Below are 57671 nucleotides of genomic sequence, written 5' to 3'. Positions count from 1 at the left end.
AACAGACAAAAAGTTCAAAACGGATGCAGGAAATCCAACCTGAACTGAAAGCGCTTAAAGAGAAATACAAATCAAAAGATGCAGTTACACAACAAAAGTACCGTGAAGAAATGCAAAAAGTTATGTCAGAACGAAAAATCAATCCGGCGGCAGGCTGTTTACCAGTCGTAATCCAAATGCCAATTCTATTCGGTTTCTATCATGCCATCAGCCGAATGAATGTCACATACGATATTGGGGATTTCTTATGGTTTGAACTTGCAGCGCCAAGTATTACGCTTGCCGTTTTGGCAGGGGCTATGCAGTTCATCGTTTTACGTACTGGGCCTGCAATGGACAACCCACAGATGAAAGTAATGATGTACATTATGCCGTTCATGATTATGATCTTCGGTTCATTCTTACCGGCAGCACTTTCACTTTACTGGGTAATCGGTAATATCATTTCAATTATCCAAAACATCTTCATTTACAAACCATTTAAGAAAAAGGAAGTGGAACTTGTAAAAGTGGGAGGGAAACGGAAATGACAAGGACGACGCGAAGGGGAACCACGGTTGAATTAGCGATTTCATCAGCATTAACAGCACTTGGCGTTACGCGTGATGAAGTAGAAGTCGAAGTGATCAATCAAGGGAGAAAAGGATTTCTAGGTTTCGGTGCAAAAGAAGCTGAAGTAACCGTAACTATCGTAAATTTTGAAGAACCTTCCGTCACTGAAAAGATATCGATGCTTGAAGAAGCAGAACCTGTAATGGAACTCCAGTCATTTGAGATTGAAGGTAGTGTTGAATCCGTCGAATCTCCTGTGGAAAAAGAGGAAGTCCAAGTTGAAGGGTTGTCTGATGAAACTGCAATTGAAGAAACGGAACACTATTTAAAAATGATTGCAATTGGAATGGGTATCGATGACATTCAAATCAGCCACGAGATCAAAGGGAAATATGTTACTTTCCAAATGGAAAGTGCAAAAGCTGCATTATTGATTGGTAAACGCGGACAAACGCTAAATGCACTCCAGCAATTATCACAGCTTGTAACGAACAAATCAGCAAGTCAATTCAAGGTCGTCCGGGTAGATGTCGGTGATTACCGGGAGCGTCGTGAACAATCATTGGAGCAGTTAGCTGAGCGAATGGCCGATAAAGCAGTTCGTACTGGAAAAAAGATCCAGTTAGAACCAATGGCTTCCTATGAAAGAAAAGTCATTCACAATGCTTTATCACGACGACTGGATATTGAAACGTATTCAGAAGGATCTGATCCCTTTAGATATCTTGTCATTGAAGCCGTTAGGTGAAAAAAAGCCCCGCAAAGACGAACCCTGTCTCTGCGGGGCTTTTTTTGTATTAATTGTAAAGATGCCTTAACTTATCCACATTATTTAAATTGCGACACTAGGAGGATGGGAGGATTTGTGATAATATATTATGTTAGATAGTCGTGTCCGAAATAGGTTATCCACATGTGAGTAACCAAGTCAGGAAGGTGAAAAACGTGCATTTTGATACAATAGCTGCCATCTCGACTCCAATGGGAGAAGGTGCAATTGCCATCGTCAGGTTAAGTGGGGACGAAGCTGTCCAAATAGCGGATCGGATTTTTCGTTCACCGTCTGGTAAGAGGCTAAATGAAGAACAATCACATACAATCCATTATGGTCATTTAATAGATCCATCAACTGATGAAGTTATCGAAGAAGTAATGGTTTCTCTTATGAAAGCACCAAAAACATTTACACGTGAAGACGTTGTAGAAGTGAACTGTCATGGGGGAATCGTTGCGGTCACTCGTGTTCTTCAATTAGTGCTGAAGCAAGGGGCGCGTCTTGCAGAACCAGGTGAATTCACAAAACGTGCATTCCTTAATGGACGAATTGATTTATCTCAAGCCGAAGCGGTCATGGACCTTATTCGTGCGAAGACAGACCGGGCCATGAATGTTGCACTCAATCAGATGGAAGGAAAACTTTCTCGATTGATCGGGGGATTGCGACAAGCGCTTATTGAAACGTTGGCGCAAGTCGAAGTAAATATTGATTATCCAGAGTACGATGATGTCGAAGAAATGACAATCCCACTAATGATCGAAAAAAGTACCTGGGTGCGAAATGAAATCGATAAGTTGTTGAAAACTTCATCACAAGGGAAAATTCTTCGAGAAGGCCTGTCCACAGTTATTATTGGTAGGCCCAATGTAGGGAAGTCTTCCTTACTAAATAGCATCATTCAAGAAAATAAAGCAATCGTAACCGACATTGCGGGGACGACGCGTGATATTATTGAAGAGTACGTCAATGTGCGGGGTGTTCCACTTCGTCTCGTAGATACAGCTGGAATCAGGGAAACAGAAGATATTGTGGAACGAATCGGTGTCGAAAAGTCGAGGAAAGTGTTGAAGGAAGCAGATTTAATACTACTTGTCCTTAACAGTTCTGAAGAGTTGTCGATAGAAGACGAACGACTATTTGAAGTGGTGTCGGGAATGGATACAATCTTTGTTATCAATAAAACCGACCTTCCACAAAAGATTGACATGCAAAAAGTGAAGGAACATGCCGGAACGGGCAAAGTTGTCACGACCTCTCTTGTGACAGACGAAGGGGTAGATGAACTAGAAGAAGCAATTGCCGGACTCTTTTTCGAAGGAAATCTTGAATCAGGCGATTTCACATATGTTTCAAATGCACGACATATTGCACTGTTACACAACGCGCGTGCCACAATTGAAGACGCGCTCGCGGCTGCTGAAGCAGGTGTTCCAGTCGATATGATTCAGATTGATGTTACACGGACGTGGGAAATTCTCGGTGAAATAATTGGGGACACAGTCCAAGACGGTCTACTTAATGAGCTATTTTCACAATTCTGCCTCGGAAAATAAAATAAGATGAGTGTTCAAAAATAAGGGATGGAAAGAGGGAATCTGCCTAGCGCAGTGACTTGCTACTACTTTTCATCGAACGTTTTGAATTACTTTAATAGAAAGAAGGAAATGAACATGCCCAAATTTGAAGCAGGCAAGTTCGACGTTATTGTTATTGGAGCCGGTCATGCGGGAGTTGAGGCGGCACTTTCCGCTGCAAAAATGGGTGCAACAACGCTCGTACTAACAATGAACCTCGACATGATCGCCTTTATGCCATGTAATCCGTCACTCGGCGGTCCCGCTAAAGGGATCGTCGTACGTGAAATTGATGCACTGGGCGGTGCAATGGGCAAAGTAATCGATAAAACACATATCCAAATGCGTATGTTGAATACCGGCAAAGGACCTGCAGTACGAGCGCTTCGTGCGCAAGCCGATAAAGTCCTTTACCAGTCGGAAATGAAACGTCTTCTGGAAGAACAGGAAAATCTTCTGCTTCATCAAGGTGTTGTAGAAGAACTAATCGTGGAAGACGATGAAATAAAAGGGGTACTTACACAAGTTGGTGCAATTTACCGTGCGAAGACAGTCATCATTACAACGGGTACATTCCTACGCGGTGAAGTTATTATTGGTAACCTGAAATATTCGAGCGGACCGAATAACCAAATGCCATCAATTAAACTTGCAGACAATATTCGCGAACTTGGTTTTGACATGGTGAGATTCAAAACAGGAACACCACCACGTGTGAATAGTAGAACAATTGACTATAGCAAAACTGAAATCCAACCAGGAGATGATACAGCATGGGCATTCAGTTATGAAACAACTGAATTCATTACTGATCAACTACCGTGTTGGCTGACATATACATCGCCAAGAACGCATGAACTTATTAATGAAAACCTTCATTTGTCGCCGATGTATTCGGGGATGATTAAAGGGAAAGGGCCCCGCTATTGCCCCTCAATTGAAGATAAAATAGTACGTTTTGCCGATAAATCACGTCATCAGATTTTCCTTGAGCCGGAAGGCCGTAATACGCAAGAAGTGTATGTTCAAGGATTATCGACAAGTTTGCCAGAACACGTTCAAAAACAATTGATTGCAAGCGTACCGGGGCTTGAAAATGCGGAAATGATGCGTGCAGGTTATGCAATTGAGTATGACGCTATCGTTCCTACGCAACTATGGCCTACACTTGAAACAAAAAGAATTCGTAATCTATATACAGCTGGTCAGCTTAACGGTACATCTGGTTATGAAGAAGCAGCAGGCCAAGGAATCATGGCGGGTATTAATGCAGCTTCTCGCGCTCTGGGGAAAGAGGAACGTGTCCTCGGACGTGCTGATGCATATATCGGTGTTCTTATTGACGATCTTGTTACAAAAGGGACAAGTGAGCCGTATAGACTTCTAACATCACGCGCAGAATACCGACTGTTGTTGCGTCATGACAATGCCGATATGCGTCTGACTGAAATAGGGTACCAAATTGGACTGATTAGTGAAGAACGGCACGATGCTCATATTATTAAAAAGCAACAGATTGAAGAAGAAATTATCAGGTTGCGAAAAGTGACAATTAAACCTGCTAGTAATGTCCAGGAGATTATACGTGAAACAGGCGGCTCAGAACTTAGAGAACCGATGAAAGCAGCAGATCTTTTAAAACGTCCTGAAATAAAATATAGCCAGATAGTAAGAATGGTTCCGCCAGAAGAAAAGATATCAAAAGAAGTAGAAGAGCAAGTTGAAATCTTCATTAAGTATGAAGGTTATATTGAAAAATCGTTGCAACAAGTAGATAAAATGAAAAAACTAGAAAACAAAAAAATACCCGATAATATCGACTATAATGCAATATCAGGTATTGCAACGGAAGCGAAAAGTGTGCTAAGTGAGGTAAGACCATTATCCATTGCACAAGCATCTCGCATATCTGGCGTTAATCCAGCCGATATTTCAATTCTTCTTGTCTATATCGAACAGGGGAGAATTGCTAAAATTTCGGGCTAAATTAGCTAAAACGGTCTTGTGTTATATTACTTAATACAAACTGTTATGCTTTTCTAACTGTCTAGACTCCAGGCGTCAACCCCTCGGGGTCACAAGTCATTTTGCTGTGGTGGCTGAAGTACGCCTCCTCACAAACTGTCTTGTGCCTGTCGGGGCTAGACGACGCCTTACGCTTATCTAACTGTCTAGACTCCAGCGCCTAGAGGCTCGGGCCATAAGCCGTGCCGACTATGAGGCAAAGAACGCCGCACCGTCAGCCCGTCTTATGCCTGTCGCCTCTGGACAGGCGCATATGCTTTTCCTATGGGGGGAATATTGATGAATGTTGAACAATTTATACAGGCTTTAAAAGACAAAGGTATTGAATTGAGTGAAACGCAAATAGCTCAGTTTAACCAGTATTTTAAACTTTTGGTAGAGTGGAATGAAAAGATGAACTTGACGGCGATTACAGATGCACCCTCAGTTTATTTGAAACATTTCTATGATTCCATATCCGCGGCTTTTTATATTGACCTGAATGAACCAAAAACAATTTGTGATGTAGGTGCGGGAGCTGGATTTCCAAGTATTCCATTGAAAATTTGTTTTCCGAACTTAGACGTGACCATTGTTGATTCATTAAATAAAAGAATTGGATTTCTGAAAGTATTAGCTGAAGAACTTCAGCTTGAAAATGTGCACTTCGTTCATGCGAGAGCAGAGGACTTCGGACAAGACTCCAAGTACCGTGAAAAATTTGATATCGTTACTGCTCGTGCGGTTGCACGTCTTTCCGTCTTAGCGGAGTTATGTATACCACTAGCTAAAAAAGGTGGAATCTTCATTGCGATGAAGGGGGCAGCCGCGGAAGATGAACTTCTAGATGCAAAAAAAGCACTTTCTGTTCTCGGCGCTACCATTAAAAAACAAAACTCGTTTATTTTGCCAATTGAAAATAGTGAACGAAACATTTTTGTTTTTGATAAAGAGAAAATTTCTCCTAAAAAATATCCTCGTAAACCAGGTATTCCGAATAAGTCGCCAATTCAATGATCCGTTTCACGTGGAACATTGAGTAAAGAGGATATACTATCGCCGTGCCGAATTAATAGAATTAGGGAGCAGTATTGAAAAGGTGGTGCCGGGAATGAAAAGTCCGTTTTCACGATTTTTTGGGAGTGGAGATAAAGAATTAGATCCACTAGTGGTGGAAAAGGTTCATCACGAAGTAATTGAACAGGTGAAAATCGAGCTAATAAATCCAAATAAGTTTCAACCGCGTACAATATTTTCTGAAGATAAGATTGAAGAACTTGCGAGGACCATTCATACGCATGGTGTCATTCAACCAATCGTCATTCGGAAAATTGGTGAAGAAAACTATGAAATAATCGCAGGAGAACGTAGATATCGAGCAATGAAAAAGTTGGGGTGGTCGGAAGTACCGGCGATCATTCGAAACCTTGATGATAAAGAAACTGCATCTATTGCACTTATTGAAAACTTACAACGTGAAGAATTGACTTCTATTGAAGAGGCGTATGCCTATGAAAAACTTCTGGAACTTCATTCATTAACGCAGGAAGCATTAGCGCAAAGATTAGGAAAAGGTCAATCAACTGTTGCCAATAAATTGCGCTTACTGAAATTACCCGATGAAATCAAGAATGGAATATTAACAAAGGAAATATCAGAACGACATGCAAGAGCGCTTATACCAATTAAAGATAGTGAATTACAGTCACAACTTTTCAAGGAAGTCATTGAACAGCAGTTGAATGTCAAACAACTTGAAGCCAGAATCCTTCAAGTTTTACACCCACCAGAGAATGTTAAAGGTAAAAAAACAGCACCTCGAAGGAAATCTGTAAGTAAAGATGTACGAATTGCTCTAAATACAATCAGGCAATCACTCGTTCTCGTTACTAAAAGCGGGATAGATGTGAAAACAGAAGAAGAAGATTCAGATGATTTTTATATAATCACTGTTAAAATACCAAAAAAGAAATAAGAAATGCGCAAGCGCATTGGTAGTCCCAAAAGCGCTGACGAACTAAGTTCACCGCGTCCTGGCAGTCTAGACACTAGACACTGTACCAGGTGAAAAACGTATACTTACTTTTCTTTGAATAAAAGACTCTTGCTTCACATTGCAAGAGTCTTTTTTCTACATATATCTCTACAAAAAATGTTTTTTTTGTTAAACTAGAAGAAGTTACAAAATTGAAAGAATTAAAGAATGATAAAAGTGCAGGAAAGCAGGTGCAGGTGTGGGCAGAATTATAGCGATAGCCAATCAAAAGGGAGGCGTCGGGAAAACGACAACATCCGTAAATCTTAGTGCTTGCCTTGCTCATATAGGCAAAAAAGTTCTTTTGATTGATACTGATCCGCAAGGGAATGCAACGAGCGGAGTAGGTGTTAACAAGGGGGAAGTCCAACAATGCATTTATGATATTTTAATAGACGATATTAATATAAAAGATGTTATTCGTTCGACAAAAGTAGAAAACCTTGATATCGTGCCGGCAACTATATCCCTGGCAGGTGCAGAAATCGAGCTAGTTTCAACTATATCTAGAGAAGTACGGATGAAACATGCGATTCAGGAAGCGAAAGATCTGTATGACTACATCATTATCGACTGTCCACCTTCACTTGGATTACTAACAATAAATGCACTGACTGCAGCTGATTCAATTATCATCCCAGTTCAGTGTGAGTACTATGCGCTCGAAGGTTTAAGTCAGCTGTTAAGTACTATCCGACTTGTTCAAAAACATTTAAATGAAGACTTAATGATTGATGGCGTCTTACTTACGATGTTCGATGCAAGAACAAATTTAGGGATTCAAGTTATAGATGAAGTAAAAAAATATTTTCAAGATAAAGTGTACAAAACGATTATTCCACGAAATGTACGATTGAGTGAGGCGCCAAGTCATGGAGAGCCAATTATCATCTATGATTCAAGATCACGCGGTGCAGAGGTATATTTAGAACTGGCAAAGGAAGTGGTTCGTAATGGCTAAAGGCCTTGGAAAAGGATTAAATGCTTTATTCCCTGGAGAGTCACTAGCGAAAGTAGAGTCTGTCGAACATATTCATGTGAAAAGTATTACGGCTAATCCATATCAACCTAGAAAAGTATTTGATGAAAATGCAATTCAAGAGTTAAGTGCTTCCATTAAAGAACATGGTATTCTTCAGCCAATTATTCTTAGGAAAATGGGAACGTCCTACGAAATTGTCGTAGGTGAGAGACGATTCCGTGCAGCCCAAATAGCAGGTCTAACTGACGTTCCAGCGGTTGTCCGTATCTTGACGGACAAAGAAACAATGGAATTTGCGATCCTTGAAAATTTACAGCGGGAAGATCTGACGCCAATTGAAGAAGCGGAAGCTTATCAGAGTCTTATGGCAAACTTGGGTCTTACACAAGAACAACTAGCATTTAGACTGGGTAAAAGCAGACCTCATATCGCAAATTACGTCCGTTTACTTTCATTGCCTGAAAAAGTAAGGAATTATATTACTGTAGGTGAAATTTCAATGGGGCATGGCCGGACATTACTTGGTCTACGTAAGAAAGCACAAATTTCATTAGTGGCAGAACGGGTATTAAGAGAAGGACTTAACGTACGCCAATTAGAAAAACTGGTTCAAACAATGAACGAGGATGTTCCACGTGAAACTAAGCCAGAAAAGCGTAAAGACCTATTCCTAGCCGAACGGGAATCAAACCTGCGGGATTATTTTGGGACAAACGTATCAATTAAGAAAACAAAAAACAAAGGGAAAATTGAAATTGAATTTTTCTCTGAAGATGATCTTGAACGTATTCTTGAATTATTGAACGAATAAGGATGCACCTATTTTGCCGACTGCGCAAAATAGGTTTTATTTTTAACTGCATTGAGCAAGCTCAATTCAAAATCTGGACGAAAATACGCCAAGGCGTATTAGATTAAGAGGAAGTGAAAAGATGATTTTATTTGGAACAATTATAAACGTACTTTTAATAATTGTAGGTGCGTTCGTTGGTCGATTTTTACATAATATACCGGAGCGAATGAAAGAAACTGTCATGTATGGAATTGGGCTTGCGGTTGCTGTTATTGGCATACAAATGACATTTGAAAGTACGCAAATTCTGATTGTAATTATCAGTATTGTTGTAGGTGCAGTCATTGGCGAGTGGATGGATCTTGATAAGAAAGTGAATGATCTGGGATACTGGATGGAAAGCAAGATACCAGCAAGTGATAAAGGTCCAGGCATCGCGCAAGGTTTTGTTACAGCGACATTGATTTTTGTTGTTGGATCGATGGCCATTATCGGTGCTATCGACAGCGGGCTGAGGAATGATCATGATGTTCTTGTCATGAAAGGGATTATTGATGGTTTTACCGCTATCATTTTAAGCTCAACGCTAGGCATTGGCGTCGCATTTGCTGCGATCCCTGTATTTCTTTATCAAGGAATCATCACCTTATTTTCCACTCAAATAAGTCGCTTCGTTCCAGATGAATTACTAAATTTCTTTATATCCGAAATGACAGCGACAGGTGGATTAATGATCTTGGCTATTGGTTTAAACTTAATTGGTCTGACTAAAGTGAGAGTTGCTAATCTGATTCCTGGTATCCTTGTCGTTGGAGTAGCTGTTACTATCGTTCACTTCTTTTGATTTGCGGCGCCCGTGCGCGAGTTGCAATGCCCGAGCGATAGTGCGACTCATCTCATATGGAAGGTAGAGGCGAGTGCTTTGCAAAACAGCGTGTTCCATGAAGCCAGCGATATTGACAATACCTTTAATGGATACATCTCCAACAGGGGGCAGATCTTTACCGACCGCTTTGCCGGGGTGTATAGGCCCGCTATTGAAAAGTAACTGGCCGATAGAACTTACTTGTCCTAGGCAGGCATCAATTGCTACGATAAAGGCGGAGGGATTAGTGAGTCTGGTTTCATCTATATACTGTTGTAGATTTAAGGCGTGTAATGGACTTTCCAACGTGCCGATTACAGTAAACGGGAACAAGGAAGATTCAGATAGGAAAGAGCCAGTTAGCGGTCCTAGAGAGTCACCGGTAGAGCGATCGGTTCCGATGCAGAAAAAGATGAGATCTTGGGTATCGAATGGAATGTGCTGGAGGAATAGTGAACTGAGTTTCCAAACAGCACCCGTTTCCTTATGATGAATGCGGTAATCGTATGTTGACGAAAGAGTTGCTCGCATAAAAAAACTCCATTTCTTTTTTTTATAACTCAGTCTACGCTTGCAAGTGATTTATTATACGAAAGGAAGAGGATTGTGGGAGTAACCATAAATGAGGACATTAAAAAGATAAAAGAAGAAGTTGAAGAAGTAAGTAACATACTATTTAGTTCACAGACTTGGTTTGATATTGGCATGTTGGCATTTAAAGTTTTCTTCATTATTCTGTTATCCATCATTGTAGTCAAAATAGGTAAAAGTGTTATTCGCCGCGCATTCAAGGTGCGACTGAAAGGTGCCTTGCGCCATACAGAGCGCCGTGAAACAACATTGGTTAAGCTGCTTCAAAATACATTGTCATATGTCGTCTACTTCGCAGCAATATTAGCAATCCTTTCTGCTTTTACAATCAATGTTACAGGAATTCTTGCAGGGGCTGGAGTGTTGGGTCTGGCTGTTGGTTTTGGTGCCCAAAGTCTTGTGAAAGATATCATCAGTGGATTCTTCATCATTTTTGAAGATCAATTTTCTGTGGGCGATTATGTACAAATTGGTTTAACAGTTGGAACTGTCGAAGAAATTGGTTTACGTACGACAAAGATTAGCGCGTATGGCGGGGAAGTACATATCATCCCGAATGGAAACATTTCAGAGGTCGTGAACTACTCAATTAATAATTCACTGGCTATAGTGGATATTAGACTGGGATATGAAACGGATATCGCCAAAACGGAAAAACTGTTGGAAGAGTATCTTGCGAATTTATCTGTTGGATATGAAGCACTGATATCACAGCCGATTATTGTAGGTGTACAAGATTTGGGAGCATCTGAAATTGTTATGAGAATTACAGCAGAAACCCAGCCTGTGATGCAATACGCTATTGCGAGGCAATTACGCAGGGACTTGAAATTATTCCTGGATCAGAACGGTATTGAAATACCGTACCCGAAAATGGTTATGTATCGACCGAAAGATGAGGTGTAGATAAATGGTGGAAAAAGTATTCGGATTGAATGACGTTGTAGAAATGAAAAAGCAACATCCGTGTGGGACAAACTCTTGGAAAATTATTCGAATGGGAGCAGATATTCGAATAAAATGCGAAGGATGTGGCCACAGTGTCATGATTCCGCGTAATGAATTTGCAAAGAAGATGAAAAAACTCCTTGTAAAGGCTGAATCTTAAGTTGTTAAGTTTCTAGGCGTTCCGCTAGCAGATGGACAACTTGGCCTGCTGTCCTTATACTAGAAGAGTTGCATATAGAATATATGAGTGAATGAATGAACATATAATGGAAGCTTTTTAAGCGGAAGTACCGTTTAAAAAGATTAATGAAAGGTTGTGGAACGAATGGCATTAACAGCTGGGATTGTTGGACTACCAAACGTAGGTAAATCTACATTATTCAATGCGATTACAAAAGCGGGAGCAGAGGCGGCAAACTACCCGTTCTGTACAATTGATCCGAACGTCGGAATCGTTGAAGTACCCGATGAAAGACTAGATAAACTGACAGAACTAGTAGTACCGAAGAAAACTGTACCGACTGCATTTGAATTTACTGATATCGCGGGAATCGTTGAAGGAGCAAGTAAAGGCGAAGGGCTAGGGAACAAATTCCTTATGCACATCCGTGAAGTGGATGCAATTTGTCAAGTAGTTCGTTGCTTCGTAGACGAAAACATTACACATGTAGCTGGGAAAGTTGATCCAATTGATGATATTGAAATTATCAATCTTGAATTGATTCTTGCAGACATGGAAGCCGTTGAAAAACGATTGGCACGTGTTACAAAAATGGTGAAACAGAAAGATAAAGTGGCAATTGCAGAAGAGCCGATCTTGATTAAATTGAGAGAAGCATTCGAAAATGAAAAGCCTGCTCGTTCTGTTGAGTTCACTGACGAAGAATTAATCCTTGCAAAAGGGATGAACCTTCTTACGATTAAACCGATGCTCTATGTGGCAAACGTTGCGGAAGATGAAGTTGCAGATGCAGATAATAATGAGAATGTTAAAGCTGTCCGTGCATTTGCAGAAAAAGACAATGCGCAAGTAATTGTTGTCTGTGCAAAAATCGAAGAAGAAATGGCTGAACTTGAAGATGATGAAAAAGCAATGTTCCTTGAAGAGTTGGGCATCAAGGAATCAGGTCTTGATCAATTGATCAAAGCGTCATATAAGCTTCTAGGGTTTGCAACGTACTTCACGGCAGGTGTGCAAGAAGTTCGCGCGTGGACATTCCGTAAAGGTATGAAAGCACCGCAATGTGCTGGTATCATTCATACCGACTTCGAACGTGGTTTCATCCGTGCTGAAACAGTTGCATATGATGATCTTGTCGCAACAGGTTCGATGACAGCTGCCAAAGAGGCAGGAAAAGTTCGTCTTGAAGGAAAAGAATATATTGTTAAAGACGGCGACGTCATGCTATTCCGTTTTAACGTTTAATAATGAAAGAAGACCACTCTGGATTTGATTCCGGAGTGGTTTTTTAAATTTCCATTACATATATATTTAACTATTGAATCCGATGTCAGTAACTGGTACCGGGGTGCGTGCGTGAACCCGGTGTAGGTGCCTTATAGGGGTAGCCGATGCAATATGCAATGAAATCATTCATTCAACTTCTCAGGTGCATAGACATAGAGCTTTGGTAATTCAGGATCATCTTTCACAATCCAATCGTCGGGCAGTTCTTTCAACTCCTTATACATAGCGAAGTCGCCAGCTGCCCCACCTATCAATAAAGCAGCCAAGCTCACTAGCAAACCACTTCCAATATAAAGACCAATAAGGGCTGGAAGAATACCTGTCATCCAAAAGGGTAGCAGTAGTGCTTTTCGTATTGCACGGTTCGTCATAAGTTGATCAGTTGTCGCATATGCGATACCCATTTTTAGATTGACCCCAACAATCATTTTTCTCCACGGGACGCCTCCAAAAACACGAAAACCAAGCAGATGAAATAGTTCATGCAGAATGATCAGCAGGATATAGCCTACAATGAAAAATACAACTGTCCATAAGTTGAGTGACAATGAAAAGTTTCTTTCAATAAAGATTTTTAGAATCCACAATAAAAGGAAAGAAATCACAGTTAAAGCTAGGCTATTCTTAGCTACTTTTGGTAAATTAATCTCAATTATTTTGTCGGGTACAGGAAATTCATTCAATGAAATTCACCTCTGTACAAAAGTATACAAGAAAATAGTTGAAATATAAATGAAGTTGTGCTAAAATGTACTGATGTGAGTAATATAATTACTTACTCCTTGCCCGCTGAAATCAGCAGGGCCCAAGTCCATAAGGAGGTGACTACAGATGAGAAAGTACGAAATTATGTACATTATCCGCCCAACAGTAGAAGATGAAGCGAAAAAAGCGTTGATTGAACGTTTTGACGAAGTTCTTCTTTCAAATGGTGCAGAAAACATCGAGTCGAAAGAGTGGGGCAAGCGCCGTCTTGCTTACGAAATCGACGATCTACGTGAAGGTTTCTATCAACTAATTAAGTTGAATTCTGAAACTAAAGCAATCGATGAATTTACACGTCTTGCGAACATCAACGAAGATATTATTCGTCATATGACTGTCCGTATTGAAGACTAATCCATATATAAAAAATGAACAGGTGAAACTTACAAAATGATGAGGGAGGTTGCATTCTAATGATTAACCGAGTTGTTTTAGTAGGGCGATTGACAAAAGATCCTGAACTCAAGTATACACAAACTGGTATTGCTGTGACACGTTTTACGTTAGCAGTAAACCGAGCTTTTCAAAGTGCTTCAGGCGAAAGAGAAGCTGATTTCATTAGTTGTGTTGCTTGGAGAAAACAGGCTGAAAACGTTGCAAACTTCTTGAAAAAGGGAAGTCTTGTCGGAGTAGATGGCCGTATTCAGACGGGCAGCTTTGAAGGACAAGATGGAAAGCGTGTTTATACTACAGAAGTTGTAGCAGACAGCACGCAGTTTCTTGAACCGCGTAATGCATCTGGCGAAAATAGAACGGGAGCTGGCGGTGGGGCACCTTACCAAGGTTCTCAACAGAGCGAACAACCGAGCTATCAGAATCAGCAGTCAAACCAACAATCAAACCAACAATCAAACCAGCAATATCAACAGCCTAACCAGCAAAATTACACACGTACTGACGATGACCCATTCTCGACAGGCGGTGGCCCGATAGAAGTATCGGACGACGACCTGCCGTTCTAATGATCGACCCGTCATTATGAGGGTTTCGAGAAGCAAGCAGTGCTAGGAAACGAGTGAGTGAACATAGGAGCGTGCTATGGCACGTGAGGATGAGAATGAGCGAAGTTGACAACGTAATGCGCCGCTTATCGAAAGCCGAATACGAATTAAGTAAGGAGGGGAACAACTATGGCACCACGTCGTGGAGGAAAGAGACGCCGTAAGGTTTGTTATTTCACATCAAACAACATTACTAAAATCGATTATAAAGATACAGATATGCTTAAGAAATTTATTTCTGAGCGTGGAAAAATCTTGCCTCGCCGGGTAACAGGTACAAGCGCAAAGTATCAGCGTAAACTGACACTTGCAATCAAACGCTCACGTATCATGGCACTTCTTCCATTCAGTTCGGAAGAAAGATAATTTTATTTAGATAGACCGCCTCGTCAGACCGACATAACCGGTATGGGGGCGGTCTTTTTATTCGAATAAAGGAAGTACATATGTTCTTGATTTGGTTTAAAAACAATAATCATGATACAATTGAAGCAACTATCCATAGGAACTTTAAGTTTAAGTGTGGATAGAATTAGTCGTCCAGCGAAAGACCGGAGGAATCTATATTATGCAAGACAACGCAAGGAAAATTACGTACGGAGCAATGATGATTGCTTTTTTTGCAATCTTGCTTGCGGTATCGTTATATACACCGCTTCTTGGAAGTGTCACCATGTTCTTCATTCCATTACCGATTATTTTGTACAGACTAAAATACGACCGAACCTCGTCGTTTCTTGTATATGCGACCGGTGTCGTGTTGTCATTACTAATCGGAGGTATTCTACTCGTTCCATTTGCTATCGTTCATGGGATTCTCGGGTTCATTATTGGGGAAACAATCATGATGGGTAAAACAAGATTATATATCTTCATGGCTTCTGGACTCACCTTGCTTATTACTGGGATGGTTGTCTATGTCGGGGCTGTCCTTTTCTTTGGATTTAATATGATAGACGAATTAATGACGGCTATGCAAGATTCTAAAGAGCAGATGACATCGTTTATGTCTAAAATTGGTGGCTTACCTGCCAACTATGATGAAGTCGTTACATCATCGCTTCAGGTGTACGAGTACACAATTCCATCTATCTTCATCATAGGCGCTTTCATGTTAGCTTTCATTCTTCTCACGTTAAACCTCGGAGTTGCCAAGCGAATAGGATTTGAAGTTCCCAAGTTTCCGCCATTCCGGGAAATGAAGCTACCAATGATTACAGTGGTTTTGTACGGAGCGATTCTTCTTATTCAGCTCTTTGCAGATGTGGTGCCAGGGACAAATCTATATCTGGTTATTGTCAACGCAACTACCGTTTTAAGATTCTTGCTTCTATTGCAAGGTGTTTCACTGATCCATTACTATGTAAATGAAATGAAGTTACCGAAAGTGGCGACAGTTGTGGCCACAATTTTTGCATTAGTGCTGGCTCCAATTACGACGATGCTCGGGATACTTGATACAGGAGTGAATCTACGTGCCTGGCTTAGAAAAGACAAGTCGAAATAAGGGGATGGGACAATGACGTCATTTTTTAGAAAAAGAGCAATACGCTATCCGCTGACGGTATTGTCGATTCTGGGCGTGATCGCGGCAGTGCCCCTGCTCTTATTCCAGTTTTGGCTTGGACTACTTTTCTCCGTCATATTTATGGTCGCAATAGGGTTTACGTGGAAAATTGAAGAACAGACTTATATCGAAACAGAGAAACATATTGAAACATTATCGTACAGGGTGAAGAAAGTCGGAGAAGAAGCACTTCTTGAATTACCGATCGGTATTATTCTCATTAATGAAAAGAATGTTGTTGAGTGGGCAAATCCGTATGCTGCAAAAGTATTTGCGCATCAGGAAACCCTTATCGGCGACGATTTGTTCGATCTGTCTGGACAGTTTCATGCGATTTTAAAAAGTGAAAAAGCGGAGAACAATGTTTTGACGATTGGAGATAAGTCGTATAAGGTCTTTTATAAAGCAGAAGAGAAACTCATTTATTTATTTGATATTACAGAGCAGCTAGTAATGGAGACTCTTTATTATGCAGACCGTACAGTTCTCGGCATTATTCTTGTCGACAATTATGATGAAGTATCACAGGCAATGGATGATCAGACAAGAAGTCAGCTTAACTCACTAGTAACTTCCCTTGTAAATAGCTGGGGAACAACTAATGGGATTTTTGTGAAACGAATTGCGACTGATCGTTTCTTAGCTGTATTTAACGAAGCAACGTTGGCTAACTTGGAAAAAACAAAGTTCTCGATCTTAGATGACATTCGTGAAACAACAGCCAAGCAGAGTACGGCACTGACACTCAGTATTGGTGTCGGTGTGGGATATACTTCATTAATCGAATTGGGCGAACTGGCTCAGTCGAGTTTAGATCTTGTACTTGGGCGCGGTGGTGACCAAGTGGCTATCAAACGTTCAGACGGGAAGCTGAAATTTTATGGTGGAAAAACAAATCCCGTTGAAAAAAGGACCCGTGTTCGTGCAAGGGTTATCTCACATGCATTGCGAGATCTTATCCAAGGCAGTGATAAAGTATTTATAATGGGCCATAAAATGCCTGATATGGATGCAATTGGCGCAGCGATCGGTGTTCGGAAAATGGCCCGCAAGAATAATGTTGAAGGATATGTAGTCGTCAATTTCAACGAACTGGACGGAAGCGTTACACGTCTTATGGACGAAATTAGGCGTGATACGGATTTGTTCAATCAATTCATCACGCCCGATGAGGCCCTTACGATGATTACAGAGAAGTCACTGATCATCGTCGTTGATACGCATAAGCCGAGTATGGTCATTGATGAACGAGTTATCGATAAAGCAGAGAAGGTTGTCGTCATCGATCACCATCGACGTGGAGAAGAGTTTATCAAGAACACGATGCTTGTCTACATGGAACCATATGCTTCATCTACTGCAGAACTTGTTACCGAATTAATTGAATACCAACCAAAACAAGAAAAGCTTACAATGCTCGAATCGACTGCCCTACTTGCGGGTATTATCGTCGATACGAAAAGTTTTACACTCCGCACAGGGGCAAGGACATTTGAAGCAGCATCGTATCTGCGAACCAATGGAGCAGATACAATACTAGTTCAACGCCTGTTAAAAGAGGATATTGCCACTTATGTTCTGAGATCTAAATTGATTGAAACCGTTGAATTGTCTGACGCAGGAATTGCTATTGCAAAAGGACAGAACCAAGTCGTTTATGGTTCTGTTTTGATAGCCCAAACGGCTGATATACTTCTTACAATGCAAGGTGTTGCAGCTTCATTTGTCATTGCATCTCGCGCAGATGGTAAAATAGGAATAAGCGCCCGTTCTCTCGGTGAATTGAATGTTCAACTTGTCATGGAGGAACTTGGAGGCGGCGGCCATTTGACGAACGCGGCATGTCAGCTCGATGTTGAATCCGTGGAAGAAGCGAAAGAAATGCTAACGGCTGTACTTAATACAAAGTTGGAAAGGGGAAATTCATAATGAAAGTAATCTTATTGAAAGACGTAAAAAGCATTGGGGTAAAAGGTGATTTAAAAGAGGTATCTGTGGGGTACGCACAAAACTTTCTACTAAAAAACAACTTGGCGGTTGAAGCGACACCAGGGAATATTAGCAGGCTTGAAGGTCAAAAAAATCGGGTCGCTAAAGACGCAGCTGAAGAATTGGCAGAAGCAAAAGTGCTACAAGAACAAATTAATGAGATTACGGTAGAAATGAAAGCTAAATCTGGTGAAGGCGGAAGGCTATTTGGTTCTATTACAACAAAACAAATTGCTGAAGCATTAAATAAAATTGAAGGAATTAAAGTGGACCGACGCAAAATGGAATTACCGGACGCAATACGTGCACTTGGCTTCACTAATGTTCCAATCAGAATTCACCCAGACGTGACGGCAACGCTTAAAGTACATGTTGTGGAAGAAGGATAAGGAGAGATTGGCTAGATGAATCAGATGATTGATCGCGTCCCACCACATAATAATGAAGCGGAACAGTCGGTCATCGGAGCAATTTTTCTTGAACCGCAAGCGCTCATTACGGCGGCAGAACTTCTTATGCCAGAGGATTTTTATAGGATGGCGCATGAGAAAATCTTCCGAACGATGATTATTCTGAGTGACAAAGGTCAGGCAATTGACGTTGTCACGGTGACGGAAGAACTATCTGCTAAAAAAGAACTGGAAGATGTCGGTGGTATTTCATACTTGATGGAGATCGCTAACTCTGTTCCAACAGCAGCTAACATTGTTCATTATGCTCGCATCGTTGAAGAGAAAGCACTTCTACGACGCCTTATCCGTGTGGCGACTTCAATCGTTGAAGATGGCTACGCGCGGGAGGACGAGGTAGAGGCACTCTTAGCTGAAGCGGAAAAGAAAATGATGGAAGTATCTAACAGGAAAAATGCCGGCGACTTTCGTCATATTAAGGACGTCCTAGTTGAAACGTATGATAATATCGAACTTCTTCATACGAAAAAAGGTGATGTTACAGGTATCCCAACCGGTTTTCGGGATTTAGATAAGATCACGGCCGGTTTTCAGCGAAACGACTTAATTATTGTTGCCGCGCGCCCATCCGTTGGTAAGACGGCATTTGCGTTAAATGTGGCGCAAAATGTCGCGACTAAAACCGATGAGAATGTCGCGATCTTTAGCTTGGAGATGGGAGCGGAGCAACTTGTTATGCGGATGCTTTGTGCGGAAGGTAATATAGATGCACAAGTGCTTCGTACAGGTGCTCTCGAAGCGGAAGACTGGCGTAAACTTACGATGGCAATGGGCAGCCTCTCTAATGCTGGTATTTTCATCGATGATTCACCAGGTATCCGTGTTAATGACATTCGTTCAAAATGCCGTCGCTTGCAACAGGAACACGGACTGGGCATGATTATGATTGACTATATGCAGCTAATTGCAGGAAGTGGCAGTAAGCCGGGCGAAAACCGCCAGCAGGAGGTTTCAGAAATCTCACGATCGCTAAAATCACTCGCGAGAGAATTGAAAGTACCGGTAGTTGCTTTGTCTCAGCTGTCCCGTGGTGTTGAGCAACGTCAGGATAAGCGTCCGATGATGTCCGATCTCCGGGAGTCAGGAAGCATTGAGCAAGATGCCGATATCGTTTCGTTCCTCTACCGTGAAGACTATTATGATAAAGAAACAGAAAATCAGAATATGATTGAAATTATTATAGCCAAACAGCGGAATGGTCCGACGGGTACGGTAACTCTTGCCTTTGCGAAGGAGTACAACAAATTTGTCAATATTGACTGGAGTCAGCACGAATCGCCGGATTATTAATTAACACAGACAGTGTTACGAGTCTCTGGAGATAATTACATCAAATAGAGAAAGACGTCTTATGACACCGGGAATCACCGGTAGACAAGACGTCTTTCTTTTTTTATAGATAAATGCGCATCTGTTTATTAGCTAAAAATAACCAGGAAATAACTTAATCACACACTGGGTGCTATGTGTAGAATTGCATTTGTATTGCTTTGGATTGAACGACTACTATATCCTTATCGAGATGTCTGGATGTGTAGGGATGCGTATGGTGGTCCTGCATCCGTCGCACTCCAAATGGATAAGTACACGAATTGCATTTAGAGCTTTTTGGGACGAAAGAATAGCTGGCTTCTTACCTGGAGAAAAGCCGCCAAAGATGCAATTTTGGCGGCTGATGCGTTCTCTATGGTTTTTTAATTTAAAGAGGTGTCACTTTCTATAAGGCGTCACATGATTAGATGCATACTCTTTGCTAGAAGTAAGCAAGGACCGCATTGTACAACGTGCAAGAGTGCCCGAAATTGCATCTTCGGGCACTTACACTTTCTATAGAATGTCATCGACTCTATTCTTCCAAAACAACTGCATTTTCCACTTGAATAGTGTAGGAACGCGACAGGCAACTATTTGCAACAGTATTACTGAAATGTTGTGGCTAGAAGTGACTCCGTCACTTCTAGCCACACTTGGACCCTTAGTAAATCTGTCATGAATAGTTCACCGAAAATGGTCCAGTGAAAATGAGAGACATCAAGCCCTTCACGCCAGTATCTTATGCAAATAAATGGTTAATCAACAGTCGTGAGATAAATGACTAAAAATGACACCGCAAAGTCGAGACGATCAAAAAAGATAGTCGAAGAGAACGTAAAATGTATAAATAGCAAGGTAATAGTCGAGTAATATGTTAGAAACAAAAGTTAAGAGAACAGCTAGTCGGTCGAAATTAATAGTTAATAAATGGATGCTATTCTACATTCTCATTACAAAGACCTAGAATACCACAAGAATGGCACCAGATATGTTAAATTAGAGAGGCATGAAATTTTGCGTAACTGTAAATGATCTATATCAGTCTTCTGATTGAAATATGGAGGGAGTTTCATATATGTTTTTCAAAAGAAATAAACAGGGCGAAACAAAAAAGGTATTACCGGAATTTATTCGTCCTTTCAAAAAGACGCAAAAAGTACTCGTTATGACAATGATGTTGGCGGGACTTGGGATAAATACAGGCTTTGCGAATGAAGAGGAGAATAAGGGCCTCTTGACCATATTTCATATCTATTCAAAAGGGGAATATGTAGGTGTTATAGCTGATCAAGAAAAGTTGGAAGCATTGAAAGAAGAAGAGCTGGAAAAGGCAGCCTCTGAATTTAAGAATCTTCCTCTTACAATAGGAACAGATTTGTCGGTGATTCCAGAACGTGTATTTACAGCTGAAACGGACGATGACATCGTCCTAGAAAAACTTCATGGAATGCTGTCCGTGGAAACGGAAGCAATCGGTGTTTCAATTGACGAAGAACTGGCTTTTTACGTTAATGATATGGACACATACAATAAAGTGATTCGCGAGTTGAAATTACAATCTGTTTCTGAGAAGAAGCTTAACGAATTCGAAGCCCGCAGAGCTTCTTCTGAACCAATACCCCCTTTGAAAGAAGATGAAACACGTATTGTAAACATCTTATTTAGCGGTGAGATGCAGGCGGTAACAGGAAAAGTATCTCCAGAAGAGGTAAGAAGTACAGAAGAAGCCATGGTCCTTCTTAATAAGGGGACGCTTGAAGAGAAGAAGTATGTAGTACGTTCAGGTGATGTGCTTGGATCAATTGCTGCCGCTCACAATATGGCGACGACTAAACTGTTAGAACTAAATCCGAGTTTGGCAAAAGATGAGATTCTTAGGTTAGGCGAGGAGCTCAACGTTACGGCTAGTAAACCGTACGTAGAAGTGGAAGTTCATTACGAAACGAAAACAAAAGAAGTAATTAAATATGAAGCTCTAACTGAAGAAGACAATTCCTTATATAAAGGTGAAAAGAAAGTGACAAAGAAAGGTTCTGACGGGGAAAAAATCGTTACGGAACTTATTCGTAAACAAAACGGTCAGACGATAGGTAGGTCTGTTTCTGAAGAAAATATTATTGCAGAAGCAGTAAATAAAGAGACGGTTGTTGGAACAAAAGTGATGCCTTCAAGAGGATCAGGTACATTCATTTGGCCCGCTTCTGGAGGATATGTTTCTAGTAAAATGGGTACTCGCTGGGGGAGGACGCATCAAGGTATTGATATTGCGCGTCCATCCTCATATGGGATTGTAGCAGCAGATAATGGGGTTGTTACAACTACGGGAATGCACAGCACATATGGCAACCGAGTTGTCATTACACATAACAATGGCTATGAAACCTTGTATGCCCATCTTTCCTCAATTGAGGTTAGCGAGGGACAAACTGTACCACAGGGAACAAAAATTGGTGTCATGGGATCGACGGGCCGTTCTACGGGCGTACATCTTCATTTTGAAGTATTCAAGAACGGTTCCAATATTAATCCTATGAGCGTGTTAAGATAAATAGATAAAAAAACGATACACATGTTGTATCGTTTTTTTAACGTCTAGACGCCTGCAAGGAGGGATAGAACTAAATCCCAACTACTATTCGGTCAACCAAGGCACTTGCGCTTTTCTGAATAACCCATTCGACAATATTCGAGGTATATTGCCCGGGAAATAGTGATAGCACTAGAAGATAGTTCATTGCATGTCCTGCTTTGACGTGACAGCAGAAACGTGCGAAGCGCCGGGAAGAATGATAGAGTAAAAGGACACTGATAGTGGCGCCAACAGGGCGAGATGGGGGAAGAGAATATGCAAAACAAAGTCATTTTAATTGTTGATGATGAAAAGCCAATTGCTGATATACTTGAATTTAATCTAAAAAAAGAAGGTTTTATTGTTTTTTGTGCTTACGATGGAGACGAAGCACTTGAAAAGGTAGAAGAAGTTAAGCCTGACCTAGTACTTCTAGATATTATGCTTCCGAAGCGGGACGGCATGGAAGTATGCCGAGAAATCCGAAAGAAATACGACTTTCCTATTATTATGTTAACAGCTAAAGACTCGGAAATCGATAAAGTACTTGGTTTGGAACTTGGGGCAGATGATTATGTCACAAAACCATTTGGAACGCGTGAGCTCATTGCTCGTGTGAAAGCAAATTTACGCAGGCATATGAAATCAGTTGAGGAAGAACAAGATGGCGCTACAAATGACATTACAGTCGGCAACCTGATAATTCAACCAGATGCTTACCTTGTTCTAAAAAGAGATAAAAAAATTGAACTGACACATCGGGAGTTTGAACTCCTCCACTATCTATCGAAGCATATTGGGCAGGTGATGACGCGCGAGCACCTCTTACAAACAGTATGGGGTTATGATTACTTTGGAGATGTACGAACTGTAGATGTGACAATCCGCCGTTTGCGCGAAAAGATTGAAGATGCACCAAGTAATCCAACGTGGATTGTGACAAGACGTGGCGTTGGCTATTACTTGCGTGATCCGGAACAGGAGTAACAGTCATGCAAAAAGTTGGTTTTTTCCGATCTATCCACGTTAAATTTGTCTTAATCTATGTGATGCTAATTCTAATTGCAATGGAAATAATCGGACTTTATTTTGCGCGCGAGCTCGAACAAACTCTGAAAACAAACTTCATGACATCGATTGATGATAGGATGAGTTTGGTTGAACTCAGCGTACGTGAAGAAATGATAAAAAAACGAACTGCGGACGACCCGATGACACTCGAGGAGAGTCTTCAGGCCGTCCTTTCAGGTTTTAGATCGGAGGATATTAATGAAGTCCGAGTTATTAATGCAGGGAATATTATTCTCGCAACATCGGCTTTAAATAATATATCCATGGTCGGACAGCGATCGGCAGACGACATTGTGCGAAGATCAAATGCTTTAAAGGCCCCATATGAAATAATTCATCTTGACGAAAAAACAAGAGATCGGGTTTTGGTTCGTACAATGCCTATTGGTGTTGTTGGAGATGAAGTGAAAGGTATACTTTATCTTGAGGCAAACATTGAAAAGGTATTTAGACAAATCGATGAAGTGAATCGGATATTAGCAGGTGGGGTAGCTGTTTCGTTGTCTATTACAATTATTCTCGGTATTTTAATCGCACAGACGATGACAAGACCAATTTCTGATATGAGACGCCAGGCACAAGCGATGGCGAAAGGGAATTTTTCGCGAAAAGTTCGTGTTTACGGAAATGACGAAATGGGGCAGCTTGCAATTGCCTTCAACCATTTAACAAATCAATTGCAAGAATCCCAGTCATCAACTGAAAGTGAACGTCGAAAACTGGCTTCGGTATTGGAGAATATGACGGATGGCGTTATCGCAACTGATCGTAAAGGACGCGTCAGCCTTATTAATGATTCTGCCCTTCTCATGCTAAGATTAACACGGGATCTGGTGTTGAATCGTCCAATATCTAGTATTCTTGGACTTGAACAGGAATATACATTTGAGGATTTAATCCAAGTAAAGGAGTCCATTGCACTGGATTTCAGCAGGGAAGATGAGCCTTATATTTTGCGTGCGAACTTTTCTGTCACACAAAGAGAAACAGGCTTTGTGAATGGTCTTATTGTTGTCTTACATGACAATACAGAACAGGAAAAAATCGATATGGAAAGACGTGAATTTGTTTCTAATGTATCGCATGAATTGCGTACGCCACTGACAACAATGCGCAGCTATTTGGAGGCGCTTGCTGACGGGGCGTGGAAGAACGAGGAGATTGCACCATCCTTCCTTCACGTAACGCAGACTGAAACTGAGCGGATGATTCGTCTCGTTAACGATTTGTTGAAGCTATCACGCATGGACAGCAGAGATTACGATTTGAATAAGGAATGGGTCGAATTCAATTACTTTTTCAATTCAATCATTGAACGATTTGAATTTTCGAAGTCTCAAGAAGTCCAGTTTATACGTCTTCTTTCTTCCTCCGAATTATTTGTTGAAATCGATACGGATAAGATGACACAGGTTTTGGATAACATCATTTCAAATGCGTTAAAATACTCACCAGACGGCGGAGACATCCGTTTTGGTATCACGATGTCCGAAGACTTTATTAAAGTAATGATTTCGGATGATGGTATGGGAATACCACAGGCGAACGTTAAACGGATTTTTGACCGTTTTTATCGAGCAGATCGTGCAAGATCACGTGCGATGGGCGGTACAGGACTAGGTCTTGCAATTGCCCGTGAGATGATTATGGCGCACGGAGGAGACATATGGGCAGAAAGTGAAGAAGGAAAAGGAACGACAATATTCTTTACGTTGCCGTTTGAACTTCAAGAGGACGGTGAGTGGGGTTGAAATATGTTGAAACTGTAAAATCGATTATTCTGACCTTACTTGTTACTTTAAGTATGTTACTTACATTCTCTATTTGGACGTACTCTCCGCCTTTCGAACTGATTGAGCAGTCACCGCCTGTAGATATCTCTATTGGCAATAAAAAGAAAGTCGATGAAATTATCAAACCGTATAAAGTGGTATTTAATTTCGACGATGAGTTGAAGGGAACAACGGATTCAGATAAAATCAACCGTATTATGGATGAGATAACGGAATGGGAAATAGCAGACTTTGTGCCGGTAAACGACAACTTCGACGCAGAGGAGCGGAGCAAATTACTGCGTACATCTAACCAATTTACATTACATTTTCAAAGTGAAATCCCTTTGACCGTCTATGACGGCGTCTTGTCGATTGAAAAACCGACACCCGAGATCTCATTCAATCAGATTATGGTTGAGTGGAAGCCGGATAATACTGCGATGACCGTTTATTTTATCAGCAAAGCAAACCAGAAGCTTTATAGCGCAAAAATGAAGGCTGGCGATTATCAAAGTTTCTATGGTTCAGTATTAACAAAGGGGCAAGAACTTCAAGAGTACAGGGAAGTAAAACCTGATAGTTCTTCCTATCTCGTAGTATCGGCAGAGCCTGTAGAAGCAATTAAAGACACGTTTTGGAAAGAAGAAGTATCCATTAGTAAGTTCCGTAATGCATTGTTCAGTGATGCAAATTCAGTACGTACAAGCCAAGTGGGAATCCATCATGAAGAATTTGCTGACAATCATGCTTTGATGAACGTATATACGGATAAGAAAGTATTAAAATATACTTCACTAACTGCAGATAGTCGAGAGCTTGCAATTCCCTCGGAGCTACTTCTAGATACAATTAACTTTGTCAATGAACACGGTGGATGGACAGACGAGTTTAGATTGGCGTACATGGATCCGAAGAGCCGAACTGTGCGATTCCAGCTGTTTTTGCACGGATTACCTGTTTATACAGATTCCAGTTCTTCAGCTGAAATTGTGCAAAAGTGGGGGGGAAACCAGATATATAGCTATTTAAGACCCTACTATATACTTGATTCTCCATTTTCCAATGAGAAGGAAAGTAGGCTTCTTCCGCCAGGTACTGATATTGCCGAAAGTCTTAGAAAATCTGATAAGGTAGATTTTGATGCTATCGAGGAAATCACTCCGGGTTACTTTATGAAATCTGATGCAAAAGTTTACAATATGGAACCAGCATGGTTTTACTTGATCAATGGCAATTGGAGCCGCTATTCACCTAAAGGTTTGGGAGGTGAACTGCTTGGATTGGAATAAATCGAAAACAATATTTATTGTCGTATTTTCAATCGTGAACGTTTTCCTTTACTTTCTTTATTTGGACAAGGTTACAGATGCGCAAAACGTTCAGGTGATGGGGAAAACACCAATCGAGGAATCGTTGAAGATGGACAATATTACGTATGATGAACTGCCGCCCTATAAAAATGATCCGTCTTATGTGTCCGCTAAGTCTATGATATTTACGGATGAGCAGATAGACAAACTTGAAAATCAAAAAGTCGAAGTTTTGGAGGAAACATTTCTTCAATCGAAATTGAATGATCCGGTCAGTGTGCTGAATGCAAAAGACAATTTTGATTTTACAGAAATTCTTACAAAGTACGTATTAAACGGCGTTGAGTACGAACTTTGGGACGTGGATGAAGAGGCGCAGACAGCATTATTTTTTCAGAAAGTGAAGGACAATCCCATTTATTTCAGTCGTAATGCGATGTTGACATTGTATTGGAATGACAAGGGGGAAGTGACAAAATACGAGCAAAGTATGCTGGATGAATTCGGCACCTTTAATCGTAAAAAAGATCTTCTTTCTCCTATAGAGGCAATCGGCAATTTGTATTCACACGGACACTTGAAACAAGATTCCAAGGTAAAGTATATGAAGCTCGGTTATTCGACACATGTTCAAGTATCGGAAACCCAAGTGTTTGCTCCGACATGGCATGTACGTGTAGAATTGAAGGATGGGATAAAAGAAGATTACTTCATCAATGCGATTGAAGGTATGATTATAGAATTCCAGCATGAGTCGCCAGAAGAAGATAATGAATAAGGGGTTTTTGCAATGCGTTTTAGTGTCCTCGCAAGCGGCAGTAGCGGCAATGCGGTATTTATAGAGAGCGGTGAACATACCTTTCTCGTGGATGCAGGGTTTAGTGCGAAGAAGATGGACAGTTTAATGGCTGGCATTGATCGTTCTATGAAAAAGATTGACGGTATTTTTGTAACACACGAGCATAGTGACCATATAAAAGGGATCGGTGTTGTAGCACGGAAATACGGGACACCAATTTATGCGAATGAAAAAACATGGCAGGCAATGGATGGTCTTGTCGGCAATATTCCGCTTGATCAGCGTTTTCAATTTGATATGGAAACGGTGAAATCATTTGGTTCACTCGATGTTCAGTCATTTGCCGTCTCGCATGATGCCGCTGATCCGATGTTTTATGTTTTCCATGAAAATGGCCGGAAACTTGCGGTCATTACAGATACAGGTTATGTGAGCGACAGGATGAAAGGGTTCATCCGCGGTGCAGATGCATTTGTCTTTGAAAGCAATCACGATGTCAGTATGTTGCAGGTAGGACGCTATCCATGGTCCGTCAAACGTAGGATTCTTAGTGATGTTGGACATGTATCCAATGAAGACGCTGCGGTTGCCATGAGCGAAGTTGTCGATCAAAAAGATACGAGAATCTATCTATCACATTTAAGTAAAGATAATAATATGAAAGACCTTGCAAGGATGAGTGTTACACAGACACTGGAAACATGCGGTATCAGGACAGGTGAATTTGTTCACCTCTATGATACAGATGCGGATCAGCCGACTGAACTTGTCACAGTATAGAGTAATGTCTCTAGCCTTACCTTCAAGGGATTGTATAAAAACCTTGCGAAAGTAAGGTTTTTTATTTTGAAACGACTGAAATAAGGGAATGTTAACTATAATGACATCATCATTAGAGAGGGAGGAGCGTATGGATGAACTCAATCAGAGTCAAGTGAAGGGAGAGCTGCAACCTTCTGCGCCTGTGCCGGAAAGTACACCACGACATAGTCAAAGGCCGCCAAAAAGAAGAGGCGGATTTATATCTGGCTTCATTGGTGTTGTAATCGGTGCATTACTTGTATGGTTCATCATGCAAGGTGAAAGTAATACAGAGGAACCGTCGCTGGTTAATGGCTCGGAGCAGAAGGCCGGCGTTATGCCAACAGAACGCATATCTCTTGATGTAAATAACGACGTTACAGACATCGTCGAGAAAGTGGCGGATTCGGTTGTTGGTGTAACGAATTTGAAGACAATTAGCGATCCGTGGTCACCCGTAGAAACGACGAGGGAAACGGGCTCTGGTTCGGGTGTTATTTATAAGAAACAAGGCGACAAAGCGTATATCATCACGAATCATCATGTTGTGGAAGGTGCACAAGAACTTGAAATTACGTTCGACGATGGTTCGAAGACAGACGGGAAAATCGTTGGTAGTGATATGTGGACTGACTTAGCCGTCATTGAAATTGACGCTAAACTAGTTAAAACAGTTATTGGTTTCGGAGACTCAGATGCTTTGAAACGCGGTGAAATGGTCATTGCGATTGGTAATCCACTTGGCCTCGGTTTTTCAGGTTCCGTAACCGTCGGTGTTGTATCCGGAAAAGATCGTTCAATACCAATTGATTTTGATGAAAATGGCACAGTAGATTGGTTCGCAGACGTCTTACAAACCGACGCAGCCATTAATCCAGGTAACTCCGGAGGCGCACTGATTAATCTTGCTGGTCAACTTATTGGCATCAATTCCATGAAAATATCGGAGGCAACGGTTGAAGGAATCGGACTTGCAATCCCCATTAATCTAGCAACACCAATTATCGATCAACTTGAAAAACAAGGTGAAGTAAACCGTCCAACAATGGGTGTTACATTGCTCGATCTTCGAAGTATACCTGCGGAGCAACAACGGAAAATGCTAAAGTTACCGGTAGATGTAACAGATGGAGTTGTCATCAACGAGATCATGAGCAATTCTTCTGCTCAACTTGCTGGTGTAAAGCAGTACGATGTCATCGTTGAAATGGATGGCGAAAAAATTGAGGATATGGTCACCTTGCGCAAACATCTGTATAATTCGAAGGAAGTAGGCGACACAATGCATATGAAAGTATATCGCGATGGTCGATTGCTCGAAATTGAAATGGTGTTAAAAGACGGTAACTCATTCTAGTAATAAGAGTTATACACAGAGTACCGTGAAAAAATTATCCACAACGGGTATAATAGCTAACAGCTAGCTATTATGCTCGTTTTTTTATTGCATTCGACCATTGTGGATAAATACAGAAATTTGTGAATAACTTTGTGTAACATAAAAAAGCTGAAAGTTGGGATAGAAATGAATACTTATAGCTGTGAAACTCATATAAACCATGCTTTAGACGTTTTTGTAGCGGAGCAGGGAAAGTTTCCGATTATGGAAGTTGTACCTGAAGAAGAAAAGTTATCCACAAAGTGTAGCTACTGTGAAGAGCCTTCGATATATGTTGTGGCGAACAAGTAGTCGGACACAAGATGTAGATAAGTGTTGTGGATATGTGTATAAGTTTTGTTTATAACAAATAAAAAAGGGTGGACAACTTGTGAATATTACAATTGTGACAGTAGGTAAATTAAAAGAGAAGTATTTGAAAATGGGCATTGATGAATTCACGAAACGATTAGGTTCGTATGCAAAAGTTAATGTAGTCGAAGTACCGGATGAAAAAGCACCTGAATCATTAAGTGATGCTGATATGGAAATTGTGAAGAAAAAAGAAGCCGAACGAATCTTGGCGAAAATCGGTTCGGATACGTATGTGATTGCACTTGCGATTGAAGGAAAGATGAAGACATCAGAAGAGCTAGCCGCGGATTTGGAGTCGTTGATGACCTACGGACGTAGTAAGGTGGCATTTGTTATCGGCGGATCACTAGGACTGCATGACAGTGTGATAAAACGTGCGGATGAATTACTGTCCTTTTCGAAAATGACATTTCCACATCAAATGATGAAGCTGATATTGTTGGAGCAGGTATATAGGGCTTTCAGGATAATGAAGAATGAGCCGTATCATAAGTAAATGAGGTTGTTTCATAGAAGTTTAAAACTATTAAATGACTGTGATTTTTTAGCCTCATGAACTTCAACTGAAATTTAAAATGCCTATGATTGGAGACCGTATGAATGTTAAGTGAACAGACAAGGTATTCAAGGCTTGCTAACATAACTAAAATAATAAATACAAAGCTAGAACTACGCGAAGTATTACAGCGGGTAACACAGGCAATATCTGAAGAGATTGTTCAATGTGACTCTGTTGGTATTTATTTGCCCCAGAAGGATGGAACATTCAGAGGGTTTGCAGGAAAGCCAGAAATCATAAATGGCATAACGCTCGATACGCAGGTAATTGATGTTGAAATAGACTTACTGGCCAAAGAAGTGATTGAAACACTAAAAACCATCTATATCCCTGATACCTCAAAGGATAATCGGGCGGATCCGAGGCCAGTTGAAGCCTTCCAAATTAAATCCCTATTGGCTCTTCCTATCGCATTTGGGCAAGAGTTATTTGGTTTAGTTTTTTTATTTGATTATGGAACCCCAATGGACTTAACTGAACAAGAGATTCAAAGTGTTGAAGCTTATGTGAATATGGCTGCAGTCGCAATTCAAAATGCGAACAATTTGTCACAAAAGGAAAGTCTTATTGCTGAAAAGCAGTTATTACTTAATGTTACACGTGATTTATCGATGTGTTCTTCTATAGAGCAAAGTCTCGATAAATGTTTTTTTTACTTAGAAAAAGTTTTAGATAGTAAAAGTATTGCTGCATATGTTCTAGATCCATTAGCAGAAACAGCAATTAGATTAAAGAAGTTAAATAAAGACTGTGAATGGACACAAGAAAATTGGATTGAGAACCTTAAAAGCATTAGAATGGACAAAAACTATGAAGCCATGATGCAAAAGGTTATTGACACAAAAAGTGTAATTTCCAGCCCAAATGTAGAAAGTAATAATCTACTTATGATTCCTTTGGTTTCAATGGGCGATGTATTAGGGGTAATAGCAGTCGCTAATTTAGATGGAAAAGCTCAAAATTACGCTGAATCTCAAATTCAACTCGCAAAATCTATAGTTGACGCCACAGCCCCTACGTTTTCAAACTTATTATATATGGACCGACTTGAAAACATGGTAGAAGAGCGAACAAGCGAACTAGCCGCCGCTAATAACAAAGTTACAAGTGTTATTGAAAGTATTACGGATGGATTTTTTGCTTTGAACAAGGACTGGGAATTTATATATTTAAATAAACATCAATATTTACCACAAAAGAAATCAGCAGCAGATGTATCAGGAAAGAATATATGGGAGATCTTCCCGAACAATGTGGGTACAGTCATGTATAAAGAATTTCATCGTGCAATGTCAGAGCGAGTATCAGTACATTTCGAATACCTTTCAATCTATGATGACTATTGGTACGAAGTAGTCGCTTACCCATATGACGAGGGTATCTGCTGTCTTTTAAAAAACATAACGGAAAAGAAGAAATATCAGCAGGAATTAAAAAGGTTATCAAATTTAGATTTAATAGGGCAAATGGCGGCAGGTATAAGCCATGAAATTAGAAATCCAATGACAACGGTACGAGGATTCTTGCAGTTATTAAAAGAAGAGGATGAATTAGATAAACATAATGGTTACTTTAATTTAATGATTGAAGAACTTGACCGTGCCAATTCTATTATTACTGAATTTCTTTCAATGGGTAATACAAGGACCTCTGATTTAGAGATGTTAGATTTGAATTTAATTATTCATGATATTACTCCTTTAATCAAAATAGATACACTTAATCAAAATAAGTTTATTCAATTTGATACAAAAAACATTCCAAAGTTACTTTTAAATCGCAATGAGATACGGCAATTATTAATAAACCTCTACCGTAATGGCATAGAAGCAATGAGCACGGGGAAAGTTCTATCCATCAGTACCTATATGGAAAATGAAAATTGCGTGGTTCTTGCGGTGCGTGATCAAGGAGAAGGTATCAGGCCTGAAATAGTAGAGAAATTAGGTACCCCATTCTACACAACAAAAGATAATGGTACTGGCTTGGGATTAGGCGTATGTTATGCTATTGTTGCACGCCACAATGCGAGGATTGAGATTCAAACAGGGCCAGAAGGAACAACCTTTTTTGTTAAATTTGACACCTCTATATGTTGAAATAAGCACCCTGTTAAAATTAAATAAAAATCTACTTTAGAATACTCGCGGTATACAATACGACAGGTAAAGATGAAAATTATAAGGTAGCGGCCCACTGGTAACAGCAAATCAAAGCTTTATCTCTTCAGCAGTTGTGTTAAGGTCACGAATTTTTGGTGTTGCTGTGGAATAACTACTTTTCGCCATTCTTTTAAATAAACTACAACTACTATATAATAGAAGTTATTCCGATCCATAAATAATTGTAATACATTATAAGGTTGTTATAATTGAGACAGAAAAGGTATGTCACTAGGTCACTCTTTAGTTTGCTATAAAGCGCGCCTACATCCTTTCTGCGAATATGAAGGTATGAGGATGGTAAAAATGAGCAACCAAGAAACTAAAACAGACGTTATCTTAATTGGTGCCGGAGTTATGAGTGCGACTTTGGGGACAATGCTGAAAGAATTAGTACCGGAATGGAACATTAAAGTCTTTGAGAAGCTCGCAAATGCGGGGGAGGAAAGCTCCAACGAATGGAATAATGCGGGAACAGGGCATGCGGCACTGTGTGAACTGAACTACACAAGTGAAAAAGCGGACGGATCTGTGGATATTAGCAAAGCTATCAAGATTAACGAACAGTTTCAGCTTTCAATGCAGTTTTGGTCTTATCTTGTAAACAATGGGCTGATCAATAACCCAGAGGACTTTATCATGCCTTTACCCCATATGAGTATGGTACAGGGGGAACAAAATGTAGCGTTTTTAAAGAAACGTTTTGAAGCGATGTCAAACAACCCACTGTTCAAAGGGATGGAGTTTTCCGATGCCCCGGAAAAATTGATGGAATGGATTCCGCTTATTATGCAAGGTCGTCCATCGAATGAAGCGATAGCAGCAACAAAGATTGACACTGGCACGGACGTCAACTTCGGTGCTTTAACTCGCATGTTATTTGACCACTTACAGACTAAAAATGTCGATATCAACTACAAACGTAGTGTTGATGCTATAAAACGTACGAACGATGGCTCATGGGAACTAAAAGTGAAGAATGTAGATAGCGGTAGCATCGAACGTCATACTGCAAAGTTTGTCTTTATCGGAGGCGGGGGCGGAAGCCTGCATTTACTGCAAAAAACCGGTATTCCTGAAGGAAAACATATTGGCGGATTCCCGGTGAGTGGAATCTTCATGGTGTGTAATAACCCGGATGTTATAGCGCAGCATAATGCAAAAGTATACGGTAAAGCGCAAGTTGGTGCTCCACCGATGTCTGTTCCGCATCTTGACACAAGATTTATCGACAATAAAAAGTCGTTGCTATTTGGTCCGTTTGCCGGTTTCTCACCCAAGTTCTTGAAAACGGGTTCAATGTTCGATTTGGTAACTTCAGTAAAACCGAATAATGTTTTGACTATGTTAGCGGCAGGCGCAAAAGAAATGTCATTGACAAAGTACCTAATCCAGCAACTTATGTTATCGAAAGAACAGCGCATGAAAGAGTTACGAGAGTTTATCCCGAACGCCAAAATCGAAGAGTGGGATTTTGTAGTAGCGGGCCAACGTGTGCAAGTTATCAAGGATACTGAGGCAGGTGGTAAAGGAACACTTCAATTCGGCACGGAAGTTATTACTGCTGCAGATGGATCGATTGCAGCATTGCTCGGTGCATCTCCAGGTGCATCTACTGCGGTTCATGTCATGTTTGAGGTAATAAAAAAATGCTTCCCACAACATATAGAAGAGTGGGAACCAAAACTTAAAGAAATGGTACCTTCATATGGCATGTCACTAATGGAACATCCAGAGCTTTTAGACGAAATGCATACGTCAACAGCACAGACGCTTGGTCTAAGCAAAAACTTGCCGGACTAAAGCTGGTTTTTTTTGATGTAGAAAAAGTAGTGAAAAACTATAATATAGACCCTTTGATCTGTTTTTTGGATTGAAGGTTCTTTTATTAAGACCCTTAGTTAGATGGTCTCGCAGACCTGTGTCGTAAGTACACACAAAAACTATAAGTAGGGAGAGGAAGATATGATTACCAAAATTGGTCAAATTATGCTATATGTCAATAACCAAGACGAGGCAGTGAAATTTTGGACGGAAAAAGCAGGATTTAGCGTCATTTCAGAAGAAGATAATGGCCAAGGAATGAGATGGATTGAAATCGCACCAACTAAGGATGCGGAAACAACTATCATACTTCACAATAAGGAACTCATTGCTAAAATGCAGCCGGAATTAAATCTTCAAACACCTTCATTACTGCTTTTCTCAAATAATCTTGATGAATTATACAAAGACTTTAAGGAAAAACAGATTACAGTTGGAGACATGGTAACAATGCCTTCTGGCAGAGTGTTTAACTTTGCGGATAGTGAAGAAAATTACTTTGCGGTTTTGGAGAAAAAGTAAGTTTCTACCTATATATAGGTTGAAATAAAGAATTCCATTGAATCCGCTTCGGCGCTCGGGGATGCCTCCCGCGGGGGCGGGCACAGGAAATAATAGAATCGCTTATTGGTATTAACTGTATAATTTATGCGGAGTACGCATAAATTATACAAACCGAACTCTTCGTTGTTCGGTTGGCTACCCCTTTTAAGGCGCCTACGCTCAGTTTGTACACCGTATTCAATACTTCACCTTATATAGTAAAGGAACAAGCACAAAAGCGACTAAGAGAATCCTTTTTAGTCGTTTTTGTGTTGAGAGAATGGCCTAAATATTTAAAGAGGGACTTCAGGAAGGTTTGTCAATACGAGAAGACTATGAGAGGATATAAGCATATAACGAATGGAGGAAATGAATTATGCCTAATTTACCGAACTGCCCGAAATGTAATTCTGAATATACATATGAAGATGCAAATTTATTTGTGTGCCCTGAATGTGCCCATGAATGGTCTTTAGGAGCAGAAGCTGAAAAAGTTGAAGAGCAGAAGGTTTACAAAGATTCAAATGGAAATGTCTTAAATGATGGCGATTCTGTAACAGTCATCAAAGACCTTAAGGTAAAAGGAAGTTCGTTAGTCGTTAAAAAAGGTACGAAAGTAAAAGGGATACGGTTAATTGACGAGGACCATGATATTGATTGTAAAATTGATGGTATTGGTGCAATGAAATTAAAAACAGAATTTGTTAAAAAGCTTTAAATAAAAAAAAGCTAGGCTCAGCGCCTAGCTTTTTTTATTTTTATTTTGTAAAGTTGTCGAAATAGCCTTGTATGAAGACGATAGGTGTACCTTTATCTCCACTTCCTGATGTTAAATCGGATAGAGAACCAATAAGATCAGTAAGCCTTCTAGGTGTTGTACCTTGTGATTCCATCGATCCTACAAGGTCCTCGTCTTTATCGGTAATGAATTGTGATATAGCTTGTCTCAGTTCTTCGCCTCTTAAATCGGCAAAGTTATTGTCAGCAAGATATTTTAATTTTATTTCATTAGGTGTACCATCAAGTCCTGATGTGTAAGCTGGTGATACGACTGGATCCGCAAGTTCCCATATCTTACCGACCGGATCTTTAAAAGCTCCATCTCCGTAAATCATGACTTCAATATCTTTTCCAGTCTTTTCTTTGAGCATATGCTGTATGTTATCAACGACAGGTTGGCAATTACGTGGGAAAAGTTTAACGTCATCTTCTGTTGATTTGTTCGACCCAAGCAACCCATAATCTTCATTATAACCACTGCCGTCAATAGATTCAGCTAATATGTCATCTAGGCTATAAACGGTAATTCCACCATTTGCTTTTAATATTTTTTTCGTTCTAAATCTTGTGTGTATATCACAAGTAAGAACATGTTTTGTGTAATCTAAAATCGTTTTTGGACTGTTTGAGAATATAACTTCACATTCAATACCGTATTCCTCAACTAATGATTTATAGTAATCAATATAATCAATACCAGTAAAGGCATGTTTATTATAGCCAAAATGACCGCGGAATTGTTCTTCTGTTAAAACGTCTGTCCAAGGATTAATTCCTTTTTCATCAAGCATGTCCAAATCCACTAGGTGGTTACCGACTTCATCAGATGGATAGCTAAGCATTAAAACAATTTTTTTAACGCCTTTTGCAATACCGCGAAGGCAGATTGCAAAACGATTACGACTTAAGATAGGGAATATTACCCCGACAGTTTCTTCTCCAAACTTTGAACTAACGTCTTTAGCAATATGATCAATCGTTGCATAATTCCCTTGAGCCCGAGCAACAATGGATTCTGTTATCGAAACAATATCTTTATCATTAAATGCAAAGCCTTCAACTTCGGAAGCTTTTAACACACTTTCTACAACTATATCCTCAATATTATCTCCACGGTTTATTATCGGGCAACGGAGACCCCTTGCAACTGTTCCAACTATTCTTCCCAATGGAATCGCTCCTTATTATTACAAAGTATATTTACATTATCTAACGGTCTACCTGTACTATACAACTTATTAGTGGTATAAGTAAAATTAATATAACGAATGGTTGGTATAAGGAGTGCTTATGTGGTTAGTAAATTAGATTTATATAAAATTTTTTGTAAGGTAGGCAAAAGTGAGAGTTTTTCCAAGGCAGCAAAAGATCTTTATATGACGCAGCCGGCCGTTAGCCAGGCAATAATGCAGTTGGAAAGGGAATTAGATACACGCCTTTTTTATAGAACTCCAAAAGGGGTATCCTTAACAAATGAAGGCAGTCTTCTATTTGAATATGCAAATTCGGCTATTAATTTAATTCATGCGGGAGAAGAAAAGATTTTAGAATTTAAAAACTTAACGATGGGAGAATTAAAAATAGGTGTTGGAGATACAATTTCTAGGTATTTTTTACTTCCTTATTTAGAAGCTTTCCACACTAGATATCCGAATATCAAATTTACTATCGTGAATGGTACAACAGTGGAACTCTGTTCGATTTTAAAATCAGGAGGGGTAGATATTGCTGTTTGTAACTTCCCGATTGATGATCCTACATTAGAACTGAGGCCATGTTTTGATATCCAGGACACGTTTGTTTATGGGGAAAGGTTTAAGAAAATATTAGCTAAACCCTTAAGCCTACATGAATTAGTAAAGCTCCCATTAATATTTCTTGAATCGAAATCAAACTCGAGAAAGTATGTAGAGGATTATATGATTTCTAAAGGTATAAAGATTTCGCCGGAATTTGAATTAGGCTCACATGACTTATTATTGGAGTTTGCTAAAATAAATTTAGGGATAGCATGTGTGACAAAAGAATTTTCCCAAGAGTATTTAAATAAAGGACTATTATATGAAGTACAATTAATTGAAGAAATACCAACGAGAAGTATAGGCGTGTGCTTTTTAAAAAGTGTACCACTATCACGAGCATCAAAAAAATTTGTTGAGATTATAGAAAATATACAGGTGTGAATTTTCTCCACTTTATTGAAGTTGAAATGTCCAACAGCATGTTGCCCTTTGGATAGCGAGCAATGGAAAACGTGATATAATTTTCCTCCTATGATATGAGGATACCCCATCATTCAATACTTTACCCGCGGTGTTTGACATATAAGAAAGATAAAAAGCAGGCAGTTTCTCGAACCTTATTGGTTTATTGAAACTCCCTGGTTTTTGGGTTAAATAGGAAGACTTTCACAAATAATTGTGGCTAAGTGTTAGAATAATAGCATAATTATGTTCAAGGGGTGAGTGAGTGGGAACTACTAATGAAAAGATATTGTCCCTCAGAAATGTAACGATGGATTATGGTGGAAAACGTGTGCTAAATGGTGTGAATTTGGAAGTATCCAAAGGGCAAATTATCGGCTATATCGGCCCTAATGGTGCGGGAAAGAGTACAACAGTTAAAATCATGCTAGGCTTAATTGATAATTACCGAGGTGAAGTTGAAATTTTTGGTCAGGATATTGCTTCGGGCGACCCATCGTACAAACGAAAAATTGGCTATGTTCCGGAAAATGCGGAGGCGTATGATAATTTGACGGCGAGTGAGTATCTGATATTTACTGCCGAGCTTTACGGAATGAACCGAGCTCATGCAGAAGATAAAGCGACGAAATTAATGAAGGAATTTGAATTAGGAGACGTTATTCATACGAGACTTTCCTCGTTTTCAAAAGGAATGAAGCAAAAGGTCCTCATTATTTCGAGTTTACTTCATGATCCCGACTTATTATTTTTAGATGAACCGTTAAGCGGGTTGGATGCAAACAGTATGATGGTCATCCAGGAGATTTTGTTGCAACTCGCAGCACAAGGAAAAACAATTTTTTATTCTTCACATATCATGGATCTCGTTGAGAAGATTAGCAATCGGATTGTTTTGCTTGTTAAAGGTGAGATTGTTGCAGATGGGAGTTTTAAGGAGTTACAAGAAATGAGTGAAGAAGGGACTCTTGCGGAGATTTTCAATCAATTGACTGGGTTTACCGAACATAAAAACAGAGCAGAAAAGTTTGTTTCAATTGTTCAAGAGGAACAGGCGCATGCGTAACTTTCAATCATTGAGATTCCTCGCTTTATTCAAAAAAATGTTTTTAAAGTTTGGTATCGATTATGAAGCAATGCAAAAAATCTTACGCGTTAAATTGACGATGGATGAAAGAAGAGTACCAACAATTTTTAATGATTCGAGAAAAAAGAAGGACGGTAATCAGTTTCTAAAATCTCTTTGGATCTACGGATTATACGGGCTTATGCTAATCCCATTTATAGTGCTGGGAGACAGTTATATCTTTCAAATGAGCATTGTCTTTGGCATGATTATGTTTATTTTAATGACATCGATGATTTCTGACTTTTCGTCTGTATTGCTCGATGTGAGGGACAAAAATATTTTACAAACGAAACCGATTAGAGGGAAGACAATTAGTGCGGCTAAAATTGTCCATGTCATGATTTATATGTCTTTCATTACAGGCGCATTTGTCACAATTCCGCTTCTCGTCAGCCTTTTTAGACACGGCATTGTTTTTATGTTTATATTTCTAGCAGAGCTATTGTTAGTCATGCTTTTTGTCGTTGTTGTAACTTCGCTACTGTACTTGTTTGTCTTACGATTTTTTGATGGTGAGAGACTAAAGGACATCATTAACTACGTGCAAATTCTTTTGTCAATTGGTGTAGTCATTGGCTATCAACTGCTAATTCGATCCTTTGGGTTCGTTGATTTAGATATTACGTATACATTTAGCTGGTGGCACCTTTTTATACCACCGATTTGGTATGGTGCACCGTTTGAATTATTGCTAGCGCATAATGTGACCAATTACACGATTATTTTTACGATTCTTGCTGTCTGTATTCCAGTTCTTGCGATTTATTGTTATGCCCGGCTGATGCCTTCTTTTGAACGAAATTTAGAAAAGTTAATGAGCGATACTAGAAAAAGAAAAAAGAAAGGAAATAGACTGGATGAGATGTGGGCAAGAATTACTTGCCGGCGCAATGAGGAGAGAGTATTTTTTCGTTTTGCCGCGCTTATGATGAAGCAAGAAAGGGAATTCAAGCTAAAAGTGTATCCTGCGCTCGGCATGTCGCTTGTTTTTCCGTTCGTTTTCATCTTCAGTGAATTACGGGAGCGAACGTTTGCGGATATTTCAACGGGGAATATGTTTTTATTCATTTACTTTTGCAATTTGATGATTCCAAATATTGTACATATGCTGAAGTTTTCGGGAAGTTATAAAGGCAGTTGGCTTTTCAAGGCAACGCCGATCCAGCAGATGTCCACTGCTTATAGTGGGACATTAAAAGCATTTTTGGTGAAGTTATATGTGCCTATTCTTTTAGTACTAAGTGTCGTGTTTACATGGATTTTCACAGTGAGAATACTACCTGACTTAGTCGCGGTTTTATTAGCTGGAATTGGTCAAACGCTCGTTACGTATAAGCTTATTAACGACGAGGAGTATCCTTTTTCCAAGTCATTTGAATTTACCCAAGATGCAGGAGGGGCTAAAATGCTACTGCTAAGTTTGGTTACCGGTGTGTTTGTAGTGGGTCATCTCATTGCCACCCCATTCAACTATGGTATTTATGTCTATATCGTTCTCCTTCTTGCAGTGGTTCTCATAGGTTGGCGAATGGTTTTTCCGTCAAAAGGTAGTATAGGGTTTGCGCGGGGAAGTGGGAGCTAAGCTATCATGCCATAAATAAAACTAAATACAATTGCAATCGAAAAAGCACATGATGACAGAGAAGAAAACTTTTGAAATCATGTGCTTTTTCGTCGGGTGAATTCATTCACGGTTTTAATCATTGCCTTTGTTGAAATCTAGGACCGAGATAATGCAAAAACTCCATAAAGAGTGCAGCCAAAAGCCCCATTAGCATGCCATTCGAAAGGATGGGGCGTATAAGCTGTGGAATTGTTGTGAAGGCCGTTGCAGGCAATGTCATAATCGCTAACCCTAATAGCGCAGGCAATGCAATGCGATAGACGCTTGTGGGTTCAAATGTCAGCCCTTCGATGTTTCGAATTGCTGAACGGAACAACTGTAAATAAGCAACGAACAGTACTGTGTTCCCAACGCTATGCGGAATTGTTGAGAAAAAGGCACTTAATTGCGGAACCAACCCCAAGAGGATGAATAACATGGACCCTACAAAAAATGGTGCTCTTTCACGAATCCCAGTTGACTGCAAAAATCCTAATGATGAAGCGTATGGTGCATAGGGAATCAATCCTAGTACGCCAGAAGATGCCGATAACAAACCAGTTAGTAAGAAGGAGGCACGGTATTGCTTAGGAGTTGTCTCCTTGTCAAAAATATCTTCTGCACCTTTTAGTGTAGCAATTGTATTTGTGGTGTTTAATAATCCTGCAATGACGACTGTGATGACAATGCCCCACTCAAAAGCGGGTTGCCCCCAAGGAAACCAGGTAAGGAAAGGGGGCGTTTTAATTGTCTCTGTTACTTCTACTGGAAACAGCAATGTGGCGGCAATCCACCCGACTGTCATTCCGATGAGTAAATTCAAGCTACTGATAATTCCTTTCCCTTTTACATGGATAAGGATTGTTAGTGCGGCGAGAGTAAATGAAAAACAGGCGACTTTTACATCTATAGAATCTCCTACATTGAGGCCAATCATTCCTTTTAGAAAAATAGTGATGAGCTGATTAGCAAGTAATAGAAGAAAAACAAACATTACTACTGGTGTAAACCATTTTTTTAAAACTTCTCCCATACCCAAAATGCCGAAAATCGCAACGAGAAGGCCAGAAATTATAATCCCAACTGCTATGCTGCCGCCGATAGTAGTCAGTTCAAGATTCATCGTACTGGCCATAGCAGCTAAGCTTAAAATGACGCCCCACCACAGCCCGGATTGCCCCTCCATTACTGGCAATCGATGCCCAATTAGTCCTTGCAACAGACAGGCTATTCCTGTAAAAATGAAGGAGCGTTGGATAGCAGATACAATTTCAATGGATTCCAACTGAAAAGCACTGCCAACCGAAATAGGAATGACGACCGTATTGGCAAACATAAAGAAGAGCCATTGAAATCCTGCTAGTAATGTCACAGACGTCTGTAATGATTTTGTTTCCAATGAATCCGTTCCTTTCTGTTCTACTTTTATTTATCGGTAATTAGATATATGGAGGATTATACCATACTAGTCGCCCTCAATAAGTGGATAATTCAATTTATTAAAAATGCTAAGATATGATGGTAAAATAAAGCCTGCGAAATACATACACGAAAAAACTGGAATCTGTTTTAAAAATGTCCAGGTTTTTTTCTGTCGTTAAGATACAATGGGTATAAACAAGTTGGGAGGAATGGCTATGTATGATAAAGAATGCGATCGGTTATTGCGCATTAAAACCATAGGAGTGCGGGAATGGCTGCATCAGTCCTCCCATTATAACCGCTACGAAGCGACACCCTATAAGGCATTGGATGAATTTTTCGAGGTCTATGAATTAAAGAAAACCGACAGAATAGTGGATTTTGGGTGTGGCAAAGGCAGGCTGCCATTTTATATAAATAATCGATGTGGTGTTTCGGTTACAGGGATAGAAATGAGTGGGCAATTGTATCAGGAGGCGCTTGAAAACCAAGAAAGTTATATGCAAAAGGTCAGACGATCAAGTGCGACCATCCGTTTTGAATGCTGTCTGGCAGAGGAATATGATGTGGAGACGGAGGATAACCGGTTTTATTTCTTCAATCCATTTTCAATCCAGATTTTTATGACGGTCATTGCTAATATTCTGCGGTCAGTGGAACGGTACAAACGGCCTGTGGATATCATCCTTTATTATCCGACGAGTGATTATATTGAGTTTCTTGAAACGAGTACCCCTTTTGAACTGATAAAGGGAGTGAAGGTATCAAGCATGCATGAAAAAGACCCTAACGAACTTTTTTTGGTGTACCGATTTGGAGATTAATCCGACGAAAAGTAAAGTCACGTTCCAGGCAGAACGTGGCTTTACTTTTCCCTTATCGATGAAGAAATGGGTAGTATCTCGTTATCTTAAAAAACCTTGGGTGAGTTCGTAATTAGTAAGTCGCGAAGATCTTTTAGATCAGTAACACCCGATAGTGAAATGGAAACTTTCATTTCTTGTAGAATATTCTCCAATACTTTTTCAACGCCTTTTTGTCCGCCTACCGCTAGACCGTACACGAAAGGTCTACCGATTAAAACTGCATCAGCACCTAGTGCAAGTGCTTTGACGACATCTATGCCCCGTCGGACTCCGCTATCTAATAGTACAGGAACTTTGCCACCTACCGCCTCTACGATTGCCGGTAGAGCCTCAATACTAGCAATTACCCCATCAAGTTGACGCCCCCCATGGTTTGAAACGATAATTCCATCAATGCCGTTTTCAATTGCGAGTTTTGCGTCTTCCGGATGTAAAATCCCTTTTAAGAGGATTGGCAATGAAGTTCTTTTCTTTAACTCCGCGACTTGTGCCCAACTTAGTGTAGGGTGGTAAACGTTATCCAGTATCCCTTGAATGATAGAGTCAAAATCAGTAGTTGGAATGGAGGACAAAAACACCGGATCTGTTTCATAGTTTGCTTTGCCAAAGCCTTGCTTTAAAGGGGAATATTGATTGCGTACGTCCTCTTCACGCCAGCCCAACATTACTGTATCAATTGTTAATACAATAGCCTCAAAACCCGCTTCCTCGGCCCTTTTGACCATGCTATAACCAATTTCATCATTGGTACTTGACCAATAAAGCTGAAACCATTTCGGACTGTCGCTAGTAGCTTCTGCAACCTCTTCTATTGAATAACCAGATACCGTGCTTTGAATGAAAGGAATGCCTAGTGCAGCTGCTGCTTTAGCGGTAGCAATCTCGCCATCTTCATGTGCGATTTTTTGCATGCCCACAGGTGCAATTAGCAAAGGATAAGGATATGTATGGCTGAATAATTTTACAGATGTATCTAATGTAGAAACATCATTTAGAAATCGAGGGACAATGGAAAACTTTGAAAAAGAAGAGACGTTTTTTCGAAGTGTTTCTTCGCCACTCGCCCCAGATTGGATATATCCAAATGCGCCAGCGGACATCTTTTCTTTAGCGGCCGCTTCCAATTCATCGAATGAAATTGGAAATGATTCAGTAGGGTTAATATTTTGTAAGAGTAAGTCGTTGTTTCTAGTTGACGTCAAGTGGATTCATACCCTTCGTAAGGAATTTTGTTTTCTTTTTGTAAAAAACACATAGATCCTTGAATTAATCCTTTTTCAGACGTGTAGCAAGCCTGTTACCGAGCGATTGGATACTTTGAACAAGGATGATAAGAATAAAGATGGTTACGTACATTACATCAACTTCGTATCTCAAATGGCCATAGCGATAAGCTAAATCACCAAGACCTCCGGCGCCGACGAGACCTGCCATTGCGGTTGCACCGACTAAACTAACGGTAGCAATTGTTAACCCCAAAATGATGGATGGGCGGGCTTCTCGCAGCATTACATTCCAAATGATGTGTCTTGTTTTAATGCCCATCGCCGTATACGCTTCTACTACTCCATTTTCGACTTCCAATAATGCCGTTTCCATTAGGCGGGCAATGTATGGAGAAGTATAGATTACGAGGGGGACGATGACGCCTTGCACCCCAATTGTCGTGCCTACAATCAGTTTCGTGAAAGGCAAGATGAAAAATAATAAAATAATAAATGGAACGGACCTGACAATGTTAACGACTAAATTTAATAGATGGTTTAACCATTTATTATCTAGTGCTTGTCCGGGTCTTGAAAGCACCAATAAAATCCCTAAAGGAATCCCGATAATAATAGAAAACAAAAGCGATATCCCAACCATTTGAAAAGTTTCGACAGTCGCTTGTTGGAATTGAGGCAACCACTTCTCGATAAACTCGCTCAATTTTCATCCCTCAATTCTTCTGTGCCGACACCTTGTTCTTGTAAGAAACGCAAAGTACTTTCGACATCGCTTTTTTCGCCGATAATATGAACGACTAAATTCCCAATCACGCCATTTTTTAGTTCGATGATATTCGCAGCCAATATATTCGGCTTCACGTTAAACTTTTGACTTACCTCAGCAAGTAACGGTTTTCCTGTAACCAAGCCAGTAAAGGTTAGCCTTATAACCGAACCGGACAAATTCAATTGCGAAATCAAAGTTGCAGATAAGTTACGTTGGGAAATGGTGTTTAAAAACTTTTTCGTCGTTTGGTGACGTGGATTTGTGAATAGCCCGATCGTTGTGCCGTGTTCCACAATACTTCCACCTTCGAGTACGTAAACGTAATCACAAATCTTTTGTATCACGTTCATTTCATGTGTGATGAGTAAAATTGTAATGCCAAACTCTTCATTTATTTTTAATAGTAAGTCGAGGATGGAATCCGTCGTCTCGGGATCAAGTGCACTTGTCGCTTCGTCGCTAAGCAATATTTCTGGCTCTTGTGCCAATGCTCTGGCAATCGCAACACGCTGTTTTTGGCCACCAGACAATTGAGAAGGATAATGATGATGCTTATCCTGTAAACCAACAATTGCTAAATACTTTTCTGTACGTGCTTTTACTTCTTCTTTATTGACCCCGAGAAGTTTTAACGGAATGGCAATGTTGTCGTAAACGGTTGCCGTTTTCAACAAGTTGAAGCCTTGAAAAATCATCCCTATTTTTTGGCGTGTAGCGCCTAACTTATTAGGGGAGAGCGTGGTTATTTCTTCACCGTTTATGACTATTTTTCCGCTCGTTGGCCGTTCAAGTAAGTTCACACATCGGATTAAGGTGCTTTTTCCAGCACCACTGTAACCGATGACACCGTGAATCTCGCCTTTTTTAACATGAATGTTGGCATTGTCGACGGCTTTCACCTCTTTGCTCTTTACCGTAAATACTTTCGAAACATTTTCCAATCTAATCACGTATGTCACACCTTTCGAGAAAGAGAGGCGCATAAGCATAAAAAAAATGCAAGCGTCCTCTCCTTACTTTCTCACTATTTATTTTGAAATAAAGAAACAGGTATATTCAGCGAAAATAATTACCAGGAAGGAATAATGGCTCCATCAAATGTTTCCTCGATGAATTTCTTTACTTCTTCTGAACGATACAAATCTATAAACTGCTGAACAACTTCTTCATCCTTAGATTCAGTTCTTACGGCAATAAGGTTCGCGAATGGAGAATCCTTTGGCTCAATAAATATCGAATCTTTTGTTGGAGAAAGACCGGATTCTATTGCGAAGTTAGTATTAATAGCTGCAGCATCAAGTTCATCTAGTTGGCGAGCAATTTGTGCGGAATCAAGTTCAATAAATGCATAATTATTCTTGTTTTCATCAATATCGTTTACCGTTGCATTTAGACCGACACCGTCTTTAATCGTAATAAGACCGGCAAGTTCAAATAGCAAAAGTGCACGGCCGCTGTTTGTTGGATCACTAGGTAATCCGATTTTAGCACCGTTTTTCAGTTCGCCGATAGCCTTTACTTTAGATGAGTAAACACCCATAGGGAAGGTAACTGTGTCTGCTACTTTTACTAGATCCAGATTACGGTCTTTTACCATATGATCAAAGAAAGATTCAGTTTGAAAACTGTTTATATCAATTTCATTTTCAGCTAAAGCTACGTTTGGCATTACATAATCATTGAACACTTTTAGTTCAATAGTCAATCCGTCTTTTTCTGCCAGTTCTTTTACTTTTTCAACAATCTGTTCGTGAGGGCCTGCCGTTACGCCGACAACTAATTTACCATCGCTTAGTAAATCTGATCCTTCCGACTTATCCTTGCCGCCACAAGCTGTAAGCGCCCCAACAACTAAAACCAATAAACTAGCTAACAACCACTTTTTCATATGAATTCTCCTATCCATCTCTGTTTTTTGTTGGTGCTTATGAATAATGTAGCTGTTCAATTTTCTGCATTGCAGTTAGCACGCTTTCTTCAGTAATCTTTGTATCCATAAAGTGTATAGATTCTTGAGGCAACAAAGCCTTTTTAATAATTCTTGTTAGAAGAACATGATCTTTGGGATCAATTGCTAAATTTGTTAAACTGATTGGCAATCCCCATTCAAGATAATAGCCCATTAGTTTTAGTAGTTCATCTTCTTTTTCTTCTAAAGCCAATTGGACTAGTATTCCGTATGCAACGAGCTCCCCGTGTAGAAAGCGTTTCACTTCCTTTGCTTCGGTAAGTCCGTTATGTATGGAATGAGCGCCCGCTACTCGTCCCGCTTTGCCACCAAATCCTCCAACCATTCCGCCGGTCATGATAATGGCTTCGATAACGCGGACTAATTCATCGGAAACAGTGCCTGTTGAAGTAGATTCTAGTGCAGCCTTACTATCTTTTAGAAGGACGTCCCTACATATGGCTGCCGAGAATTGTGAAACTTTAAGCCAAACGGGAAACTCCATATTTTTATAAAATGACTCAATTAACGCATCGGCCTCATAAAACTTTGCCAAGGTATCTCCAATGCCAGCTTTTAAATAGTGAATAGGGGATTTGGCAATGATCAAAGGTTCAATAAGCACAAGTGTATTCGCTAGAGGGAATTCCGTATAATGTGTAAAAGTTCCCTTTTCATCGTAAAACACACTAAGCGGAGTCCATGCAGCACAGGTGGAAGCAATACTTGGAATTAAGATTGATTTGATTCCAGCTTTTGCAGCTGAAGCCTTAGCAATATCTAAAGCTGTTCCGCCCCCAATACCAATTACTGCATCCACTGCGTTTAAAGATAATTGATTAGCGATATCTTCAACGGTCTGTAAAGTACAATGTCCTTCGATAAATGTGGAATTGGCACTTGCTCTCTTTACGATTTCATCAGGTAAGTAGGGGCGTACAGCATTCCACGCCTTTTTCCCTGAAACAATATGGAGTTTTTGAACGCCTAGCTCCGATAAAAGAGTTTCTAGTTCCATCAGTATCTTTTCACCGATTCTGTAATTGCCGGGTGCTCCTTGAACGATTGATTGTGTAATATCACTCTCTCCCTTCTATTTATTTATGTATAAATCAAATGAGAATAAAAAAATCCTCTCGTCAAAGAGAGGATTGAATACACTTATGCTGCAAGTGTTTCTCTCATTTTTCAAAGTACAAAGTACTTTGCTGGATTTGGCACCTTTCTTGTTTAGAAATTAAACGCGAATGGTTGCCGGGCATCGTAGGGCCAGTCCCTCTGCCGCTCTTAATAAGAGGCTTTTTATTAAATTAAGAATACTAGTAATAGTATATTCATTTGAAAGGAAAGTCAATCACATTTTATTGTAAATTGTCGAAAGATGCCGAAAGTAATATACCTATTGAAGAAAACAATCATAAAGTCTTCCCTTATAAACAATGCATTGCCTTCTCGGCTTCATCCCACGGGACTGAATAGCCTTTTCCTTTGGTCAAGAAAATGGAGGTGGACGAGTATTCAGGATCCGCTTCTTTGTTATAACCGATTTCTTCAATGACATTATCCTGGTTGTGACAGCGGTCATAGCCCCCGAATAACAAGCTAAGCGTCCCTTTTCCGTGAGTGAACGAAGCAAAGGCGGCGCTATAATTCATAAATGTAGCGACTGGAACGCGCCCTTTTACAATTACTTTTTCACCAATTGTTTCTGGTGCGTCAAAGCTGCCATGTGCTTGTTGAATGTCTGACAGCACTCGTCCCATATTATCCAAATCCACTTTTACTTTGAAATCGTAGTAGGGTTCGAGCAACGTATTGGTAGCTTGTTCTAGACCTTGTCGCAGAGCCCGGAAAGTGGCCTCTCTAAAGTCACCCCCAGACGTGTACTCATTATGGCTTCGTCCCGTCAGTAACGTTATTTTGACATCTGTGAGGGCTGAACCGGTTAATAAACCATGATGCTCTCGTTCAAATAGATGGCTGCGTACTACGTTTTGGTGACCAATAAGTAAATCATTTGCATGGCAGACGTTATAGAACTGTATGCCGCTATCTCTTTCACCTGGTTCGATTAATAGATGGACTTCCGCGTAATGCCTTAAAGGTTCAAAATGACCATAACCCGTTACGGTTGTTTCAATGGTTTCCTTATAAAGTATTTTAGGTTCGCCGAAAGAAACTTGAATCGAAAAACGCTCTTTAACAATTTGTTGGAGTACTTCAAGCTGGATGACGCCCATAACATGAACATGAATTTCTTGAAAGTGTTCATCCCAAAAAACGCGCAAAGAGGGGTCCTCCGCGTCTAACAGGTTAAAGCATCGAAGCACTTCTTTGACATGGATGGAAGCGTCGAAAATCACTTTCGACTTAAGGGTAGGAATCATGTCAAAGGTGGCTTTTTCTTGTAGCGCTCCAACGCCGTCACCAATGGATGCTTGCGTTAATCCGGTAACGGCGAACAGTTCACCGGCATGCACATGGTCGATTGCTTTGAACTTATTACCGTTATAGACGCGTATCTGTGTAACTTTCTCCGTGTAATCACCATAGTTTACTTCGTCTCTGACACTTAGCGTGCCGCTTAATGATTTAAGGAAAGTGACCCTATTACCACTGTCATCATGGCGAATTTTATAGACCTGTGCAGCGAAATCACTGTCATCATCGTAAGAAGTTGATGTCAATACATCGAGCTTCTCGAAAAACGTCATAACGCCAATGTCCTTGAGTGCAGAACCACTGGAAAGAGCGAAGACTTTATTGTCGCTAATCATTTTCTTTAATGTTGCAAGCCACAAATTCGTGTCGTAACCTGATTCCATATAGATTTCAAGAAGTGGTTCATCACGTTCTGCGATAAATTCAATGAGTTCCTCTTGCATGACACCGTCATTAAAAGAGGAGGTAATATCACAGATGTCTTCCGATAGATTGGCGCGAATTTCATGGAGTACGCTTTCAATGTCCGTTCCTTCACGATCCGTTTTATTGATAAAAAAGAACGTAGGCACTTGATGTTTTCGCAGTAGCTGCCAAACAGTTTCAGTATGGCCTTCGACGCCGTCGCTTGCGCTTATGATAATAATGGCATAGTCCATCACTTGAATGGCGCGTTCCATTTCAGGAGAAAAGTCGACGTGCCCAGGTGTATCAATAATGTAGTAGGTGGATCCGTTATAGGAAATGGACGCCTGGTCTGCAAAAACCGTAATGCCTCTTTCTTTTTCGATTGTATGGCTATCAAGGAAGGTATCTTGATGGTCCACGCGTCCTCTTTGTTTAATGCTTTTTGTGTGATAAAGCAGTTGTTCAGAAAAAGTTGTTTTTCCTGCATCTACGTGTGCAAGTATGCCAATTGTTTTATACATAATGTCGCTCCTGTCCGTTTCTTGCTACTACCAGTAGTATAGCAAATCTGAATTGGGCGAATGGGGTTAAATAGGTGTTATACTGAAAAGACAAATTTAGTGTGAGGGAGGAATTAGATTATGAAGTATTCAAAAACGAAGATGGAGAAGCTTGTGAAGAACGATCCAGAGCTGACAAAACGTCTGAAACAGATAATGGGAGAGCTTGACCTGGAGAAAAGTTTCGCGTTGAAAGCGTTGTATCATGCCGATGTAAAAGACGGTGGAAACCATCAAAGAAATTATCAGGAACTGTAAATACCTTAAAAGCGTGGAAAGTCTATTATGACTACCACGCTTTTTTTGATGTCTTTTTTAGCTTAGTCTTCTGGTGAACCAATTACTTCGAGTTTGATTTCATCAAATGCTTTTTGGAGATTACGCGAATAAAGGCTTTTTTCCTCTTCATTTATAGTCGTTGTTTTTCCGATTTGCTCTTCATAATAGGACTGGGTTGAAGACAGTGATTGTGATTCGCTTACGATGAGGTTTGTCATTAAGACATGTTTGAATGCGTCCAGGTAATATTCTTTTGTTCCAAATTTCATTGGCTAAAATCCCTCTCTTTTATGGAAATAAAAAAGCATCTTCCTAGTTAAATATCAGGAAGATGCTAGTATGCGTAAATCTGTATGGTCGCTTGTTGCCGTAACGAATGGTTCGTAAACAGAAGAACACTATTGACTGCATAGTGAAAGAAGAGGTATTGAGTCCTCTTATGTTTCTTCCCGATTACGTTCTTTCGTACGGCGGCTTTTACAAGTAATTGCTCGATCATAGCCGCACTTAACACCTCCTATCCGCGTAGGTTATTGGTGTGTACTGAAATAGGCAGGTCTCCTGGCTCATGATCTTCGCGTTCTTTTCCCTTCCCATTCGTAACGAACAGTGGATTTGAAAAGAGCACTCCCATTTACAGTTGCGGGACAGCGTCGGTTTTCCACCGAACTTCCCTTTTAAGCTTTTATACAAAGGTAAAAAAGCACCTAATTTCTACACGTTATTCAGTTGTGCTTTTACTATAGCATAGATATTGGTGACGTGAATGAGTTTACAAATCTTGCAGTAATCAATAAAAACACGAAGAAAAGAGGGATTCCAAGGTTGAAAATGTAAGTAGTATAGTGAATCGGTAGTATAGCTAGTAATAATTTGGTAACTGTATAGCTTGTGATTAATAACGAAGATTTTCTGTTTTAGGAAAGTAGACTTTCAAGACAGGGGGAAGTAAATTGAAAAAAATACTCATGTTATTATTTACAGTATTGGTATTAACGGCTTGTGCGGAAACGACTAACAATGATTATAAATTTAAGGGAGAAAGTGAACACTGGGAAGCCGAATATGTTTATACCGGAACAGAAGTATGGAGGAAAGATAACGGCAATAGAACGTACTCCAGCGAAGATAGCTATCAATTTATATTGAAATACAAAGGATCTTTAGAGGAGTTGTCTTCAATAAGAAAACTTAAATACGCCCATGAAACAACTTCGAGTAGTGGGGAAACGACGAGAGAATTCGATGGGCCCCCTGAAGTTCTATCATTTACAGCAAGCGGGGCTTCAAAAGGCGGAGTAATAGTGAGAGAAGATGAAGTGATACAAGTAAAAGTGAAATGGGGTGACCTGGAAGAGTCATTTGAACTGCATACTAAAGGCAAGTGACTTTTTTTGGTACTTGATACTTGCATAAAAAAGGGGAAATAGGAGATTTTGGCGAAAAGAGCTTTAGAAAGGTATTTGGGTGGAGGTCGTGCACCTAAATATGTCCATAAAATGAGGTGTGTAAATGAAAGATTACGTGATTACAGACATTGTAGAATGTATGGCTTCGGGTGAAAAGATTCAACGAATTCAGACGGAGCATCGTCTTAAGCTCGTTGAATCCTGGGGAATCAAAGAAGGAAGTAATGTTTTAGAAATCGGTTGTGGCCAAGGTGACACGACGGCTGCGTTAGCGTACATCGTCGGAGAACAAGGGTTTATCCATGGTATAGATATTGCGTCACCAGATTACGGTGCCCCGATAACAGTAGGTGATTCTGCCCGTTATTTACAGCAGTCAAAGTTAGGAAAACAACTTAAAATGGAGTTTAACGTTGATGTTTTATCGGCGGAGGTAGATTTTCCTGAAAATAGTTTCGACTATATTGTTTTCTCACATTGTTCTTGGTACTTAAAATCATTCGAGGAACTCGAGGGGATTTTAAAGAAGGGTAGAAAATGGGGCAAGATATTATGTTTTGCTGAGTGGGATTCAAGAATTCAAATGATTGAGCAATACCCGCATTTCTTGGCTGTGTTTATTCAATCCCAGTATGAGTGTTTCAAAGAAAGTAGTCTTTCGAATGTGCGTACACTGTTTACGCCGGCTGATGTTAAGCGTGCTGTAGAAAACGCAGGCTGGACGATTAAAGAAGAGCAATCTATTCATTCGCCCCAGTTGCAAGATGCGAAATGGGAAATTGACATGACGTTAACGAATTACAAGGTGGAAATTAATAATCTTGTTGATTTGCCTGGAAAACTAAAATCACTTATTCAATCTGAAGTAATTTTATTAGAAGAAGCGCAAAAGGATCATGTGATTAAACCGTTGTCAACATACGTATTTATCGCAGAATAGTAAAGTTGTGCAATTGTAAAATTTTGATTTTTCCTTATTTTTCAACAACCCTTATTGTACACTGTAAGTAGGGAGTGAGAGGGGGAATGAGGGCGTGAAGAAGTACAGTAAAGAGGAGAACAGTTGGATTTTCTATGACTGGGCAAACTCAGCGTATTCGATTATTATCACGACTGCGGTGTTTCCGCTTTATTATAAGGCGGTTGCAACAGGCGCCGGTGTGAGTATGTCGAATTCGACTGCGTATTTGGGATATACGGTTGCCATTGCGACATTCATACTGGCGATGATTGGGCCTCTTTTGGGGACAATTGCGGATTATGAAGGATTAAAGAAGAAGTTCTTTCTATTCTTTTTCCTAATGGGGACAGCTGCGACGGTTTCATTGGCGTTTGTACCTAGTGGGAATTGGCTGTGGTTATTGATCATTTACACCATCACCGCCGTGGGTTTTCACGGGGCGAATATATTTTACGATGCATTTTTAGTAGACGTTACACCAGAAGAGCGAATGAACAAGATATCGGCAAGAGGTTTCGGGTTGGGGTATATTGGGAGCACGATTCCATTCATAATCAGCATTGCTATTATTCTTTTGGCTGGTAAAGAGATTATTCCACTCACGACGTCAACCGCAAGCAGGATAGCCTTTGTCATTACAGCGATTTGGTGGTTTGTGTTCACAATTCCGATGGTCAAAAATGTTCATCAAATCCATGGTATTAAGCGTGAACCGAATTTATTGGCAAGCAGTTTCAGACGTCTCGGCGGTACATTTAAAGAAATCCGCAAATACCGTACAGTTTTTTTATTTTTATTGGCTTATTTCTTTTATATAGACGGAGTTGGAACAATTATTTCAATGTCCACGGCTTACGGATCGGATTTAGGGATTAGCGCAGAAAACCTTCTTATTATCTTGTTTGTCACGCAAGTTGTGGCAGCGCCTTTTGCGATTCTTTATGGTAAATTGGCGCAGAAGTTCACGGGGAAAAAGATGCTATACGTAGGAATCTGTGTCTATATCATTGTTTGTATTTATGCGTTTTTCATGAAAACAACAATGGATTTCTGGGTATTAGCGATGCTTGTTGCGACGTCACAGGGCGGTATTCAAGCGCTAAGTCGTTCGTATTTTGCGAGACTTGTTCCAAAAGAGAAATCGAATGAGTTTTTCGGCTTCTATAATATTTTCGGTAAATTTGCGTCGGTCATGGGCCCTTTACTTGTAGGGGTGACTGCACAACTGACAGGAAGCTCCGCATACGGGGTATTTAGCCTGGTTATTCTGTTCATTATCGGGATCACTATTCTCTCCCGGGTACCTGAACCGGATGTGGAGACAACGACGACATGATAAAACTGAAAAGCGTTGCACACATTCTACAATGTGTGCAACGCTTTTCAGTTTATCTCTCAATCAACTTTTTCGATTTTATCAACTTGCAGAATCCTGAAACCGCCTTTTTCAAGTTTTTCGGTTAGTTTTTCGATTTCTGCATCGGTCATTCCACTTTCAAGTGTGATGACTACTCTTCTGGCAAGGACAGAACCGTTATCCAGCGTGAACATGCCTTCAATATTTTCGCCACGTAGCGTTTTCGTTAGTTTTTCAATCATGCCTTTGGCTTCAGTCGAAGATATTGTAAGATTGATTCCCCCCGTTTTTAATCCGAAGGCATCCGCTAGTACACTTTCAACTTTGTTGTGTGTTAAAATCCCAACAAGTTTGCCGTGTTCGACAACGCTTAAAAAAGGCAATGCCTTAATTTTGATGAGGGCAGTTAAAAAGGAGGAACGTTCAGTTATGAATGTATCCTGATGCTTCAGTAAATGATCAAATTCCTCGCTTTTCTCGCCGTTTTCTTCATACAGATATTCAATCAAGTGAACTTTATAAATCATACCTTTATAGTTGTCCTCACTGTCGACGACCGGAATACATCTGTATCCGCTCGCATTGATTACATCTAGCGCTTCGCCTACAGTTTGATTGTTATTTACAGTAGAGACACCAAGTCTCTCCAGTAGCAAGTCTCTTACATGCATGGTTATTCCCCCTTGTTTGTTAGTTTTCTGTATTATCACAATTTTATATTTATGATAGTGTTATTATAATCAATATACAGGAAGTTGTACAATCAATTATACAACAACGCCCCGTAATCTAGATGTATATTGACTTCAAAAAGGATTATTCTGGTGTTTTTCCAAATCAATTTAGTATCTAGTATAATAGAGAGAACGCAAAAGAATAAATCGTGAAATGAGCAAAAGGGGAAATAAAAATGGAGAAACTAAGTATCAGTGCACTGTTAGATGTTATTGGAGAAGTATTTTCGGATGAAATTTCTATAGCCGTGTCAAATACGGAAGAGTACCTCTATTATCTGCCCAGCAAGCGGGTTGATTTAAAAATTAGCCCGGGTGATCCCGTGAAGGAAGGTACGATTGCGCAGAAGGCGATTTCCCACAAACTAAAAGTGTCGGAGTTCATCAACCGCGATGTGTTTGGTATCCCTTATCACGGAATGGCGGTTCCGTTTTATAAGGACGGGAAACTAGAGGGATGTGTAACTGCAATTTACCCAGTGTATACGGATGGGAAATCTGTCGTTACCGTTAAAACGCATGATGGATGGATTCCAGTCCCTTTCGCGAACGTGAAATACATAGAAGTGAGTGACCGAAAAACGTATGTGATGGCGGAGGGTATTTCAGGGACTCATAAAAATACATTACAAGAATTTGAATATCTATTGCCGCGCGAGTCATTTGTAAGATGCCATCGCTCCTTTATTGTCAACGTCCATCACATCAAGGGTATTTATCCTGATATGCACTCGACTTTTGTTTTAGAAATGAATAATGGATCAAGAATTCCTGTTAGCCAATCGTATTCAAGTTACTTTCGTAAACTTTTAGGGTTTTAACTTGATTCGTGCTGCTTTAATCGCGTAATTTAGTGCTTTGTCGGTTAATTCCTTGTCCAGCCCTTAATTCCTCATTCATGTAAGTGCTTAAGTTAAAATTAACTAAAGGTTATGAATTGGGGCGTCTATGGATGGGAAATCATATGGATCGTATTAAAAATGTTCAATTGAGAGACGTCGTTGTCTCGCCAGAAGAGGCGGCGTCTTGGATTAAAGATGGTATGACGCTAGGGTTAAGTGGATTTACACGTGCAGGTGATGCAAAGGCGGTTCCGTTAGCATTGGTGAAACGTGCGGAAACAGAAACATTCAAAGTGAATGTATTTACGGGCGCATCGTTAGGGTCTGATATCGATCGACTGTTTGCTGAAGCTGATATTATACATAAAAGATTACCATTCCAAGCCGATCCGACAATGCGGAAAAAGATTAATGACGGTGAACTTCTATTTGTAGATCATCATTTGTCGCATACAGCAGAACTCATTCGCGCGGAAGTCGTCGAGCCAATTGACTTCGCAATTTTGGAAGCGGTTTCAATCACTGAAGACGGAATGATTATTCCAACGACCTCGGTCGGCAACTCATTGACGTTCGCACAACATGCAAAAGCAATAATTATTGAAATTAATATGGCGCACTCTATGCAATTGGAAGGGCTGCATGATTTATTCGATCCAGGTAAACAAGGTGAAAGGTCGCCGATTCAGTTAATGAAAGTAGATGACCGAATTGGTACGATTGGAATTCCTATTGACATGAAAAAGGTGCAAGGAATCGTTTTCACGGATCAACTGGATTCTCCATCTACGATTGTAGCGCCGGATCAAGAAACGGAAATCATGGCAGAGCATTTATTAACATTCCTTCGTACTGAGATTCAAGCGGGTCGGTTAACAGAAAGTTTAGCACCGTTACAGTCAGGAATCGGATCGGTAGCGAATGCGGTTCTTCACGGAATGATCAACTCAGAGTTTAAGGATTTAGAAGTATATTCAGAAGTACTACAGGACTCTGTGTTCGACTTGATTGATGCAGGAAAAGTTCGTTTTGCTTCTTGTGCTTCAATTACATTATCTGAAGAGAAGATGGATCACGTCTTTAATAACTTTGAAAAGTATCGAGATAAGTTAATTATGCGTCCACAGGAAATTTCGAACCATCCGGAAATTATCCGTCGCCTCGGCTTGATATCCATCAATACGGCGCTTGAACTCGATATCTATGGAAACGTCAATTCAACACATGTTTCTGGTACGAAAATGATGAACGGCATTGGCGGCTCAGGAGACTTTGCCCGCAATGCACGTCTTGCTATTTTTGTTACGAAATCAGTGGCAAAAGGCGGTAATATTTCAAGTATTGTCCCGTTCGTTTCGCATGTTGACCACACAGAGCATGACGTTGATGTCGTTGTGACAGAGCAAGGCTATGCGGATTTACGCGGACTTGCTCCAAGGGAACGTGTTGAACTCATTATTGAACGTTGCGCACACCCAATGTACCGTGAGCAACTTCGTGCATATTACCAAGAGGCGCTTGAAAGAGGTGGGCATACGCCACATATCTTAGAAAAAGCATTCTCTTGGCATACGAATTTAGCGAAGAACGGCACGATGCGTGAGCTTGTTGAAGAGTTGGTTTAATAAATAAATAGAGAAAGGGTTATCCGATTTAAGGGTAGTCCTTTTTCTGTTTTTAGATAGGGGGGTTATTTGATAGCGTGAGAGACCGAGCATATAGGTTTGCTGTTCGATCATATAGCGTGCGAACCGAGCATATAAGCAAGCCGACCGATCATATAGCGTGCGAACCGATCATATAGCGTGCGAACCGAGCATATAAGCAAGCCGACCGATCATATAGCATGCTAACCGAGCATATAAGCAAG

54 protein-coding genes and 2 riboswitches (1 of these 56 running past the window's edge) are annotated in these 57671 nt (G+C 40.2%); of the genes, 42 read left to right on the top strand and 12 right to left on the bottom strand.

Annotated features, from left to right (window positions below; genetic code table 11):
* The 9 genes from yidC to I2484_RS09610 form a co-directional block, all read left to right on the top strand.
* Positions 1-530 carry the 3' portion of a membrane protein insertase YidC gene (gene yidC / locus I2484_RS09650; protein WP_207150827.1) on the top strand. It extends 235 nt beyond the left edge of the window, so only the last 530 of its 765 coding nucleotides appear in the window; its start codon lies off the left edge, out of view; its stop codon occupies positions 528-530.
* Positions 527-1300 carry an RNA-binding cell elongation regulator Jag/EloR gene (jag, locus tag I2484_RS09645; RefSeq protein WP_207150826.1) on the top strand — a complete coding sequence of 258 codons (774 nt, stop codon included), beginning with the start codon at positions 527-529 and terminating at the stop codon, positions 1298-1300. Before yidC ends, jag begins: the two co-directional genes overlap by 4 nt.
* Positions 1301-1497: 197 nt before the next feature.
* Positions 1498-2883: a tRNA uridine-5-carboxymethylaminomethyl(34) synthesis GTPase MnmE gene (gene mnmE, locus I2484_RS09640; protein WP_207150825.1), complete on the top strand. Its 1386-nt coding sequence runs from the start codon at positions 1498-1500 to the stop codon at positions 2881-2883.
* A 117-nt stretch (positions 2884-3000) separates the two neighbouring features.
* Complete coding sequence (gene mnmG / locus I2484_RS09635; protein ID WP_207150824.1) at positions 3001-4890, top strand: tRNA uridine-5-carboxymethylaminomethyl(34) synthesis enzyme MnmG; 1890 nt, start codon at positions 3001-3003, stop codon at positions 4888-4890.
* A 318-nt stretch (positions 4891-5208) separates the two neighbouring features.
* Positions 5209-5925, top strand: a complete 717-nt coding sequence (gene rsmG, locus I2484_RS09630) for a 16S rRNA (guanine(527)-N(7))-methyltransferase RsmG (RefSeq protein ID WP_207150823.1) — start codon at positions 5209-5211, stop codon at positions 5923-5925.
* A 94-nt stretch (positions 5926-6019) separates the two neighbouring features.
* Positions 6020-6883, top strand: coding sequence for a nucleoid occlusion protein (gene noc / locus I2484_RS09625; protein WP_207150822.1), 864 nt, complete (start codon positions 6020-6022; stop codon positions 6881-6883).
* Between the two features lie 259 nt (positions 6884-7142).
* Positions 7143-7904, top strand: a complete 762-nt coding sequence (locus I2484_RS09620) for an AAA family ATPase (RefSeq protein ID WP_207150821.1) — start codon at positions 7143-7145, stop codon at positions 7902-7904.
* Positions 7897-8736 (top strand): ParB/RepB/Spo0J family partition protein, encoded by an 840-nt coding sequence (locus tag I2484_RS09615; protein ID WP_207150820.1) that lies wholly within the window; start codon positions 7897-7899, stop codon positions 8734-8736. Before I2484_RS09620 ends, I2484_RS09615 begins: the two co-directional genes overlap by 8 nt.
* A gap of 121 nt (positions 8737-8857) precedes the next feature.
* Complete coding sequence (locus I2484_RS09610) at positions 8858-9562, top strand: DUF554 domain-containing protein (protein ID WP_207150819.1); 705 nt, start codon at positions 8858-8860, stop codon at positions 9560-9562.
* On the opposite strand, the gene yyaC is transcribed toward I2484_RS09610, so the two are convergent.
* Positions 9473-10114 carry a spore protease YyaC gene (yyaC, locus tag I2484_RS09605; protein WP_207150818.1) on the bottom strand — a complete coding sequence of 214 codons (642 nt, stop codon included), beginning with the start codon at positions 10112-10114 and terminating at the stop codon, positions 9473-9475. The genes I2484_RS09610 and yyaC overlap by 90 nt on opposite strands.
* Positions 10115-10189: 75 nt before the next feature.
* Between yyaC and I2484_RS09600 the strand changes: the two genes are divergently transcribed.
* The 3 genes from I2484_RS09600 (at position 10190) to ychF (ending at position 12548) form a co-directional block, all read left to right on the top strand.
* The gene (locus I2484_RS09600; RefSeq protein ID WP_346014174.1) at positions 10190-11080 is read left to right on the top strand and encodes a mechanosensitive ion channel family protein; all 891 of its coding nucleotides are present in this window, start codon (positions 10190-10192) and stop codon (positions 11078-11080) included.
* 4 nt (positions 11081-11084) lie between these two features.
* Positions 11085-11282: a DUF951 domain-containing protein gene (locus tag I2484_RS09595; protein ID WP_207150817.1), complete on the top strand. Its 198-nt coding sequence runs from the start codon at positions 11085-11087 to the stop codon at positions 11280-11282.
* 165 nt (positions 11283-11447) lie between these two features.
* Positions 11448-12548: a redox-regulated ATPase YchF gene (gene ychF, locus I2484_RS09590; protein ID WP_207150816.1), complete on the top strand. Its 1101-nt coding sequence runs from the start codon at positions 11448-11450 to the stop codon at positions 12546-12548.
* 164 nt (positions 12549-12712) lie between these two features.
* Here ychF and I2484_RS09585 read toward each other — a convergent pair whose 3' ends face one another.
* Positions 12713-13273 (bottom strand): DUF3267 domain-containing protein, encoded by a 561-nt coding sequence (locus tag I2484_RS09585; RefSeq protein ID WP_207150815.1) that lies wholly within the window; start codon positions 13271-13273, stop codon positions 12713-12715.
* A 148-nt stretch (positions 13274-13421) separates the two neighbouring features.
* On the opposite strand from I2484_RS09585, the gene rpsF reads away from it, so the two are divergent.
* The 20 genes from rpsF to I2484_RS09485 all read left to right on the top strand — a co-directional run bounded on the left by rpsF (position 13422) and on the right by I2484_RS09485 (position 35580).
* Entirely contained in the window at positions 13422-13709 is a 288-nt protein-coding gene (gene rpsF / locus I2484_RS09580) for a 30S ribosomal protein S6 (RefSeq protein WP_186671901.1), read from the top strand.
* A 59-nt stretch (positions 13710-13768) separates the two neighbouring features.
* A complete protein-coding gene (gene ssb / locus I2484_RS09575) occupies positions 13769-14317 on the top strand; it encodes a single-stranded DNA-binding protein (RefSeq protein ID WP_207150814.1) in 549 nt (182 codons plus the stop codon).
* A gap of 168 nt (positions 14318-14485) precedes the next feature.
* Positions 14486-14722 (top strand): 30S ribosomal protein S18, encoded by a 237-nt coding sequence (gene rpsR, locus I2484_RS09570; RefSeq protein ID WP_067204122.1) that lies wholly within the window; start codon positions 14486-14488, stop codon positions 14720-14722.
* A 202-nt stretch (positions 14723-14924) separates the two neighbouring features.
* Positions 14925-15863 carry a YybS family protein gene (locus I2484_RS09565; protein WP_207150813.1) on the top strand — a complete coding sequence of 313 codons (939 nt, stop codon included), beginning with the start codon at positions 14925-14927 and terminating at the stop codon, positions 15861-15863.
* A 12-nt stretch (positions 15864-15875) separates the two neighbouring features.
* Positions 15876-17852, top strand: coding sequence for a DHH family phosphoesterase (locus I2484_RS09560; RefSeq protein ID WP_207150812.1), 1977 nt, complete (start codon positions 15876-15878; stop codon positions 17850-17852).
* The gene (gene rplI, locus I2484_RS09555) at positions 17852-18301 is read left to right on the top strand and encodes a 50S ribosomal protein L9 (RefSeq protein ID WP_207150811.1); all 450 of its coding nucleotides are present in this window, start codon (positions 17852-17854) and stop codon (positions 18299-18301) included. Before I2484_RS09560 ends, rplI begins: the two co-directional genes overlap by 1 nt.
* A 15-nt stretch (positions 18302-18316) precedes the next feature.
* On the top strand, positions 18317-19672 hold the full coding sequence (gene dnaB / locus I2484_RS09550) for a replicative DNA helicase (RefSeq protein ID WP_207150810.1): 1356 nt from the start codon (positions 18317-18319) through the stop codon (positions 19670-19672).
* A gap of 1099 nt (positions 19673-20771) precedes the next feature.
* Entirely contained in the window at positions 20772-22244 is a 1473-nt protein-coding gene (locus I2484_RS09545) for a peptidoglycan DD-metalloendopeptidase family protein (protein ID WP_207150809.1), read from the top strand.
* A 297-nt stretch (positions 22245-22541) separates the two neighbouring features.
* The gene (gene yycF, locus I2484_RS09540; protein WP_207150808.1) at positions 22542-23252 is read left to right on the top strand and encodes a response regulator YycF; all 711 of its coding nucleotides are present in this window, start codon (positions 22542-22544) and stop codon (positions 23250-23252) included.
* A gap of 5 nt (positions 23253-23257) precedes the next feature.
* Complete coding sequence (gene walK, locus I2484_RS09535; protein WP_207150807.1) at positions 23258-25087, top strand: cell wall metabolism sensor histidine kinase WalK; 1830 nt, start codon at positions 23258-23260, stop codon at positions 25085-25087.
* Positions 25078-26400 (top strand): two-component system activity regulator YycH, encoded by a 1323-nt coding sequence (locus I2484_RS09530; protein ID WP_207150806.1) that lies wholly within the window; start codon positions 25078-25080, stop codon positions 26398-26400. The genes walK and I2484_RS09530 overlap by 10 nt, the downstream gene beginning before the upstream one ends.
* Positions 26387-27199, top strand: coding sequence for a two-component system regulatory protein YycI (locus I2484_RS09525; protein ID WP_207150805.1), 813 nt, complete (start codon positions 26387-26389; stop codon positions 27197-27199). The genes I2484_RS09530 and I2484_RS09525 overlap by 14 nt, the downstream gene beginning before the upstream one ends.
* A gap of 12 nt (positions 27200-27211) precedes the next feature.
* Complete coding sequence (locus I2484_RS09520) at positions 27212-28000, top strand: MBL fold metallo-hydrolase (RefSeq protein WP_207150804.1); 789 nt, start codon at positions 27212-27214, stop codon at positions 27998-28000.
* Between the two features lie 130 nt (positions 28001-28130).
* The gene (locus I2484_RS09515; protein ID WP_207150803.1) at positions 28131-29378 is read left to right on the top strand and encodes a S1C family serine protease; all 1248 of its coding nucleotides are present in this window, start codon (positions 28131-28133) and stop codon (positions 29376-29378) included.
* A gap of 168 nt (positions 29379-29546) precedes the next feature.
* Entirely contained in the window at positions 29547-29711 is a 165-nt protein-coding gene (locus I2484_RS09510; RefSeq protein WP_207150802.1) for a CxxH/CxxC protein, read from the top strand.
* Between the two features lie 79 nt (positions 29712-29790).
* On the top strand, positions 29791-30270 hold the full coding sequence (gene rlmH, locus I2484_RS09505) for a 23S rRNA (pseudouridine(1915)-N(3))-methyltransferase RlmH (RefSeq protein ID WP_207150801.1): 480 nt from the start codon (positions 29791-29793) through the stop codon (positions 30268-30270).
* A 104-nt stretch (positions 30271-30374) separates the two neighbouring features.
* Complete coding sequence (locus tag I2484_RS09500) at positions 30375-32432, top strand: GAF domain-containing sensor histidine kinase (protein ID WP_207150800.1); 2058 nt, start codon at positions 30375-30377, stop codon at positions 32430-32432.
* A gap of 369 nt (positions 32433-32801) precedes the next feature.
* The gene (locus I2484_RS09495) at positions 32802-34298 is read left to right on the top strand and encodes a malate:quinone oxidoreductase (protein WP_207150799.1); all 1497 of its coding nucleotides are present in this window, start codon (positions 32802-32804) and stop codon (positions 34296-34298) included.
* 162 nt (positions 34299-34460) lie between these two features.
* Positions 34461-34841, top strand: a complete 381-nt coding sequence (locus I2484_RS09490) for a VOC family protein (protein WP_207150798.1) — start codon at positions 34461-34463, stop codon at positions 34839-34841.
* A gap of 397 nt (positions 34842-35238) precedes the next feature.
* Entirely contained in the window at positions 35239-35580 is a 342-nt protein-coding gene (locus I2484_RS09485) for a zinc ribbon domain-containing protein YjdM (RefSeq protein ID WP_207150797.1), read from the top strand.
* 40 nt (positions 35581-35620) lie between these two features.
* Here the strand turns inward: I2484_RS09485 and I2484_RS09480 are convergent, their stop codons facing one another.
* Positions 35621-36811 carry a coenzyme F420-0:L-glutamate ligase gene (locus I2484_RS09480; protein WP_207150796.1) on the bottom strand — a complete coding sequence of 397 codons (1191 nt, stop codon included), beginning with the start codon at positions 36809-36811 and terminating at the stop codon, positions 35621-35623.
* 123 nt (positions 36812-36934) lie between these two features.
* Here I2484_RS09480 and I2484_RS09475 point away from each other — a divergent pair, with 123 nt between their 5' ends.
* The 3 genes from I2484_RS09475 (at position 36935) to I2484_RS09465 (ending at position 40557) form a co-directional block, all read left to right on the top strand.
* Positions 36935-37825 (top strand): LysR substrate-binding domain-containing protein, encoded by an 891-nt coding sequence (locus I2484_RS09475; RefSeq protein WP_207150795.1) that lies wholly within the window; start codon positions 36935-36937, stop codon positions 37823-37825.
* Between the two features lie 331 nt (positions 37826-38156).
* Positions 38157-38912, top strand: a complete 756-nt coding sequence (locus tag I2484_RS09470; RefSeq protein WP_218627971.1) for an ABC transporter ATP-binding protein — start codon at positions 38157-38159, stop codon at positions 38910-38912.
* A complete protein-coding gene (locus I2484_RS09465) occupies positions 38905-40557 on the top strand; it encodes a hypothetical protein (RefSeq protein ID WP_207150793.1) in 1653 nt (550 codons plus the stop codon). Before I2484_RS09470 ends, I2484_RS09465 begins: the two co-directional genes overlap by 8 nt.
* A gap of 118 nt (positions 40558-40675) precedes the next feature.
* Here the strand turns inward: I2484_RS09465 and I2484_RS09460 are convergent, their stop codons facing one another.
* A complete protein-coding gene (locus I2484_RS09460) occupies positions 40676-41977 on the bottom strand; it encodes a uracil/xanthine transporter (protein ID WP_255551269.1) in 1302 nt (433 codons plus the stop codon).
* Positions 41978-42215: 238 nt separating this feature from the next.
* On the opposite strand from I2484_RS09460, the gene I2484_RS09455 reads away from it, so the two are divergent.
* Entirely contained in the window at positions 42216-42824 is a 609-nt protein-coding gene (locus I2484_RS09455) for a class I SAM-dependent methyltransferase (RefSeq protein ID WP_207150792.1), read from the top strand.
* 86 nt (positions 42825-42910) lie between these two features.
* On the opposite strand, the gene I2484_RS09450 is transcribed toward I2484_RS09455, so the two are convergent.
* The 6 genes from I2484_RS09450 to I2484_RS09425 all read right to left on the bottom strand — a co-directional run bounded on the left by I2484_RS09450 (position 42911) and on the right by I2484_RS09425 (position 50180).
* Complete coding sequence (locus I2484_RS09450) at positions 42911-44068, bottom strand: alpha-hydroxy-acid oxidizing protein (protein WP_207150791.1); 1158 nt, start codon at positions 44066-44068, stop codon at positions 42911-42913.
* Between the two features lie 64 nt (positions 44069-44132).
* Positions 44133-44795: a methionine ABC transporter permease gene (locus tag I2484_RS09445; protein ID WP_255485811.1), complete on the bottom strand. Its 663-nt coding sequence runs from the start codon at positions 44793-44795 to the stop codon at positions 44133-44135.
* Positions 44792-45811: an ATP-binding cassette domain-containing protein gene (locus I2484_RS09440; RefSeq protein ID WP_207150790.1), complete on the bottom strand. Its 1020-nt coding sequence runs from the start codon at positions 45809-45811 to the stop codon at positions 44792-44794. Before I2484_RS09440 ends, I2484_RS09445 begins: the two co-directional genes overlap by 4 nt.
* A gap of 119 nt (positions 45812-45930) precedes the next feature.
* On the bottom strand, positions 45931-46749 hold the full coding sequence (locus tag I2484_RS09435; protein WP_207150789.1) for a MetQ/NlpA family ABC transporter substrate-binding protein: 819 nt from the start codon (positions 46747-46749) through the stop codon (positions 45931-45933).
* Positions 46750-46786: 37 nt separating this feature from the next.
* A complete protein-coding gene (locus I2484_RS09430; protein ID WP_346014175.1) occupies positions 46787-47875 on the bottom strand; it encodes an iron-containing alcohol dehydrogenase family protein in 1089 nt (362 codons plus the stop codon).
* A 112-nt stretch (positions 47876-47987) separates the two neighbouring features.
* A riboswitch (SAM riboswitch) is annotated at positions 47988-48106 on the bottom strand.
* A gap of 133 nt (positions 48107-48239) precedes the next feature.
* Positions 48240-50180 (bottom strand): GTP-binding protein, encoded by a 1941-nt coding sequence (locus I2484_RS09425; RefSeq protein WP_207150788.1) that lies wholly within the window; start codon positions 50178-50180, stop codon positions 48240-48242.
* Between the two features lie 120 nt (positions 50181-50300).
* Between I2484_RS09425 and I2484_RS09420 the strand changes: the two genes are divergently transcribed.
* Complete coding sequence (locus I2484_RS09420; RefSeq protein WP_207150787.1) at positions 50301-50477, top strand: hypothetical protein; 177 nt, start codon at positions 50301-50303, stop codon at positions 50475-50477.
* A gap of 62 nt (positions 50478-50539) precedes the next feature.
* Here I2484_RS09420 and I2484_RS09415 read toward each other — a convergent pair whose 3' ends face one another.
* Entirely contained in the window at positions 50540-50767 is a 228-nt protein-coding gene (locus I2484_RS09415) for a hypothetical protein (protein WP_207150786.1), read from the bottom strand.
* A 265-nt stretch (positions 50768-51032) separates the two neighbouring features.
* Positions 51033-51224: riboswitch (cobalamin riboswitch) on the bottom strand.
* A gap of 227 nt (positions 51225-51451) precedes the next feature.
* Here I2484_RS09415 and I2484_RS09410 point away from each other — a divergent pair.
* From I2484_RS09410 to I2484_RS09400, 3 genes are all read left to right on the top strand, one after another.
* On the top strand, positions 51452-51886 hold the full coding sequence (locus tag I2484_RS09410) for a membrane lipoprotein lipid attachment site-containing protein (protein WP_255551267.1): 435 nt from the start codon (positions 51452-51454) through the stop codon (positions 51884-51886).
* A gap of 124 nt (positions 51887-52010) precedes the next feature.
* Positions 52011-52847 (top strand): class I SAM-dependent methyltransferase, encoded by an 837-nt coding sequence (locus I2484_RS09405; RefSeq protein ID WP_207150785.1) that lies wholly within the window; start codon positions 52011-52013, stop codon positions 52845-52847.
* 94 nt (positions 52848-52941) lie between these two features.
* Positions 52942-54204, top strand: a complete 1263-nt coding sequence (locus I2484_RS09400) for an MFS transporter (RefSeq protein ID WP_207150784.1) — start codon at positions 52942-52944, stop codon at positions 54202-54204.
* A gap of 59 nt (positions 54205-54263) precedes the next feature.
* Here the strand turns inward: I2484_RS09400 and I2484_RS09395 are convergent, their stop codons facing one another.
* Positions 54264-54896, bottom strand: coding sequence for a CBS domain-containing protein (locus I2484_RS09395; RefSeq protein WP_207150783.1), 633 nt, complete (start codon positions 54894-54896; stop codon positions 54264-54266).
* Positions 54897-55135: 239 nt separating this feature from the next.
* Between I2484_RS09395 and I2484_RS09390 the strand changes: the two genes are divergently transcribed.
* Both I2484_RS09390 and I2484_RS09385 read left to right on the top strand, forming a co-directional pair.
* Positions 55136-55780 carry a LytTR family DNA-binding domain-containing protein gene (locus I2484_RS09390; RefSeq protein ID WP_207150782.1) on the top strand — a complete coding sequence of 215 codons (645 nt, stop codon included), beginning with the start codon at positions 55136-55138 and terminating at the stop codon, positions 55778-55780.
* A gap of 131 nt (positions 55781-55911) precedes the next feature.
* Positions 55912-57426 (top strand): acetyl-CoA hydrolase/transferase family protein, encoded by a 1515-nt coding sequence (locus I2484_RS09385; protein WP_207150781.1) that lies wholly within the window; start codon positions 55912-55914, stop codon positions 57424-57426.
* Positions 57427-57671: the final 245 nt, after the last annotated feature.

The organism is Sporosarcina sp. E16_8 (assembly GCF_017347095.1).
Lineage (GTDB): Bacteria > Bacillota > Bacilli > Bacillales_A > Planococcaceae > Sporosarcina.
This window is presented reverse-complemented; position numbering and strand designations above follow the sequence as displayed.

What these genes read in the sequence shown, in the direction of transcription:
- jag (WP_207150826.1), top strand. Translation starts at nt 527, where the DNA reads ATGACAAGGACGACGCGAAGGGGAACCACGGTTGAATTAGCGATTTCA.
- mnmG (WP_207150824.1), top strand. Translation starts at nt 3,001, where the DNA reads ATGCCCAAATTTGAAGCAGGCAAGTTCGACGTTATTGTTATTGGAGCC.
- rsmG (WP_207150823.1), top strand. Translation starts at nt 5,209, where the DNA reads ATGAATGTTGAACAATTTATACAGGCTTTAAAAGACAAAGGTATTGAA.
- noc (WP_207150822.1), top strand. Translation starts at nt 6,020, where the DNA reads ATGAAAAGTCCGTTTTCACGATTTTTTGGGAGTGGAGATAAAGAATTA.
- I2484_RS09615 (WP_207150820.1), top strand. Translation starts at nt 7,897, where the DNA reads ATGGCTAAAGGCCTTGGAAAAGGATTAAATGCTTTATTCCCTGGAGAG.
- I2484_RS09610 (WP_207150819.1), top strand. Translation starts at nt 8,858, where the DNA reads ATGATTTTATTTGGAACAATTATAAACGTACTTTTAATAATTGTAGGT.
- yyaC (WP_207150818.1), bottom strand. Translation starts at nt 10,114, where the DNA reads ATGCGAGCAACTCTTTCGTCAACATACGATTACCGCATTCATCATAAG.
- I2484_RS09595 (WP_207150817.1), top strand. Translation starts at nt 11,085, where the DNA reads ATGGTGGAAAAAGTATTCGGATTGAATGACGTTGTAGAAATGAAAAAG.
- ychF (WP_207150816.1), top strand. Translation starts at nt 11,448, where the DNA reads ATGGCATTAACAGCTGGGATTGTTGGACTACCAAACGTAGGTAAATCT.
- rpsF (WP_186671901.1), top strand. Translation starts at nt 13,422, where the DNA reads ATGAGAAAGTACGAAATTATGTACATTATCCGCCCAACAGTAGAAGAT.
- ssb (WP_207150814.1), top strand. Translation starts at nt 13,769, where the DNA reads ATGATTAACCGAGTTGTTTTAGTAGGGCGATTGACAAAAGATCCTGAA.
- rpsR (WP_067204122.1), top strand. Translation starts at nt 14,486, where the DNA reads ATGGCACCACGTCGTGGAGGAAAGAGACGCCGTAAGGTTTGTTATTTC.
- I2484_RS09565 (WP_207150813.1), top strand. Translation starts at nt 14,925, where the DNA reads ATGCAAGACAACGCAAGGAAAATTACGTACGGAGCAATGATGATTGCT.
- I2484_RS09560 (WP_207150812.1), top strand. Translation starts at nt 15,876, where the DNA reads ATGACGTCATTTTTTAGAAAAAGAGCAATACGCTATCCGCTGACGGTA.
- rplI (WP_207150811.1), top strand. Translation starts at nt 17,852, where the DNA reads ATGAAAGTAATCTTATTGAAAGACGTAAAAAGCATTGGGGTAAAAGGT.
- dnaB (WP_207150810.1), top strand. Translation starts at nt 18,317, where the DNA reads ATGAATCAGATGATTGATCGCGTCCCACCACATAATAATGAAGCGGAA.
- I2484_RS09545 (WP_207150809.1), top strand. Translation starts at nt 20,772, where the DNA reads ATGTTTTTCAAAAGAAATAAACAGGGCGAAACAAAAAAGGTATTACCG.
- yycF (WP_207150808.1), top strand. Translation starts at nt 22,542, where the DNA reads ATGCAAAACAAAGTCATTTTAATTGTTGATGATGAAAAGCCAATTGCT.
- walK (WP_207150807.1), top strand. Translation starts at nt 23,258, where the DNA reads ATGCAAAAAGTTGGTTTTTTCCGATCTATCCACGTTAAATTTGTCTTA.
- I2484_RS09520 (WP_207150804.1), top strand. Translation starts at nt 27,212, where the DNA reads ATGCGTTTTAGTGTCCTCGCAAGCGGCAGTAGCGGCAATGCGGTATTT.
- I2484_RS09515 (WP_207150803.1), top strand. Translation starts at nt 28,131, where the DNA reads ATGGATGAACTCAATCAGAGTCAAGTGAAGGGAGAGCTGCAACCTTCT.
- I2484_RS09510 (WP_207150802.1), top strand. Translation starts at nt 29,547, where the DNA reads ATGAATACTTATAGCTGTGAAACTCATATAAACCATGCTTTAGACGTT.
- I2484_RS09500 (WP_207150800.1), top strand. Translation starts at nt 30,375, where the DNA reads ATGTTAAGTGAACAGACAAGGTATTCAAGGCTTGCTAACATAACTAAA.
- I2484_RS09495 (WP_207150799.1), top strand. Translation starts at nt 32,802, where the DNA reads ATGAGCAACCAAGAAACTAAAACAGACGTTATCTTAATTGGTGCCGGA.
- I2484_RS09490 (WP_207150798.1), top strand. Translation starts at nt 34,461, where the DNA reads ATGATTACCAAAATTGGTCAAATTATGCTATATGTCAATAACCAAGAC.
- I2484_RS09485 (WP_207150797.1), top strand. Translation starts at nt 35,239, where the DNA reads ATGCCTAATTTACCGAACTGCCCGAAATGTAATTCTGAATATACATAT.
- I2484_RS09470 (WP_218627971.1), top strand. Translation starts at nt 38,157, where the DNA reads ATGGATTATGGTGGAAAACGTGTGCTAAATGGTGTGAATTTGGAAGTA.
- I2484_RS09465 (WP_207150793.1), top strand. Translation starts at nt 38,905, where the DNA reads ATGCGTAACTTTCAATCATTGAGATTCCTCGCTTTATTCAAAAAAATG.
- I2484_RS09455 (WP_207150792.1), top strand. Translation starts at nt 42,216, where the DNA reads ATGTATGATAAAGAATGCGATCGGTTATTGCGCATTAAAACCATAGGA.
- I2484_RS09435 (WP_207150789.1), bottom strand. Translation starts at nt 46,749, where the DNA reads ATGAAAAAGTGGTTGTTAGCTAGTTTATTGGTTTTAGTTGTTGGGGCG.
- I2484_RS09425 (WP_207150788.1), bottom strand. Translation starts at nt 50,180, where the DNA reads ATGTATAAAACAATTGGCATACTTGCACACGTAGATGCAGGAAAAACA.
- I2484_RS09420 (WP_207150787.1), top strand. Translation starts at nt 50,301, where the DNA reads ATGAAGTATTCAAAAACGAAGATGGAGAAGCTTGTGAAGAACGATCCA.
- I2484_RS09415 (WP_207150786.1), bottom strand. Translation starts at nt 50,767, where the DNA reads ATGAAATTTGGAACAAAAGAATATTACCTGGACGCATTCAAACATGTC.
- I2484_RS09405 (WP_207150785.1), top strand. Translation starts at nt 52,011, where the DNA reads ATGAAAGATTACGTGATTACAGACATTGTAGAATGTATGGCTTCGGGT.
- I2484_RS09395 (WP_207150783.1), bottom strand. Translation starts at nt 54,896, where the DNA reads ATGCATGTAAGAGACTTGCTACTGGAGAGACTTGGTGTCTCTACTGTA.
- I2484_RS09390 (WP_207150782.1), top strand. Translation starts at nt 55,136, where the DNA reads ATGGAGAAACTAAGTATCAGTGCACTGTTAGATGTTATTGGAGAAGTA.
- I2484_RS09385 (WP_207150781.1), top strand. Translation starts at nt 55,912, where the DNA reads ATGGGAAATCATATGGATCGTATTAAAAATGTTCAATTGAGAGACGTC.